55 protein-coding genes and 2 tRNA genes (1 of these 57 only partly in view) are annotated in these 54,678 nt (G+C 63.5%); 31 read left to right on the top strand and 26 right to left on the bottom strand.

Features of this window, described 5'->3' with window-relative positions:
- The 3 genes from GSH16_RS00285 to GSH16_RS00275 all read right to left on the bottom strand — a co-directional run.
- Nucleotides 1–92: the start of an ABC transporter ATP-binding protein gene (locus GSH16_RS00285; protein ID WP_160850862.1), read on the bottom strand. The gene continues 613 nt to the left of window position 1, outside the view; only the first 92 of its 705 coding nucleotides appear in the window; it begins with the start codon at nt 90–92; its stop codon lies beyond the left edge, outside the window.
- Nucleotides 89–877 carry an ABC transporter ATP-binding protein gene (locus GSH16_RS00280; protein ID WP_160850861.1) on the bottom strand — a complete coding sequence of 263 codons (789 nt, stop codon included), beginning with the start codon at nt 875–877 and terminating at the stop codon, nt 89–91. Before GSH16_RS00280 ends, GSH16_RS00285 begins: the two co-directional genes overlap by 4 nt.
- 72 nt (nt 878–949) lie before the next feature.
- Nucleotides 950–2,134, bottom strand: a complete 1,185-nt coding sequence (locus GSH16_RS00275; protein ID WP_160850860.1) for an ABC transporter substrate-binding protein — start codon at nt 2,132–2,134, stop codon at nt 950–952.
- 354 nt (nt 2,135–2,488) lie between these two features.
- Between GSH16_RS00275 and GSH16_RS00270 the strand changes: the two genes are divergently transcribed.
- On the top strand, nt 2,489–2,701 hold the full coding sequence (locus GSH16_RS00270) for a DUF1127 domain-containing protein (RefSeq protein ID WP_160850859.1): 213 nt from the start codon (nt 2,489–2,491) through the stop codon (nt 2,699–2,701).
- A 306-nt stretch (nt 2,702–3,007) separates the two neighbouring features.
- Nucleotides 3,008–3,232, top strand: coding sequence for a DUF1127 domain-containing protein (locus GSH16_RS00265; RefSeq protein WP_160850858.1), 225 nt, complete (start codon nt 3,008–3,010; stop codon nt 3,230–3,232).
- Nucleotides 3,233–3,350: 118 nt separating this feature from the next.
- Here GSH16_RS00265 and GSH16_RS00260 read toward each other — a convergent pair whose 3' ends face one another.
- Nucleotides 3,351–5,717, bottom strand: a complete 2,367-nt coding sequence (locus tag GSH16_RS00260; protein WP_160850857.1) for an ATP-dependent helicase — start codon at nt 5,715–5,717, stop codon at nt 3,351–3,353.
- A 168-nt stretch (nt 5,718–5,885) separates the two neighbouring features.
- Here GSH16_RS00260 and GSH16_RS00255 point away from each other — a divergent pair, with 168 nt between their 5' ends.
- Together GSH16_RS00255 and GSH16_RS00250 are read left to right on the top strand one after the other, a co-directional pair.
- Nucleotides 5,886–6,503: an NAD(P)H-dependent oxidoreductase gene (locus GSH16_RS00255; RefSeq protein ID WP_160850856.1), complete on the top strand. Its 618-nt coding sequence runs from the start codon at nt 5,886–5,888 to the stop codon at nt 6,501–6,503.
- Between the two features lies 1 nt (nt 6,504).
- Nucleotides 6,505–8,424, top strand: coding sequence for a monovalent cation:proton antiporter-2 (CPA2) family protein (locus GSH16_RS00250; protein WP_160850855.1), 1,920 nt, complete (start codon nt 6,505–6,507; stop codon nt 8,422–8,424).
- Here GSH16_RS00250 and GSH16_RS00245 read toward each other — a convergent pair.
- Nucleotides 8,421–9,536, bottom strand: coding sequence for a CaiB/BaiF CoA transferase family protein (locus GSH16_RS00245; RefSeq protein WP_160850854.1), 1,116 nt, complete (start codon nt 9,534–9,536; stop codon nt 8,421–8,423). The genes GSH16_RS00250 and GSH16_RS00245 overlap by 4 nt on opposite strands.
- 130 nt (nt 9,537–9,666) lie before the next feature.
- Between GSH16_RS00245 and GSH16_RS00240 the strand changes: the two genes are divergently transcribed.
- From GSH16_RS00240 to GSH16_RS00230, 3 genes are all read left to right on the top strand, one after another.
- Entirely contained in the window at nt 9,667–13,107 is a 3,441-nt protein-coding gene (locus GSH16_RS00240) for a pyruvate carboxylase (protein WP_160850853.1), read from the top strand.
- A gap of 5 nt (nt 13,108–13,112) precedes the next feature.
- A complete protein-coding gene (locus tag GSH16_RS00235) occupies nt 13,113–13,967 on the top strand; it encodes an NmrA family NAD(P)-binding protein (protein WP_160850852.1) in 855 nt (284 codons plus the stop codon).
- A gap of 78 nt (nt 13,968–14,045) precedes the next feature.
- Nucleotides 14,046–14,120: transfer RNA gene (locus GSH16_RS00230), tRNA-Gly, on the top strand.
- A gap of 64 nt (nt 14,121–14,184) precedes the next feature.
- Here the strand turns inward: GSH16_RS00230 and GSH16_RS00225 are convergent.
- The gene (locus GSH16_RS00225) at nt 14,185–14,919 is read right to left on the bottom strand and encodes a DUF1045 domain-containing protein (protein ID WP_160850851.1); all 735 of its coding nucleotides are present in this window, start codon (nt 14,917–14,919) and stop codon (nt 14,185–14,187) included.
- Here GSH16_RS00225 and GSH16_RS00220 point away from each other — a divergent pair.
- On the top strand, nt 14,918–16,111 hold the full coding sequence (locus GSH16_RS00220; RefSeq protein WP_407941041.1) for an alpha-D-ribose 1-methylphosphonate 5-triphosphate diphosphatase: 1,194 nt from the start codon (nt 14,918–14,920) through the stop codon (nt 16,109–16,111). The genes GSH16_RS00225 and GSH16_RS00220 overlap by 2 nt on opposite strands.
- Nucleotides 16,112–16,196: 85 nt before the next feature.
- A tRNA-Gly gene (locus tag GSH16_RS00215) sits at nt 16,197–16,271 on the top strand.
- Nucleotides 16,272–16,327: 56 nt separating this feature from the next.
- Here GSH16_RS00215 and GSH16_RS00210 read toward each other — a convergent pair.
- Nucleotides 16,328–17,026, bottom strand: a complete 699-nt coding sequence (locus GSH16_RS00210; RefSeq protein WP_160850850.1) for an HAD family hydrolase — start codon at nt 17,024–17,026, stop codon at nt 16,328–16,330.
- Nucleotides 17,027–17,084: 58 nt separating this feature from the next.
- Here GSH16_RS00210 and GSH16_RS00205 point away from each other — a divergent pair, with 58 nt between their 5' ends.
- The 3 genes from GSH16_RS00205 (at nt 17,085) to GSH16_RS00195 (ending at nt 18,690) form a co-directional block, all read left to right on the top strand.
- The gene (locus GSH16_RS00205) at nt 17,085–17,528 is read left to right on the top strand and encodes an acyl-CoA thioesterase (protein WP_160850849.1); all 444 of its coding nucleotides are present in this window, start codon (nt 17,085–17,087) and stop codon (nt 17,526–17,528) included.
- 63 nt (nt 17,529–17,591) lie between these two features.
- Nucleotides 17,592–18,023 (top strand): SRPBCC family protein, encoded by a 432-nt coding sequence (locus GSH16_RS00200; RefSeq protein ID WP_160850848.1) that lies wholly within the window; start codon nt 17,592–17,594, stop codon nt 18,021–18,023.
- A gap of 28 nt (nt 18,024–18,051) precedes the next feature.
- A complete protein-coding gene (locus GSH16_RS00195) occupies nt 18,052–18,690 on the top strand; it encodes a hypothetical protein (protein ID WP_160850847.1) in 639 nt (212 codons plus the stop codon).
- A 6-nt stretch (nt 18,691–18,696) separates the two neighbouring features.
- Here GSH16_RS00195 and GSH16_RS00190 read toward each other — a convergent pair whose 3' ends face one another.
- Nucleotides 18,697–19,368 carry a hypothetical protein gene (locus tag GSH16_RS00190; protein ID WP_160850846.1) on the bottom strand — a complete coding sequence of 224 codons (672 nt, stop codon included), beginning with the start codon at nt 19,366–19,368 and terminating at the stop codon, nt 18,697–18,699.
- On the bottom strand, nt 19,365–19,643 hold the full coding sequence (locus GSH16_RS00185) for a DUF3572 domain-containing protein (RefSeq protein WP_160850845.1): 279 nt from the start codon (nt 19,641–19,643) through the stop codon (nt 19,365–19,367). Before GSH16_RS00185 ends, GSH16_RS00190 begins: the two co-directional genes overlap by 4 nt.
- A 138-nt stretch (nt 19,644–19,781) precedes the next feature.
- On the opposite strand from GSH16_RS00185, the gene GSH16_RS00180 reads away from it, so the two are divergent.
- Complete coding sequence (locus tag GSH16_RS00180; RefSeq protein ID WP_160850844.1) at nt 19,782–21,170, top strand: PleD family two-component system response regulator; 1,389 nt, start codon at nt 19,782–19,784, stop codon at nt 21,168–21,170.
- A 144-nt stretch (nt 21,171–21,314) separates the two neighbouring features.
- On the opposite strand, the gene GSH16_RS00175 is transcribed toward GSH16_RS00180, so the two are convergent.
- The 4 genes from GSH16_RS00175 to GSH16_RS00160 form a co-directional block, all read right to left on the bottom strand.
- Nucleotides 21,315–21,827: a periplasmic heavy metal sensor gene (locus tag GSH16_RS00175; RefSeq protein ID WP_160850843.1), complete on the bottom strand. Its 513-nt coding sequence runs from the start codon at nt 21,825–21,827 to the stop codon at nt 21,315–21,317.
- 1 nt (nt 21,828) lies between these two features.
- Nucleotides 21,829–22,206 (bottom strand): hypothetical protein, encoded by a 378-nt coding sequence (locus GSH16_RS00170; RefSeq protein WP_160850842.1) that lies wholly within the window; start codon nt 22,204–22,206, stop codon nt 21,829–21,831.
- A 1-nt stretch (nt 22,207) separates the two neighbouring features.
- Nucleotides 22,208–22,792, bottom strand: a complete 585-nt coding sequence (locus GSH16_RS00165; RefSeq protein WP_160850841.1) for an RNA polymerase sigma factor — start codon at nt 22,790–22,792, stop codon at nt 22,208–22,210.
- 87 nt (nt 22,793–22,879) lie between these two features.
- Nucleotides 22,880–23,428 carry an EF-hand domain-containing protein gene (locus tag GSH16_RS00160; protein ID WP_160850840.1) on the bottom strand — a complete coding sequence of 183 codons (549 nt, stop codon included), beginning with the start codon at nt 23,426–23,428 and terminating at the stop codon, nt 22,880–22,882.
- A 149-nt stretch (nt 23,429–23,577) separates the two neighbouring features.
- Here GSH16_RS00160 and GSH16_RS00155 point away from each other — a divergent pair, with 149 nt between their 5' ends.
- The 3 genes from GSH16_RS00155 (at nt 23,578) to rpmG (ending at nt 25,044) form a co-directional block, all read left to right on the top strand.
- Nucleotides 23,578–23,988, top strand: coding sequence for a DUF983 domain-containing protein (locus GSH16_RS00155; RefSeq protein ID WP_328803118.1), 411 nt, complete (start codon nt 23,578–23,580; stop codon nt 23,986–23,988).
- An 85-nt stretch (nt 23,989–24,073) separates the two neighbouring features.
- Nucleotides 24,074–24,748: an NUDIX hydrolase gene (locus tag GSH16_RS00150; RefSeq protein WP_160850839.1), complete on the top strand. Its 675-nt coding sequence runs from the start codon at nt 24,074–24,076 to the stop codon at nt 24,746–24,748.
- A 128-nt stretch (nt 24,749–24,876) separates the two neighbouring features.
- Nucleotides 24,877–25,044 (top strand): 50S ribosomal protein L33, encoded by a 168-nt coding sequence (gene rpmG, locus GSH16_RS00145; RefSeq protein WP_160850838.1) that lies wholly within the window; start codon nt 24,877–24,879, stop codon nt 25,042–25,044.
- Nucleotides 25,045–25,197: 153 nt separating this feature from the next.
- On the opposite strand, the gene GSH16_RS00140 is transcribed toward rpmG, so the two are convergent.
- The 3 genes from GSH16_RS00140 to GSH16_RS00130 all read right to left on the bottom strand — a co-directional run bounded on the left by GSH16_RS00140 (nt 25,198) and on the right by GSH16_RS00130 (nt 29,291).
- Complete coding sequence (locus tag GSH16_RS00140; protein ID WP_160850837.1) at nt 25,198–25,941, bottom strand: Bax inhibitor-1/YccA family protein; 744 nt, start codon at nt 25,939–25,941, stop codon at nt 25,198–25,200.
- 132 nt (nt 25,942–26,073) lie between these two features.
- Nucleotides 26,074–28,605 (bottom strand): ABC transporter permease, encoded by a 2,532-nt coding sequence (locus tag GSH16_RS00135; protein ID WP_160850836.1) that lies wholly within the window; start codon nt 28,603–28,605, stop codon nt 26,074–26,076.
- Nucleotides 28,602–29,291 (bottom strand): ABC transporter ATP-binding protein, encoded by a 690-nt coding sequence (locus GSH16_RS00130; protein WP_160850835.1) that lies wholly within the window; start codon nt 29,289–29,291, stop codon nt 28,602–28,604. Before GSH16_RS00130 ends, GSH16_RS00135 begins: the two co-directional genes overlap by 4 nt.
- Here GSH16_RS00130 and GSH16_RS00125 point away from each other — a divergent pair.
- Nucleotides 29,290–30,036, top strand: a complete 747-nt coding sequence (locus GSH16_RS00125; protein ID WP_205523926.1) for an arylesterase — start codon at nt 29,290–29,292, stop codon at nt 30,034–30,036. The two genes, GSH16_RS00130 and GSH16_RS00125, sit on opposite strands and share 2 nt — an antisense overlap.
- Nucleotides 30,037–30,058: 22 nt before the next feature.
- Here GSH16_RS00125 and GSH16_RS00120 read toward each other — a convergent pair whose 3' ends face one another.
- The gene (locus GSH16_RS00120; RefSeq protein WP_205524024.1) at nt 30,059–30,280 is read right to left on the bottom strand and encodes a DUF1127 domain-containing protein; all 222 of its coding nucleotides are present in this window, start codon (nt 30,278–30,280) and stop codon (nt 30,059–30,061) included.
- 116 nt (nt 30,281–30,396) lie between these two features.
- Here GSH16_RS00120 and GSH16_RS00115 point away from each other — a divergent pair, with 116 nt between their 5' ends.
- Nucleotides 30,397–31,272, top strand: coding sequence for a LysR family transcriptional regulator (locus tag GSH16_RS00115; RefSeq protein WP_160850832.1), 876 nt, complete (start codon nt 30,397–30,399; stop codon nt 31,270–31,272).
- A gap of 24 nt (nt 31,273–31,296) precedes the next feature.
- Here the strand turns inward: GSH16_RS00115 and GSH16_RS00110 are convergent, their stop codons facing one another.
- The gene (locus GSH16_RS00110; RefSeq protein ID WP_160850831.1) at nt 31,297–32,262 is read right to left on the bottom strand and encodes an NADPH:quinone oxidoreductase family protein; all 966 of its coding nucleotides are present in this window, start codon (nt 32,260–32,262) and stop codon (nt 31,297–31,299) included.
- A gap of 191 nt (nt 32,263–32,453) precedes the next feature.
- On the opposite strand from GSH16_RS00110, the gene typA reads away from it, so the two are divergent.
- From typA to hisN, 3 genes are all read left to right on the top strand, one after another.
- Nucleotides 32,454–34,277, top strand: coding sequence for a translational GTPase TypA (typA, locus tag GSH16_RS00105; RefSeq protein ID WP_160850830.1), 1,824 nt, complete (start codon nt 32,454–32,456; stop codon nt 34,275–34,277).
- Between the two features lie 224 nt (nt 34,278–34,501).
- Nucleotides 34,502–34,885: a helix-turn-helix domain-containing protein gene (locus GSH16_RS00100; protein ID WP_160850829.1), complete on the top strand. Its 384-nt coding sequence runs from the start codon at nt 34,502–34,504 to the stop codon at nt 34,883–34,885.
- Between the two features lie 97 nt (nt 34,886–34,982).
- Nucleotides 34,983–35,804 (top strand): histidinol-phosphatase, encoded by an 822-nt coding sequence (gene hisN / locus GSH16_RS00095; RefSeq protein WP_160850828.1) that lies wholly within the window; start codon nt 34,983–34,985, stop codon nt 35,802–35,804.
- Nucleotides 35,805–35,870: 66 nt separating this feature from the next.
- Here hisN and GSH16_RS00090 read toward each other — a convergent pair whose 3' ends face one another.
- Complete coding sequence (locus GSH16_RS00090; protein WP_160850827.1) at nt 35,871–36,161, bottom strand: SCP2 sterol-binding domain-containing protein; 291 nt, start codon at nt 36,159–36,161, stop codon at nt 35,871–35,873.
- Nucleotides 36,162–36,264: 103 nt separating this feature from the next.
- Between GSH16_RS00090 and GSH16_RS00085 the strand changes: the two genes are divergently transcribed.
- The 5 genes from GSH16_RS00085 to GSH16_RS00065 all read left to right on the top strand — a co-directional run bounded on the left by GSH16_RS00085 (nt 36,265) and on the right by GSH16_RS00065 (nt 41,354).
- Nucleotides 36,265–36,885: a tetratricopeptide repeat protein gene (locus GSH16_RS00085; RefSeq protein ID WP_328803117.1), complete on the top strand. Its 621-nt coding sequence runs from the start codon at nt 36,265–36,267 to the stop codon at nt 36,883–36,885.
- Nucleotides 36,886–36,911: 26 nt separating this feature from the next.
- Entirely contained in the window at nt 36,912–39,740 is a 2,829-nt protein-coding gene (locus tag GSH16_RS00080; RefSeq protein ID WP_160850826.1) for a helicase-related protein, read from the top strand.
- Between the two features lie 8 nt (nt 39,741–39,748).
- Complete coding sequence (locus GSH16_RS00075; RefSeq protein ID WP_160850825.1) at nt 39,749–40,123, top strand: RNA-binding S4 domain-containing protein; 375 nt, start codon at nt 39,749–39,751, stop codon at nt 40,121–40,123.
- Nucleotides 40,124–40,211: 88 nt separating this feature from the next.
- Complete coding sequence (gene fdxA / locus GSH16_RS00070; protein ID WP_160850824.1) at nt 40,212–40,550, top strand: ferredoxin FdxA; 339 nt, start codon at nt 40,212–40,214, stop codon at nt 40,548–40,550.
- A 291-nt stretch (nt 40,551–40,841) separates the two neighbouring features.
- Nucleotides 40,842–41,354, top strand: a complete 513-nt coding sequence (locus GSH16_RS00065; RefSeq protein ID WP_160850823.1) for a CarD family transcriptional regulator — start codon at nt 40,842–40,844, stop codon at nt 41,352–41,354.
- Nucleotides 41,355–41,414: 60 nt separating this feature from the next.
- Here GSH16_RS00065 and GSH16_RS00060 read toward each other — a convergent pair whose 3' ends face one another.
- On the bottom strand, nt 41,415–42,197 hold the full coding sequence (locus GSH16_RS00060; protein WP_235912894.1) for an adenosylcobinamide-GDP ribazoletransferase: 783 nt from the start codon (nt 42,195–42,197) through the stop codon (nt 41,415–41,417).
- A gap of 64 nt (nt 42,198–42,261) precedes the next feature.
- Between GSH16_RS00060 and cobT the strand changes: the two genes are divergently transcribed.
- From cobT to GSH16_RS00040, 4 genes are all read left to right on the top strand, one after another.
- On the top strand, nt 42,262–43,287 hold the full coding sequence (gene cobT, locus GSH16_RS00055; RefSeq protein WP_160850822.1) for a nicotinate-nucleotide--dimethylbenzimidazole phosphoribosyltransferase: 1,026 nt from the start codon (nt 42,262–42,264) through the stop codon (nt 43,285–43,287).
- A 254-nt stretch (nt 43,288–43,541) separates the two neighbouring features.
- A complete protein-coding gene (locus tag GSH16_RS00050) occupies nt 43,542–44,489 on the top strand; it encodes a glycosyltransferase family 2 protein (RefSeq protein ID WP_160850821.1) in 948 nt (315 codons plus the stop codon).
- Complete coding sequence (locus GSH16_RS00045) at nt 44,490–46,352, top strand: glycosyltransferase family 39 protein (RefSeq protein ID WP_160850820.1); 1,863 nt, start codon at nt 44,490–44,492, stop codon at nt 46,350–46,352. It abuts the gene before it with no gap.
- A 169-nt stretch (nt 46,353–46,521) separates the two neighbouring features.
- Nucleotides 46,522–47,283 (top strand): class I SAM-dependent methyltransferase, encoded by a 762-nt coding sequence (locus GSH16_RS00040; protein ID WP_160850819.1) that lies wholly within the window; start codon nt 46,522–46,524, stop codon nt 47,281–47,283.
- 376 nt (nt 47,284–47,659) lie between these two features.
- Here the strand turns inward: GSH16_RS00040 and GSH16_RS00035 are convergent, their stop codons facing one another.
- Together GSH16_RS00035 and GSH16_RS00030 are read right to left on the bottom strand one after the other, a co-directional pair.
- Nucleotides 47,660–48,871 (bottom strand): HNH endonuclease, encoded by a 1,212-nt coding sequence (locus GSH16_RS00035; protein ID WP_160850818.1) that lies wholly within the window; start codon nt 48,869–48,871, stop codon nt 47,660–47,662.
- Nucleotides 48,868–49,776, bottom strand: coding sequence for a DNA adenine methylase (locus GSH16_RS00030; protein ID WP_160850817.1), 909 nt, complete (start codon nt 49,774–49,776; stop codon nt 48,868–48,870). The genes GSH16_RS00035 and GSH16_RS00030 overlap by 4 nt, the downstream gene beginning before the upstream one ends.
- Before the next feature lie 88 nt (nt 49,777–49,864).
- Here GSH16_RS00030 and GSH16_RS00025 point away from each other — a divergent pair, with 88 nt between their 5' ends.
- Complete coding sequence (locus tag GSH16_RS00025) at nt 49,865–51,181, top strand: site-specific DNA-methyltransferase (RefSeq protein WP_160850816.1); 1,317 nt, start codon at nt 49,865–49,867, stop codon at nt 51,179–51,181.
- 106 nt (nt 51,182–51,287) lie between these two features.
- Here the strand turns inward: GSH16_RS00025 and GSH16_RS00020 are convergent, their stop codons facing one another.
- The 4 genes from GSH16_RS00020 to GSH16_RS00005 all read right to left on the bottom strand — a co-directional run bounded on the left by GSH16_RS00020 (nt 51,288) and on the right by GSH16_RS00005 (nt 54,180).
- Nucleotides 51,288–52,469: a DGQHR domain-containing protein gene (locus tag GSH16_RS00020; RefSeq protein ID WP_160850815.1), complete on the bottom strand. Its 1,182-nt coding sequence runs from the start codon at nt 52,467–52,469 to the stop codon at nt 51,288–51,290.
- Nucleotides 52,462–53,007, bottom strand: a complete 546-nt coding sequence (locus GSH16_RS00015) for a hypothetical protein (protein ID WP_160850814.1) — start codon at nt 53,005–53,007, stop codon at nt 52,462–52,464. Before GSH16_RS00015 ends, GSH16_RS00020 begins: the two co-directional genes overlap by 8 nt.
- A 116-nt stretch (nt 53,008–53,123) precedes the next feature.
- Nucleotides 53,124–53,702 carry a tyrosine-type recombinase/integrase gene (locus GSH16_RS00010; protein WP_160850813.1) on the bottom strand — a complete coding sequence of 193 codons (579 nt, stop codon included), beginning with the start codon at nt 53,700–53,702 and terminating at the stop codon, nt 53,124–53,126.
- A 133-nt stretch (nt 53,703–53,835) separates the two neighbouring features.
- Entirely contained in the window at nt 53,836–54,180 is a 345-nt protein-coding gene (locus GSH16_RS00005; RefSeq protein WP_160850812.1) for a DUF6626 family protein, read from the bottom strand.
- Nucleotides 54,181–54,678 lie beyond the last annotated feature (498 nt).

Genomic DNA, 54,678 nt, shown 5'->3' with positions numbered 1-54,678 from the left:
ATCTCGCCTTCCTCGACGGTGATGGTGCAGCTGTGCAGGATGTCCGCCCCGCCATAGCCGCCGGTCATGTTCTCCGCGGTCAGGTACTTCATGCCGTGCCCTCCGCCGCGGGCTTGTTTTTCAGCCCGGTGCCGAGATAGGCCTCGATCACCTGCTCGTTGGCCTTCACCTCTTCCGCGCTGCCTTCGGTCAGCACCTTGCCCTCGGCCATCACGATCACCGGGTCGCACAGGCGGGAGATGAAATCCATGTCATGTTCGATCATGCAGAATGTGTAGTTGCGCTCGCGGTTGAGCCGCAGGATTGCGTCGCCGATCGTGTTCAGAAGCGTACGGTTGACGCCCGCGCCCACCTCGTCGAGGAAGACGATCTTCGCGTCCACCATCATCGTGCGGCCAAGCTCCAGAAGCTTCTTCTGGCCGCCAGAGAGGTTGCCCGCCAGTTCGTCGGCCACATGGGAGATTTCGAGAAACTCGATCACCTCGTCGGCCTTCTTGCGGATCTCGCGTTCCTGCGCGCGGACCTCGCCGTTGCGGAACCAGCTGTTCCAGAGCGTCTCGCCCTTCTGCCCGCCCGGTACGGTCATCAGATTGTCCCGCACGGTCAGGGTGCTGAACTCGTGGGCGATCTGGAAGGTCCGCAGCAGGCCCTTGCCGAACAGGTCGTGCGGCGGCAGGCCGGTAATATCCTCGCCATCGAGCAGGACCCGGCCGGCGGTCGGCTGGTAATGGCCCGCGATGACGTTGAAGAGCGTCGTCTTGCCGGCGCCGTTCGGGCCGATCAGCCCGGTGATGGAGCCCTCGGCAATCTCGAGGCTGGCACCGTCGACGGCCTTGATGCCGCCAAAGTGCATGGAGAGGTTTTCGACTGTGATCATGGTCGCGCTATCATGCAAAACAGCCCGAACCGCAAGGGGTCCGGGCTGCTTTTTGGGTGTCGGATCGGAAGATCAGCGGAAGGTCACCGTCTCGAAGGCGCCGTCCTTGACTTCATACTCGCGGTAGGAGCCTGCGGCCTCGCCAGCGCCGATCAGTTCGACATTGGTCGCACCGACATAGTCGATCTCGCCACCGTTCTTGAGGATTTCCAGACCTTTGGCCAGTTCACCCGGTCCGATCGGCTCGCCCGGCGCGTTGGCCACGTCGAGGATCTTGGACTGGATGGCTGCTCGGTCGGCAGAGCCGGCCGCCTGTGCTGCAAGCGCGATCAGCGCCGCCGCATCGTAGCTTTCGCCGGTATAGGGGCCGGAGGCATTGTCAGCGATGCCGTCGAGCATCTCGGCCAGTTTGGCAGCGCCTTCACCCTCGGACCCCGGCACGGTGCCGAAAGTGCCGTTCAGGTCGTCGCCGATATTCTCGATCAGGCTGTCGCCGAACATGCCGTCACCGAGCGCGAACGTGTCGAAGGCGCCGGTGTCGAGCGAGGTGCGGATGATCCCGAGGCCGCCCTGATCTACATAGCCGAGCACGACGAGCAGATCGGCACCAGCCGCGGAGAGCGCGCCAACTTCGGCCGAATAGTCGGCCTTGCCGTCTTCGTGCGCGGCGGAAATGGCGACGGAGCCGCCCAAGGCTTCATATGCTGCCTGGAACGCGTCGGCAAAGCCCTTGCCATAGTCGTTGTTGGTGTAGGTCACGGCAACATTGTCATAGCCCTTGTCCTTGATGACATTGGCCAGAACGTCACCCTGGCGGGCGTCGGACGGGGCGGTGCGGAAGAAGAAGCCGTTATCCTCGATGTCCGACAGGGCCGGCGAGGTGGCCGAGGGCGAGATCATCACGACGCCGTTCGGCACGCCAACATTGTTGGCAATCGCGGTGGTCACGCCGGAACAGTCGGCACCCATGATCGCGGCCACATTGTCGGAGGTGATCAGGCGCTCGGCGGCAGCCGTCGCGGCAGCGGCGTCGACGCAGGTGCTGTCGGCGCGGACCGGCTCGATGGTGGACCCGTCGAGGAACATGCCCGACTCGGATACTTCCTTCATCGCCAGCTCGGCACCGGCGGCCATGTCGGGGGTCAGCGATTCAATCGGACCGGTGAAGCCCAGAATGATGCCGACCTTGACGGCGTCGGCCTGTGCCACACCTGCCATCAGGGACAGGGCGGCAGTCGCCATGAGAACTTTTTTCATTGAGAGTCTCCTCGTTGAACTTGGACGATGCGATCCGCGCCTGTCCGGCCGGCCGCACTCTGGGGCGGAAGATAACGCCGATTCGCCAGCGAGTGAAAGCGGATTCGCCACGCCAGAAGGCGCGCACGCGCAAGATCGGGCAAGCGACCTAGCGTCACCTGCCGGGACGTTTGGGGCCCGTATCCGGTCCCGGCGCGGGGTGCCTTGGCGGGTCGATCCGGCAATTGTGACAGATCTAACCGCTAAGCTATGCGTTTTTAGCATGACGGAGTTGACGTAATGGTCATTGCTGCATCTGCGAAGACGCCTACATTGGAGGCACAGACGAACGGAACGACATGAAGGAGAAAGACAATGGCTTTGACTGACAGCACCACCGGATACGCCGGCACCAGCGTCCGGGCCGGACATTTCTTCGACACGGTTCGCGCACGGATCTCGCAGGAACTGGCCTATCGCGCCACCCTGAACGAGTTGCGCAACCTCAGCCAGCGTGAACTGGCCGATATGGGCATCGAAGCCGGCAGCCTCAAATATGTGGCACGCAAGGCGCACGGTCTCGTCTGACGGTATTCAATTTACGGCGTTTCCTCCTCCCTACGCCGTGAAGCGAGTGGCGCCGCAGGTCCTCCCCCTGCGGCGCCTTTTTTGTGCCTCGTGGTCCGCGCGGCGCGAATTTAATTCGCGGGCAAAAATAAATTTGCAGCGCAGCACGTCTGAAAAGCCCTGAAAAACTTGGCCTTTCGATAGACATGCATTTTCTGCATGTCAGTCTTGCCCATCTGTAGGTTGCCGCGAACGTCAATCCGCCTATGTAACGCCCATGATTGATGACGGGGCCCGCGAACAGGGTCCAACCTTAGGAGACCTGACATGGCTTACGTATCGACGACCACGAACACTGCTGCTTCCACCAACCTCGACGGCCTGAACGGCTGGTTCGCCGCCCGCGCCGAGGCCTTCCGCAACTGGCGCGCCTATCGCCGCACGCTGGCGGAACTGGAAGCCCTGACCAACCGCGACCTGGCCGATCTCGGCCTGAGCCGCTCCGGCCTCAAGCGCCTCGCGCTGGAAGCCACCTACGGCGAAAACGTCTGAGACCCCGAACCCGTCCCGGGTGGTGCGCCGCCCCGGACGCGCGGTTCAGGGCCCGCCTTCTGACGAAGGTGGGCCCTTTTTGTGTCCGGCCACGTGCCAGACCGGCGCGGTGTGCGCCTCAGAAGGGAATATCGTCCGCGCCGGTGACGAAACTGGCCAGGACCCGTTTCACGCCCGCTTTCTCGAACGCGACTTCGAGCTTGTCGCCCTCCACATCCGTGACGGCGCCATATCCGAATTTCTGATGGAACACGCGGTCGCCCAGACCGAAGGCCGGCACCGCCTCGGCATCGATGATCATGTTACGGGCCTCGGCCGGCTGGGACATGCCGCGCGCATTGCGCCGCTCCTGCAGCCGTTTCCAGCCCGGCGAGTTGTAGGCGTCGGCCCTCGCGGCCTTGTCATGCAGATCCGAGCCGCGCATCACGCCGGGAATATCGCCCATGCCTGCGGCCGCCGACGGATGGCCGGACCCTTGCAGGCCCGGCGGGGTCAGCACGTCCACATGGTCCGGCGGCAGTTCGTCGATGAAGCGTGAGGGCAGGGCGCTCTGCCACTGGCCATAGACACGCCGGTTGGCGGCAAAGGATATGGTGCAGAGTTCCTCCGCACGGGTGATGCCGACATAGGCAAGCCGACGCTCCTCCTCCAGCCCTTTCAACCCGTTCTCGTCCATCGAGCGCTGCGAGGGGAAGAGCCCGTCCTCCCACCCCGGCAGGAAGACGCAGGGAAATTCCAGCCCCTTGGCCGCGTGCAGGGTCATGATCGAGACCTTCTCGATCGCGTCCTCCTGCTCATTGTCCATGATCAGCGCGACATGTTCGAGGAACCCTTGCAGGTTTTCGAACTCCTCCAGCGCCTTGACCAGTTCCTTGAGGTTTTCCAGCCGCCCCGGCGCTTCGGGTGTCTTGTCGTTCTGCCACATGGCCGTGTAGCCGCACTCGTCGAGCACCTGTTCGGCCAGTTCGATATGGCTTGTGGCCGGATCGGCGGCCAGCGCTTGCCAGCGGTCGAAATCCTGCAGGAGCGTGCCGAGCGTGGTGCAGGCCCGTTTCGGCAGCAAGGCATCGGCCACCGCGATCCGCGCGCCCTCCATCAGCGAGACGCCATTGTCCCGAGCCGTGCGGTTCAGCGTCTGCATCGCCTTGTCGCCGAGGCCCCTTTTCGGCGTGTTCACGATCCGCTCGAAGGCCAGCCCGTCATCGGGCGACACGACGCAGCGGAAATAGGCCATGGCATCGCGGATTTCCATCCGCTCGTAGAAACGTGGCCCGCCGATCACCCGATAGGGCAGGCCGATCGTCAGGAACCGGTCCTCGAAGGCGCGCATCTGGAAGGAAGCGCGCACGAGTATCGCCATATCGTTGAGTGAAAACGGATCGCGGCCACGCGTGCCGCGTTGGCAGGCCTCCACTTCCTCTCCGATCCAGCGGGCCTCTTCCTCACCGTCCCAATGGCCGATCAGGCGGACTTTCTCCCCCTCGTTCCGGTCGGTCCAGAGCGTCTTGCCGAGCCGGTCCTCATTGCCCGAGATCACGCCCGAGGCGGCGGCAAGGATATGCGGGGTGGAGCGGTAATTCTGTTCCAGCCGGATGATCTTCGCGCCTGGAAAATCCTTCTCGAATTTCAGGATGTTGCCGACCTCGGCCCCGCGCCAGCCATAGATGGACTGGTCGTCATCGCCCACGCAGCAGATGTTGCGATGCCCCGCCGCCAGAAGCCGCAGCCACAGATACTGGGCGACATTCGTGTCCTGATATTCGTCGACAAGGATGTAGCGGAACCAGCGCTGATATTGCGCCAGCACATCCTCATGCCGCTGGAAGATGGTGACGACATGCAGGAGCAGGTCGCCGAAATCGACCGCGTTCAGCACTTTCAGCCGGGCCTGATAGGCGGCGTAGATTTCCGTCCCGCGATGGTTGTAGAGCCCGGCATCCGAGGCCGGAACCTGTTCGGGCGTCCAGCCGCGGTTCTTCCACTGGTCGATGATGCCGGCGAGCATCCGCGCGGGCCAGCGCTTGTCGTCGATATTCTCCGCCTGGATGAGCTGCTTGAGGAGCCGAAGCTGGTCATCCGTGTCGAGGATGGTGAAATTCGACTTGAGCCCCACCAGTTCGGCGTGCCGGCGCAGGATCTTCACGCAAAGCGAATGGAAGGTGCCGAGCCATGGCATCCCCTCGATCATGCCACCCATCTGGCGGCCGACCCGGTCCTTCATTTCGCGCGCCGCCTTGTTGGTGAAGGTGACGGCAAGGATTTCGTTGGGTTGCGCGCGCCCGGTGTTCAGAAGGTGCGCGATCCGCGTGGTCAGCGCGCGGGTTTTGCCGGTGCCGGCGCCTGCAAGCACCAGAACAGGCCCGTCGAGCGCTTCCACGGCGGCGCGCTGGTCGGGGTTCAGCCCGTCGAGATAGGGGGCCGGACGGGCGGCGATGGCCTGGTCCGACAGGCGCTGCGGGGCGGAAATGTCGCTCGGGTCGCTCATGGGCGCGAGCCTATCCTGTCAGGCGGGGAAGGGAAAGGGGTGTTCGCGGGATGTTCTGCCCTGAATCCGGCCCGCAGGCCGTCCCGTGGCGCGCGCGCATCCGGCCTATCGACAGCCCCCGTCCGCTGGTTCTATTCTGGCGCCGGTTTCCGAAGGGGGAAGTGCGACGTGAGTGACACGAAACGGTCGGTTTTGGTCCTTTTTGCCCATCCTGCGCCGCGCCGATCCGAGGTCAACCGACCGATGATGCGCGCTGCCGCGCGGGTGCCCGGTGTCACGGTTGTCGACCTCTACGCGGAATATCCCACGCTCGATTTCGACATTGACCGCGAACAGGCGCGGCTGCGCGAGCATGACGTGGTGATCTTCCAGCATCCGCTCTACTGGTATTCGACCCCGGCCATCCTGAAGGAGTGGCAGGATCTGGTGCTGGAGCACGGGTTTGCCTATGGCGCGGGCGGCACGGCGCTGGAGGGCAAGATCTTCCTGTCTGCCACCACCACGGGCGGTGCGCGCTCGGCCTATGACGATCACGGCTATAATGCCTATCAGTTGCACGAACTCCTGCGCCCGCTGGAGCAGATGGCGCATCTGTGCGGCATGACCTACCTGCCGCCCTTCGCGCTCTTCGCGTCCCGCCGCGCGCGGGAGGAGGGGCGCATTCCGGCCCATATCGACAGTTGGACGAGCCTGCTCCGGATGCTGACCGAGGACCGGCTCGACCTGTCGGCGGCGGCGCGGGCGGATCTGCTGAACCCGTTCGTCAAAACTGCGGCGGAGGCCTGAGATGGACGCGTTTCTGCTGCAGGCCTTCATTTTCCTGATCGCCGCGGTCATCGCGGTGCCGCTGGCGAGCAAGCTCGGCCTCGGCTCGGTGCTGGGCTATCTGACGGCGGGGGTGGTGATCGGGCCACTTCTGGGGATCGTCGCCAGCCATGAGACCGAGAATATCCAGCACTATGCCGAGTTCGGCGTGGTGATGATGCTCTTCCTCGTCGGGCTGGAACTGGAGCCGCGCAACCTTTGGGACATGCGGCATCGGCTCCTGGGGCTGGGCGGTTTGCAGGTCGGGCTGACGACCGTGCTGATCGCGGGGGTGAGCATCGTCTTCGGGCTGAGCACCAACATGGCCATCGCGGTCGGGCTGACGCTGGCGCTCTCGTCGACCGCGATCGTGCTTCAGACGCTGGGGGAGAAGGGGCTGGCAAGTTCCGACGGCGGGCGGGCGAGCTTCTCGGTCCTTCTGTTCCAGGACATTGCCGTCATCCCGATGCTGGCCTTCATCCCGCTTCTGGCGACGCAGTCGAGTTTTGAGTTGACCTTCATGGACGGCACGCTGACCGCGATCACCGATGCGGCTGGCGCGCCGACATCGGGCTTCATCTCGCAACTGCCGCCCTGGGCGCGGCCGCTTGTCATTCTGGCCGCCGTGGCGGCGGTGGCCGTGGGCGGGCATTTCCTGACCCGTCCGGTCTTCCGGTTCATCGCGGCGTCCAAGCAGCACGAGATTTTCACCGCTGCGGCACTTCTTCTGGTGATCGGCACCGCACTTCTGATGACGCTCGTGGGCCTGTCGCCCGCGCTCGGCACCTTCCTTGCCGGCGTGGTTCTGGCCAACAGCGAATATCGCCACGAGCTTGAAGCCGATATCGAGCCGTTCAAGGGCCTGCTTCTCGGTGTCTTCTTCATCACCGTGGGGGCGGGCATCAATTTCGGTGTGCTTTTCGGCGATTTCTTCGTGATCGTCGGGCTGACGCTGGGGCTGATCGCGCTGAAGGCCGGCGTGCTGGCCGCGCTGGCCTTCGTGTTCCGCATTCGCGGCAGTGCCTTCTGGCTCTTCACGCTGGGCCTTGCGCAGGCCGGGGAATTCGGCTTCGTGCTTCTGGCCTTCTCGGTTCAGAGCGGTGTGCTGCCGACGGGGCTGGAGGAACGGCTCCTGCTCGTTGTGGCGCTCTCGATGCTGCTGACGCCCGCGCTCTTCATCATCTACGAGAGGTTCCTCGCCAATCGCGGGGCGGGCGGTGAAGAGCAGGAAATGGACGATATCGACACGCAGGGCACCGTCATCATCGCGGGGCTCGGCCGGTTCGGACAGATCGTCAACCGGATGCTGATGAACAACGGCCACAAGACGGTCGTGCTCGACTATCACAACGAGGTGGTCGACGGGATGCGCAAGTTCGGGATCGAGAGCTATTTCGGGGACCCGTCGCGGCCCGACCTGCTGCTGGCCGCCGGGATCAAGGACGCCAAGGCGATCGTCGTGGCGATGGACGACAATGACAAGGCCGTGCGGCTGGTCGAATATGTGCGCCGCGAGTTTCCCCATGTGCATGTGGTGGCACGGGCCTATGACCGCGAACATACCTACCGGCTCTATGCGGCGGGCGCGCGGGATATCGTGCGCGAAACGTTCGACAGTTCGATCCGGGCAGGCCGCTACACGATGGTCGCGCTCGGCCATCATCCGTTCGAGGCGGAGCGCGCGGCGCGGGAATATTTCAAGCTCGACCGCAAGAACCTTGCTGAACTGGCGCGGCTCTGGGATCCGCTTCTCGGCCCGCTGGAGAACAAGCCCTATATGGAGAAGGCGCGCGAGATCAACGCGCGGATGGATCAGGCGATGATGGGGCAGGTTACGGATCTGAAAGACCGGACCGAACGCCCCTGGACCCCGCCGCCCAAAGGGTCGCGCGCCGACGATTAGGGGGCGGCGAATTCCGCGCGGATGGCCTCCGAATGCTGGCCGAGCGCCGGCACGCGCGGCGGGTCGCCCGCACCGCCCGACAGGTCGATCAGGTCCGCCAGACCGTTTCCGGTATCGACGGGGCTGAAGCGGATTTGCGGATGGGTGGCCAACTCCTCCACCTCCGACAGGCGCCCGAAGGCGATGCCGGCATCTTGCAGTGCGTCAATCACCTGGTCGCGTGGGTCGCGGGCAAAACGCGCGGCGAGCAATGCGTGCAACGCGGCGCGGTTGGCGACGCGGTCGGCATTCCGGCGGAACCGCGGATCGTCCGCGAGGGCGTCGTCGCCAAGCAGATTTTCGCACAGGCGGACCCACTCCCGGTCATTCTGGATCGAGATCAGAAGTTGCAACCCGTCGGCACAGGCAAAAGCTTCATAGGGCGCGATGGTCGGATGGCGCAGCCCGGGCCGCCCCGGCGCGGCACCGCCATAGCGGGTCTGCAGGTAGGGGACATTCATCCAGTCTGCCATGCTTTCGAACAGCGATACGTCGAGCGCCGCCCCGTGCCCGCTCCGGTCCCGCCCGATGAGCGCCAGCAGGATGCGCTGGAAGGCGGTCATGCCGGCGGCGATATCGCAGACCGATACGCCGACACGCGCCGGTTCCTCCGGCCCGCCCGTGATGGCGCACAGACCGCTTTCGGCCTGCACCAGCAGGTCATAGGCCTTCTGGTCGCGCAGTGGGCCCGCCTGCCCGTAGCCGCTGATCGAACAGGTGACGAGCTGCGGATTGACGCGCCGCATATCGCCAATCGGCAGGCCCAGCCGGTCCATCGCGCCGGGCGCGAGATTTTGCAAAAGCACATCCGCCCGGCCCGCGATCCGGCGCAGGAGCGCGGCATCGGACGGGTCGCGCAGGTCGAGGCAGAGGCTCTCCTTGCCGCCGTTCAGCCAGACGAAATACGCGCTCTGCCCGTGCACATGCGCATCGTAGGTGCGCGCAAAATCGCCCTCCGGGCGCTCAACCTTGATGACCCGCGCCCCTGCCTTCGACAACTGCCGGCTGCAATAGGGCGCGGCCACCGCCTGCTCGATGCTGACAACCAGAAGGCCTTCGAGGGGCTTTTCCATGCGCTTTACCGGTTCTTGAGGGGCATTCACGCAGTTTTATGCCACATGAACGGCTCCAAATTGATTGTATGTTGCACTGCAACCCAGTAGGAATGCCGCAACGTTTTGGCCGACAGAATGGGGTTGCCCGATGCCTGAGTTCAAGAAGATCCTTATTGCCAACCGCGGCGAGATCGCCATCCGCGTGATGCGCGCCGCCAACGAACTCGGGAAGAAGACCGTCGCCGTCTATGCGGAGGAGGACAAGCTCGGCCTCCACCGGTTCAAGGCGGATGAGGCCTATCGCATCGGCGAGGGGCTTGGCCCGGTCGCTGCCTACCTGTCGATCGACGAGATCATCCGCGTGGCGCTCATGTCCGGCGCGGATGCGATCCATCCGGGCTACGGACTCCTGTCGGAAAATCCCGAACTGGTCGATGCCTGTGCCGCGAACGGCATCACCTTCATCGGGCCGAAGGCCGACACGATGCGGATGCTGGGTGACAAGGCCAGCGCGCGGCGCGTTGCCATCGAGGCCGGTGTGCCGGTTGTGCCCGCGACCGAAGTTCTGCCCGACGACATGGACGAGGTGCGCCGCATGGCAGACGCGGTGGGCTATCCGTTCATGCTGAAGGCCAGCTGGGGCGGCGGCGGGCGCGGGATGCGTCCGATCATGTCCGAGGACGAACTGGAAGAGAAAGTGCTCGAAGGCCGGCGCGAGGCTGAAAACGCCTTCGGCAACGGCGAAGGCTATCTGGAAAAGCTCGTCCTGCGCGCGCGGCATGTCGAGGTGCAGATCCTCGGCGACGATTATGGCGGCATGTATCACCTGTGGGAGCGCGACTGCTCGGTCCAGCGTCGCAACCAGAAAGTGGTGGAGCGCGCGCCCGCGCCCTATCTGAGCCAGGCCCAGCGGGAGGAACTTTGCGAGCTTGGCCGCCGGATCTGCGCCCATGTCGGCTATCGCTGCGCGGGGACCGTCGAATTCCTGATGGATATGGACAGCGGGGAGTTCTACTTCATCGAGGTGAACCCGCGGGTCCAGGTCGAGCATACGGTCACGGAGGAAGTGACCGGCATCGATATTGTTCGTGCCCAGATCCTGCTGGCGGAGGGCAAGACCATTGCCGAGGCCACCGGCAAGGCCGACCAGTCGGAGGTGCGCCTGAACGGCCATGCGCTCCAGTGCCGCGTCACGACCGAGGATCCGCAGAACAATTTCATTCCCGACTATGGCCGCATCACCGCCTATCGTCCGGCCAATGGCATGGGCATCCGGCTTGACGGCGGCACCGCCTATTCCGGCGCGGTCATCACGCGCTTCTATGACAGTCTTCTGGTCAAGGTGACGGCCTGGGGTCCGACGCCGGAGACCGCGATTGCGCGCATGGACCGGTCGCTGCGCGAGTTCCGCATCCGCGGCGTGTCCACCAACATCGCCTTTGTCGAGAACCTGCTGCAGCATCCGACCTTTCTCGACAACAGCTACACCACGAAATTCATCGACACGACGCCGGAGCTCTTCACCTTCAAGAAGCGCCGTGACCGGGCGACGAAGATCCTGACCTACATTGCGGACATTTCGGTGAACGGTCATCCGGAGACCGCGAACCGTCCGCTGCCGGGTGAATTCAAGCCGCCGCATCTGGTGGGCTTTCGCGATGCCGCACCCGCGCCGGGCACGCGCAACCTGCTGGAGGCCGAGGGCCCGCAGGCCGTGGCCGACTGGATGCTGAAACAGGAGCGCCTGCTCCTGACCGATACGACCATGCGTGACGGGCACCAGTCCCTGCTGGCCACCCGGATGCGGTCGATCGACATGATCAACGTAGCCGAGGCCTATGCCCACAATCTGCCGGAGCTTTTCTCCGTCGAATGCTGGGGCGGGGCGACCTTCGACGTGGCCTACCGGTTCCTTCAGGAATGCCCCTGGCAGCGTCTGCGCGACCTGCGCAAGCGGATGCCGAACCTGATGACGCAGATGCTCCTGCGCGCGTCGAACGGCGTCGGCTACACCAATTATCCCGACAATGTGGTGCAGAAATTCGTGGCCCAGGCGGCCGAGACGGGCGTGGATGTGTTCCGCGTCTTCGACAGCCTCAACTGGGTGGAGAACATGCGCGTCGCGATGGATGCGGTGGTCGAGGCCGGCAAGGTCTGCGAGGGTACCATCTGCTACACCGGCGACATCATGGACCCGGATCGGGCCAAATATGACCTGAAATACTATGTCGACATGGGTAAGGACCTGCGCGATGCAGGCGCCCATGTGCTCGGCCTGAAGGACATGGCGGGGCTTCTGAAGCCCGAAGCGGCGCGGGTGCTGGTCAAGGCGCTCAAGGAAGAGATCGGCCTGCCGATCCATTTCCACACCCATGACACGAGCGGCATTTCCGCGGCCACGATCCTTGCGGCCGCGCAGGCCGGCGTGGATGCGGTCGATGCGGCAATGGATGCTTTCTCGGGCGGCACCTCTCAGCCCTGCCTCGGCTCGATCGTGGAGGCGCTGCATCACACGGGCCGCGATACCGGGCTCGACATCGAGGCGATCCGCGATATTTCCGACTATTGGGAGCGGGTGCGCGCTCAATATGCCGCCTTCGAGAGCGGCTTGCCGGCGCCGGCCTCCGAGGTCTATCTGCACGAGATGCCGGGCGGCCAGTTCACCAACCTCAAGGCGCAGGCGCGGAGCCTGGGGCTCGAGGAACGCTGGCCCGAGGTCGCCAAGACCTATGCCGAGGTCAACCAGATGTTCGGCGACATCGTGAAGGTGACACCGTCGTCCAAGGTCGTGGGCGACATGGCGCTGATGATGGTCAGCCAGAACCTGACCCGCGCGCAGGTGGAGGACCCGGACACGGATGTGGCTTTCCCCGATTCGGTCGTCGACATGATGCGCGGCAATCTCGGCCAGCCGCCGGGCGGGTTCCCCGATGGCATCCAGTCCAAGGTGCTGAAGGGCGAGACGCCGATGGTCACCCGCCCGGGCGCCCATATGGAACCGGTTGATCTGGAAAAGGTGCGGGCCGACCTGTCGGCGGAACTGGGCGGTTTCGAGGTCGATGACGAGGATCTTTGCGGCTACCTCATGTATCCCAAGGTTTTCCTCGACTATATGGGCCGGCACCGCGATTACGGCCCGGTCCGGACACTGCCGACGCCGGTCTTTTTCTACGGGATGGTCCCGGGACAGCAGATCTCGCTGGAGATCGATCCGGGCAAGACGCTGGAAATCCGCCTGCAGGCGGTGGGCGAGACGAACGAGGAAGGGCAGGTGCGCGTCTTCTTCGAACTGAACGGCCAGCCCCGGACGATCCGCGTGCCGAACCGCACCGTGACCGCCGCCAATGTCGTCAAGCCGAAGGCCGAGGCCGGGAATGCCAACCATATCGGCGCCCCGATGCCCGGTGTCATCGCAACCGTGCCTGCCAAGGCCGGACAGGCGGTGAAGGAGGGTGACCTTCTTCTGACCATCGAGGCGATGAAGATGGAAACCGGCATCTATGCCGACCGTGACGCCACAGTGGCGGAGGTGCATGTGCAGCCGGGCGCGCAGGTTGACGCGAAAGACCTGCTCGTCGAACTGGAGTAACGCCCATGCCCGCGCCGGAGGTCCTGATCACTGGTGCGGGCGGCAATATGGGGCAGGCGCTTCTGGACGTGATGGCCAGGGCCGGTGTCCTTGCCCGCCAGGCGCTCCGGTCGCCGGCGCGGGCACGCGATGACGTGCCCGGCGACGCGGTCGCCTTCGATTTCACGGATCCCGCCACATGGGATGCCGCCCTTGCGGGCATCCGGTCGGTCTTCCTTCTGCGGCCGCCGGCCATTGCCGACATGGACGCCACCCTTCTGCCCTTCTGCGACCGGGCCTATGCGGCGGGCGTGGCGCAGATCGTCTTTTTGTCCGTCGACGGTGCGGACCGAAAAAGCTGGGTGCCGCATCACAAGGTGGAACAGGCGCTGGGCGGCAAGCCGGCCACCATCCTGCGGCCCGGCTTCTTTGCCCAGAATTTCGGTGATGCCTATCGCGATGATATCCTGCGGGACGACCGGATCTATGTGCCGGCAGGGCAAGGTCGCGTGACCTTTGTCGATCTGCGCGACGTCGCCGAGGTGGCGCTGGCCGCGCTCACCGATCCGGTGGCGCATGTCGGCCGCGCCTATGTGCTGACCGGAGCGGAGGCCGTGGGCTTCGATCATGCGGCCGCCACGCTTTCGGCGCTGTTGGGCAGACCGGTTGATTATGTGCCGGCTTCCATTCCGGGTTATGCGCTGCACCTGCGCCGCGACGGAAAACCAGCCATGGCCATCCTCGTTCAGACCGTCCTGCATGTCGGCCTGCGCTTCGGTCAGGCAGCGACGCCCGATCCGACGCTCGGCCGGCTTCTGGGCCGCGCACCGCGCAGCCTCGACACCTATCTGGCCGATCATCTGGACCTCTGGCGGCGCTAGGAAAATTTTCGCAGCTACCGGTCTATTTTGCGCTTGCAGCCGTCCGCAGGCGCAGTATAACCGCCTCCATTCTCGGATGCGGGCGTAGCTCAGGGGTAGAGCATAACCTTGCCAAGGTTAGGGTCGTGAGTTCGAATCTCATCGCCCGCTCCAGAGGATCCAAAGAAGGGACCGCACGTCAGCGTGCCGGTCCTTTTTTCTTGTCTGCTCAGGATGTTCAGCCCGTCAGAGGCAGCTGTTCGATGGTTTCGAACCGCCCGTCCGGTCGCTCGCCCACGAGTGCGAGGGACGCGACTATATACGGGCGCGGTATTTCGGGCAGACAGGTGGCGATCAGGCCGCGCGCGGCCCTTTCGGTCGCCGCATCGGCGAGCCGTCCGGTCAGGGTCATGTGGAAGCGGAATTCGGGTCCGACAAACGGATAGCCCCAGTCTTGCAGGAGCGCCTCCTGTCGCGCCGACAGCCCGGCTGCCCGCCGCCGGTCCAGCTCGCTGTCGCTCGGGGGCGCGCGGAACCGGTCAAGCGCCTTCACCCAGTTGAAGGCCATGTCCTCGAGCGCGCCGCTCGGCCCGTCCGGCACCAGTGCAAGGAAGTGGCCCAGCCGCGCAATGGTCAGGCCATGAAGCGTGACCGGCCGGGTCTGAGACGCCAAATCCCGCGCCGCGCTGGCCAGCGCATCGGCGCTGACGCCTTCCGCCAACCGGAATGGCGGCTTGACGGTGGCATGAAATCCGTATTTCCGTGGTGTCTCCGTCAGATGCGCGACCGCTGCGCGGTCCGCGTCCGGCACAGTGATTTCAGACCCGTTTCCGCCTGTTTCCATGGCGGCACCGCACCACGCCGACGGCACCGATCCCGTGTCGATATCCCAGCCCAGCCACCGCGCCCCGAAGCTGGACAGCGCCGCCTGATCGGGCAGATGATAGATTGCAAACCGCCGGAAGTCCGCCATGACACGCCTGCTCCATAATTCCATCGATGCCCCTGCCGGTGACACACCTGTCGGGCTGGAAATGTGCCTCGCCAATGCCCGGCTGATTCTGCCCGACCGGGTGATGCGCGGCGCCGTCCATGTGGCGGACGGCAGGGTCGTCGATATCACCGAAGGCGATCAGGTGCCAAGCGGCGCGACGGACCTGGAAGGCGATCTGCTCCTGCCGGGGTTCGTGGAGCTGCATACAGACAATTTGGAGCGCCATATCGAGCCGCGCCCGGGCGTGCAGATGCCCCATGGCAGCGCGATCCTTGCCCATGATGGCGAGTTGGCCAGTTGCGGGATCACCACCGTCTTCGACGCGTTGCGCGTCGGATCGGCGGCGGGCACCAGCACCGGTTTCGGCGAATATGCGCGGGCCGTGGCGACCGAGATCCTCGACCTGCGCGCGGCCAAAATGCTGAAGGTGCGCCACCTGATCCACCTGCGGGCCGAGATCTGCTCGGATTCGCTCATCTCCGAGTTCGACGCGTTCGGGCCGGAGGACCGGGTCGGCCTTGTCAGCATGATGGACCATACGCCCGGCCAGCGGCAGTTCCGCGACCTCGACAAGCTGCGGGAATATTACACCGGCAAATACGCCATGTCGGAGGTCGAGTTTGTCGCGCACATCGCGGTCCAGCACGAGTTGCGCGCGCGGGTGGGGGACGCGCATGAGCAGGCAATCGTGGCGGCGGCCGCCCGGCTCGGCGCGCCATTGGCGAGCCATGACGATACCACGGCCGAGCAGGTCGCCCATTCCGCGCGTCAGGGTATCCGGCTGGCCGAGTTTCCGACCACGGTGGAAGCGGCAGAGGCGTGCCGCGACGCCGGTCAGCAGATCATCATGGGCGCGCCCAATCTGGTCCGCGGCGGCTCGCATTCGGGCAATGTCTCGGCCGGTGATCTGGCTGAGCGCGGACTTCTCGACATCGTGTCGTCGGACTATGTGCCCTCGCTGCTCGTCGGTTCGGTGGTCCGGCTTGCGCGGCTCTGGGATGATCTGCCCCGCGCCGTCGCGACCGTCACCGCTGCGCCCGCCGATGCCGCGCGGCTGGCAGATCGCGGGCGGATCGCGAACGGCGCGCTTGCCGACCTGCAACGGGTGCACCTGCTGGGCGAGCTTCCGGTCATCCGCACTGTCTGGCGCGGCGGTGTGCAGATCGCCTGACGTCCGGGCCGTGATCCGGCAGCCCATCCGATTTTTGCTCTTGCGGGGGGCGGGCGCTTGATGTAGCAAACGGGCGTTCTCGGACGCGGGCGTAGCTCAGGGGTAGAGCATAACCTTGCCAAGGTTAGGGTCGTGAGTTCGAATCTCATCGCCCGCTCCAGAGAACCTTTCCAGACATCACCAATTGCGAAACGCCGCCGCGTGGCGCCGTCACGCTCAGGCGATGCCGAGCCAGTCCGGCAGGTCCGCGATACTGTCGACGAGCAGATCGGCATGGGGCGCGAGTTCCGCGCGCGGCGACGGTCCGGTCAGCACGCCCACCGCGATCATCCCGGCAGCCCTGGCCGCTTCCAGATCATGGGTACTGTCACCGATCATTGCGATCCCGTTCGGCGCATGGCCGATCAGATCGGCAAAAGCCAGCAACTGGCCGGGTTCGGGTTTGGCGCCGAAGCCGCTGTCATAGCCCGCGATGAAGGTGAAGGCCGGCAGGAGCCCCAGCACGTCGAGTTGTGCGCGGGCCGGCGCTTCTGCGTCGTTGGTTGCCAGTCCGCAGGGCAGCCCCGCCGCCGCGAAACGGTCGAACAACGGCCCCAGTGCGGTGACCGGGGCAGGGGCAACATCCGCCGAACTGGTCTCCAGCAGGACCCGCAATCCGTCGCGCTCCTGCTGCGCGCCGGCCGCGATCAGACGGGTCACGATCTCCTCCAGCGTGCCCGCGATGGCCGGACTGTCGGGCTGGAACCGCGTCGCCTGCAGGTCGAAGGACAGGGCCGCGGCCAGATCGGCTTCCAGCGCCTTGTCGCCGCCTGACAGGTCACGCAGCACGCCCGCGAACCAGCCACCCCATGTCGCCTGAAAATCGAAGAGCGTGCCGTCCTTGTCGAAGAGCAGGGCCGAGCATTTCCGTGTCACTTGCGTCCCTTTCCCGGCCTGCTAGCCTTCTATTCCGCTCCCAAGGAAGGACCCGCCGATGCGACAGAGCCCGACCCGCGGCCACTATGTGCATTTCGAGACGATGACGACAAGGTGGCGCGACAATGATGTCTACGCGCACATGAACAATGCGACCTACTACGAATATGTGGACACGGCGGTAAACGGCTGGCTGGCCCGGTCGGGCGCGCTCGACGTGCCGGGCGGTCCGGTGATCGGGCTGGTCGCGGAAACGGGCTGCCGGTTCCACGCCCCGCTCGGCTTTCCCGCACCGGTGGAGGCCGGTCTGGCGGTTGCCCATCTGGGGCGGTCCTCGGTCGTCTATCGCGTGGGCCTCTTTGCCGAAAGCGTGGATGCTGCCGCAGCCGATGCCCGGTTCGTGCATGTCTATGTGGACAGGGACACCCGGCGCCCCGTGCCGCTACCGGACAGGCTTCGCGACGCGCTGACGGGGCTTTTGCGCATGGACTGGCCGGATTGAAACACTTGGAAGGTGGGCCTGCCGCCGCTTATGGTTGACCCTGCGTCAACAATGGAGAGCGGCATGAACTATTCCTGCGACTGCACCATAAACCGGCCGCGTGACACGGTGATAGCGCTGTTCGATTCAACCGAGAACCTGCCCAAATGGCAGGACGGGCTGGTCAGCTTCGACCATGTGTCCGGCAGCCCCGGGCAGGAAGGTGCGGTCTCGCGCCTGCGCTACCAGATGGGCAAGAGGGAGATCGAGATGGTGGAGACGATCACCGAACGCGCTCTGCCCGACCGGTTCGCGGCTACCTATGAGGCCGACGGGGTCTGGAACATCGTCGAGAACCGGTTCGAAGCCCTTGGCGACAGGACCCGCTGGCAGATCGACACCGAGTTCCGGTGCAAGGGCATGATGCGGATCATGGCCTTTCTGATGCCGGGCGCGTTCCGCAAGCAGACAGAGAAGATGATGCAATCGTTCAAAAGCTTCGCGGAAAGCCAGTGAGGCCGCGCGGCGGCGCGGGGGAGGCTGGATGAGGAAACCTGCAAGCGTGGCCGCGCTCGACCGGCTCGGCCGTGTGCGCCTGTCGCAAAATTTCATCATGCGCGAGTTCCTGCACAGCGAGGTCGCGAATTTCCACGGCATCCCGAACATTCCCGATGATCCGGATCTGGCGATCACGGTCGGGCGGGCGCTCTGTTCCGAATTGCTCGAACCGTTGCAGGCGAGTTTCGGGCGGATCGTGATCCGGTCCGCCTATCGCTCGCCGGAGGTCAACGGCTTTTGCAACGCCCAGCAGCGGGCGGGCCACGCAGGCTACAGCTGTGCCGTGAACGAGGCCAATTACGCTGGCCATATCTGGGACCGGCGGGATGCGGACGGGCTGAGCGGTGCGACCGCCTCGATCATGATCCCCTGGTTTGCCGACCGCTATGCGGACGGAGCGGACTGGCGCGGGCTGGCCTGGTGGATCCACGACCATCTGCCCTATTCCACGCTCCAGTTCTTCCCGCGCATGGCCGCTTTCAACATCGGATGGCACGAACGCCCGAAACGCCGGATCGACAGTTTCATCGCGCCGAAGGGCTGCCTGACGCGGCCGGGCATGGACAATCACGGTGGCCGTCATGACGTGGCCTATGAAGGATTTCCGCCGCTCTGCTCTGCCTGAGACAGGTCAGGTCAGAAAGTTCTGTTCCAAGTCATCGATCACCGTGTCCCAACTGCGGCTCTGGAAATGCGCTTCGGGCATATCCGGCAGGATGGCAGCCACGATCTCGCAACCGGCGAAATGGACGCGGCGGATGGCAGGCGCATGGGCGCGGGCGCTCAGGATCTGCGCCGGGCTGTCATCGACAAAGGCCATCGGTGCGCGCATCCGCGCTGCCAGCGCGGCAAGCGCCGGCCCCTTGCCGGCACTGTTGGTCACCAGCGGATAGTCCATTCCGTGATCGGCCAGATTGGCCAGCCGGTCGCCGCGATGCGTGTGCGGCACATTGCTGAGCACGGTGACCTGCGCCGATCGCGCGATATGCCGCAGCGCATCGGCGGCCCCTGTGACGGGCGGCTGGTGCCGCGTTTCTCCGGCGATGAAAGTCTCGACCAGCGACCGGTTTTCCGCTTCCCCGACGACCGAGCCGCAGGCGTCGAGCCGGATCGCATAGGTCAGGCTGTATTCGGTCAGGTGCAGCCGGTAGCCGCGCGCCTCCAGAAAGGCCCGGAAGGGCAGGGCGAAGCGCAGGAGCACCTCATCCGCATCCACGATGACGAGCGGCCGGTCGGGGTCGAGGTCGAGCCGTTCAAGCTGCGCAGCCGTGGCCGGGTGGATGGCGCTGTCGTCGAGGCTCATGTCCAGTGCACCGCCTCGCCGCCGGGCAGCGCCGCGCGCACCTGCGCCAACTGGTCGGGCGGCAGGTCGATTGTCTGGCAGAACTGTTCGACCGCGCGGTCATCCATCAACAGGTAATCGAGGAGAAATCCCAGAAATTCAGGATCTTGCGCGCGGCCACGCAGGTCCGTCGCACTGGCGCCGCTGGCCCCCAGAAAGCCTGCCATCATCTCCGGCTCCCCGGCCATCCAGAGGAGCGCCTGCACTGCGATGAGCTCCGCATTCCGTTGTTTCACCGCTCTGTCCCTTCGCGTCGTTCCCCTTCTCAATGCCTGTTGCGTGTGGCCGGTTCAAGAGCCGCTTTCGGCCTGTTCGCTAGCAATCCGTTAACCTTTTTCGGAGAGCCTGACGCGCGGTTGAGTGGTGGAGCTTGCATGTCCGGGCGCATTCTGGTCGTCGATGATGTCTCGTCCAATCGCAGCGTTTTGGCCGCGATGCTGGCGAAACATTATTATGAGGTGGAGACCGCCTCCGGCGGCCGTCAGGCGCTCGACCTGATCCGCCAGCGCCCGCCGGACCTGATCCTGCTCGATGTGTTCATGGATGATCTGAGCGGTTTCGACGTCTGCCGCCAGTTGAAAGCCGATCCGGATCTCGCGCATATCCCCGTTGTCATGGTCACGGCGTCCGACAATCCGTCCGAACGGCTCGAAGGGTTGCGCGCCGGGGCGGATGATTTCCTTGGTAAACCCATCGACGATACGGCGCTTTTTGCCCGTGTCCGCAGCCTCACCCGGATGAAGATGATGGTCGACGAGTTGCGGATGCGCGCCTCCACCGCGCGCGACCTCGGCCTGTCGGACCAGGCCTGGTCGGCCGCGCACGCGAAACTGTCGAGCGCCAAGGTCCTGATCGCCCCGGGTTCGCAGGCCGAGGGGCAGGATCTGAGGGCGGCGCTGGTGGAGGCGCTCGGCTGTGCCGTGGCGGTCGAGGCGGGCGACAAGTCCGCCATCCATGCTGCCCGCGCTGACGTGCCGGACTTGTGCATTGTCTCCAACCGACTCGCGGACGGGTCGGACGGGCTGAAGCTCGTCTCCGCCCTGAAGGGCGGGCCGACGACGCGCGGGGCGGGGATCCTGCTCATCATCGATCCGGCCGAGCGGGCGCGCGCGACGCTCGGTCTGGAACTTGGTGTGTCCGACACTGTGAGCCGCCCGCTTGTTCCCGCCGAACTGGTGGCGCGCTGCCGGTCGCAATTGCGCCGCAAGCTCTATTCCGACCAGTTGCGGATGAACCTGCAGGACGGGCTGCGGCTGGCTGTGGTCGACCCGCTCACCGGGCTGCACAACCGCCGCTACGCGACCGAACATCTGGACGCCATGGCCGCCGCCACGCGGCAGAAAGGCCAGATGCTCGCGGTGATGATGCTCGATCTGGACCGGTTCAAGCAGGTCAACGACCGTCACGGCCATGCCGGTGGCGACGCTGTGTTGAAGGAATTTGCCGGCCGCCTGCAGGAAAATGTGCGCGGCGTCGATCTTGTCGCCCGTCTGGGGGGAGAGGAGTTTCTGCTCGTGCTGCCGGATATTTCCGAGCCAGACGCAACCCAGGCCGCCGAGCGGATCCGCGCTGTGGTGGAGGAGGCGCCGTTCCACCTGCCCGGCGGGCAGCGCATTCGCGTCACAGTCAGCATCGGCATGGCGTTCCTGACACCGCGCAGCACCGAGTGTTCGGAAGCGTTGATCTCACGTGCGGATGCGGCGCTCTATGCCTCCAAACATGAGGGGCGGAACCGCATCACGCTGGCGGATGCCGCTGCCTGACCCGTGGCAAGCCGTCCGGCCGGTATCGCGGCACATGCCGGCCACGACCGGGTCTGACAGACTAAAAACAGTGCTCCGCGCGCCCATCAGTCGGTGCTGGCGGGACCGTTTCTCGCGCGGGGGTTCCACCTTTGAATTCCGCGCCTAGTCCTTCTTGCCGTCCCGGCCGCCCGGCCCGCGACGCGGGGCATTGGCGATCCGCTCGGCCATCGCCGCTCGCTCCTCAGGGCTCAGTTCTGCGATGCGGGTGGCCAGGGCGCCGTGCAGCGCCGCCGTGGCCGACTCGGCCCGGGCACGCTGGCCGTCGAACAATGCGGCCATGGCTGCAGGGTCGAACGGGTCGGCCGTCAGGACCGTGACAAGCGCGTCCCGCGGGTCGCCGCCGCGCGCACGGCGCATGTCCGGCAGATCGCGCCGGATCGTCCGGCGCAATGCGCCGCGCGCATCCGCCGGCATTGCGCTCACCACCAGCCGCAGCGTGTCGGCCGCCGGCGGAATGGCTGCATTGCGCTGCATCGGTCCGCGCAGTGCAAAGCCGGCCAGCAGGCCGATCAGGACCATGTTGAGGCAGAGCGACCCCAGAAGCGTTAGTTTCAGCCAGAGCGGCCAGCGCGGATTGCCGGGCGGGGGCGGGGTTTCGGTGGCTTGAGCGACCATGTCAGCTTCCTTCCGCGAGAAGTTCGAGCCCGCTCACGCTGACGAGGCCGAGGCCAAGCCCCTCCTCCTCGGTCTGGAGCAGGTTGTACGTATCGAAGGCGGCGGGATCGGTGAAACCGATCCAGAGGCCCGCCACAGCACAGGCGGTCAGGGCCGCGGCACCGCGCCAGCCGCCGATGAAAGCGGCAAATCCGGCAAAGGCCGAGGATCGCCCGTTTGCCCGGCGCGGGGCCGCCGCGACGGGGCGGTCCGGCATGGCGTCCGTCGCATCGGCGACGAGCCGGGCCATCAGGTCGGGACCGGGTTCGGGTCGGTCCTGGCTGGCCGCGTGCAGAAGCGCGTCCAGTTCCGCATCCGAGAGCATGTCTTTCCTGTCCATGTCAGTCCTCCGTCAATCCCAATGCGCCGCGCTGGTGGACAAGCGCCGATGCCAGTCCGCGCCGCCCGCGTGCGAGCAGGCTTTCCACCGCTTCGACGCTCACATCGAGCACCGTCGCAATCTCCGGATTGCTCCGGCCCTCGATATGCCGCAGCACGATGGCAAGCCGCTGGCGCTCCGGCAGGCCATCCAGTGCGACTTGCAACGCGGTCTGCCGGTCCGCGCCCATCAGCTGCGCCTCGACCGAGGGGCGGTCGTCTTCCGGTTCGGCTATGCCGTCGAGCGGCTGGCCGAGGCGGCGGCGCAGCCGGTCGGTGCAAAGGTTCGCCGCCACCCGGTAGGCCCATGTGGACACGCGCGCGCGGCCGGGCTGCCAGTCCGGCGCCTGCCGCCAGAGTTTCAGCATCGCCTCCTGAACCACATCCTCCGCCTCCGCCCGGTCGCCCAGCATGCGCTGGGCCAGCGACAGGAGCATGGGCGTCAGCCGCGCGAGGAGCAGTCGCGCGGCCTCATGGTCCCCCGAGGCATAGCGGACAAGCAGCGCCGCATCCTCGTCTGTCGATCCGTCGTCGAATGCCATGGGCATGTCCGGGTCCGGTTCCTCACATCGGCAGCGGCATCCGGAATCCGGGCGCCGCTGCCATTTTCACCGGTGCAGGGACCGGTTCAAGGGTCAGTTGCTGTCGGCGCCGTCCGAGGCACCGTCACCGCGCGGCCCATCGCCCCGCTTGCCTTTGCCCTTGCCGCGGCGCTCCTTCATCTTGTCCTTCGCGGCCTCCAGTTCGGCCTGGCTGATCTTGCCGTCGCCATCCGTGTCGAGCCGTTCGAACATCCGTCCGGTGCCGCGGGGCTGCATTTCCTCGGCCGACAGCGTGCCATTGCCGTCCGTGTCGAGCCGCTCGATCATCTTCTGCAGCCGAGCATCGGCGCCTTCCGCGCGACGGGCCTCGCGCTCGGCATGGCGGGCGTCCATTGCGGCTTTCAGCTCGTCCGCGTCAATCGCCCCGTCGCCGTTCGTGTCCGCCTCGGCAAAGCGCGCCGCATGGGCGGCAGCGATCTCGGCCTCGGTCACGAACCCGTCGCCATCGGTGTCGAGGGTCGAGAAGTCCATCCCGCCACGGTGATGGCCGCGCCCGTCGCGGGCTTCCACGGGGTTGCTGGTTACGGCGGCCATCAGGACGGCGGCGCCCAGCAGGGCAAATCCGGTAATCTTGCGTGTCATGTCTGCTCCTATGATCGGGCGGCCCCTCTGGCCGCTCCTGACCTGTCAAACGGGCGGGCGCGCCGATTCCGTCGCTGGAAATCGCGACATCCCGCCGCAAGGACAGAGCGTCCTGTTTCAATTCCCGCCGGGGGGATTATTTTGCGCCGGTGAGCAACAGCCAGACATATGATCCCGCCGCTCCCGAGCGGCCTGTGAAACCCGCGCTTCTGCGCGGCTGGAAGCGCAAATGCCCCGCCTGTGGCAGCGGGCCGATGCTCGACGGCTATCTGAAAGTGCGCGACGTCTGTGCCGTATGCGGCGAGGAATTGCACCATCAGCGCGCCGATGACGGCCCGGCTTGGGCCACGATCATGATCACCGGCCATCTGATGGCGCCGATGCTGCTCTTTGTCTTCGAGACATTCCGGCCCGCCGCCTGGGTCATGGCGTTTGGCTTCTCCGCGGCTTTCGTGATGCTCTCGCTCTACCTTCTGCCGCGCATCAAGGGGCTCTTCGTGGCGCTGCAATGGGCCAAGCGGCTGCACGGGTTCGGGACCGAGGCAGCTGGCCAGCGCTGAGCGTTTGCGACCGCTGGACAGGGCCGGCCGGGTCGCGCCATAGTCCGCTTCCGACCGCCAATTCTTTTGCCGAGGTGCCCAGCCGATGACCATTGCGCCCGCGATTCGTGACGCCTCGACCCTTATCCTGCTGCGCGGCGAGGGGGCCAATACACGGGTCTTGATGGGCCAGCGCGGCGCCAAGGCGGCCTTCATGCCGAACAAGTTCGTGTTCCCCGGCGGCGCGCTAGATCAAGCAGACCGCGATTTCGCACCGGCCGTATCCATGCCCGCACCTCTGGCCGCGCGGCTCGGGGCGGAGGCCCCGCCCTACCTCGCCACACCGCTTGCGCTCGCCGCCGTGCGCGAACTGTGGGAGGAAACCGGCCTGCGGCTCGCCATGCCTTCCGACCCGCGCCCCGGACCTGTGCCCGACGCATGGCAGGGCTTCTGCCGCGACGGGTTCGCGCCGGCCCTCGGCGCGCTCAGCTTCATCTTCCGGGCAGTCACACCGCCGGGCCGCCCGCGCCGGTTCGATGCACGTTTTTTCGTCGCTCGGGCCGAGGCTCTGGCCAGCGATCCGGACGATTTTTCAGGGGCGGATGCGGAACTGTCGCACCTGCACTGGATCGACCTTCAGGCAGCGCGCGACCTCGAACTGCCGTTCATCACCGAAGTGGTCCTGTCGGAGTTGGAGGCGCGGCTCGCAGACAGCCGTCCGGACCGGCCGGTACCCTATTTCCACCATGATGCGCACCGGTCGCATTTCTCGCTTCTCTGACGGGGCGGCGCGCGCGGCTTTCGCTTGACACCACCGGCAGCGCGTGTAGAAGGCCATTTCTGATTTCAATGTTTGGTCGTTCGGATCGGCCAGACCGTTCAAGCGGCATGCCGCAAGGAGATGGACACATGGCGAAGGGCCCGACGATCAAGATCCGCCTGAATTCCACGGCGGACACCGGCCATTTCTACGTCACCAAGAAGAATTCCCGCACCATGACCGAGAAAATGGTCGTGCGGAAATACGACCCGGTGGCGCGGAAGCACGTGGAATATAAAGAAGGCAAGATCAAGTAAGCTTGATCCTGTTGTTCTGACGGAACAGGGGCTGCCCATCGGGCGGCCCCTTTTCTTTTGGCCGTTGCGGGCGTCGCGGCTGCCGTCAGTTGCCCACGAAAAAGGCCGGCCCCCGAAGGGACCGGCCCGTATGTCTCGGCAATCAAGCCTGTCTTATTCGCGGTTGCCTAGGAAGCTCAGCAGGAACATGAACAGGTTGATGAAGTCGAGGTAGAGGCTGAGCGCACCGAAGATCGCCAGCTTCTCTGCCATCGCCTCGCCACCCGGCTGGGTACGGACCTGAAGATAGTCGTTCTTGATCTTCTGCGTGTCATAGGCCGTCAGGGCGGCGAAGATCAGCACGCCGATCGCGGAAATGGCGAACATCAGCGCCGGCGAGGCGAGGAAGATGTTCACGATCGAGGCGACGATCAGGCCGATCACGCCCATGATCAGGAAGCTGCCCCAGCCAGACAGGTTCTTCTTCGTGGTGTAGCCATAGAGGCTCAGCCCCGCGAAAGCGATTGCGGTGATGAAGAAGGTCTGGGCGATCGAGTAGCCGGTGAAGGCCGCGAAGATCCAGCTGAGCGACAGGCCCATCACGGCGGCGAAGCCGTAGAAGAAGAGCTGTGCGCCCGACGGGCTCATGCGGTTCACGGCGGAGCCCATGAAGAACACCATGCCGAGCGGCGCGAACATGATCACCCAGCCGAGAATGTTCGGCTGCAGCGTCACCGGATCGCGGAACAGCGACAGGAGCGCGTCATTGCTGCCAACCAGCCAAGCCACGATACCGGTCACGATCATCGCAACCGACATCAGGCCATAGACCTTGTTCATATGTGCCCGCAGCCCCTCATCGATCGCTGCGGTTTGTGCGCCGGCGGATGTGCGGCGGACAGTGTCGAATTCGGCCATCAGGACCCTCCAATGAATTCAGTTGACCAGATCACGCCAAGCGATCTGGTTCGGCATAAATATCGGTGCGGAGCGCCTTGATTTCAAGACTTGTTTGCGCCTGTCCGATCCGATTTTCCGGTGACCCGCCGGTCAGTCGCGGGCGCGCAGGATGCGGGCCGGACGGGCGCTGAGCGGGCGCCATGCGAAGCCGAGGCCGGCTGCGAGGTTGGCCAGCGCGCCGCCGAGAATCACCAGACCTGCCGGGCCGAGCGCGGGCACGAAATCGCCGTCCATCACGAATGTCATCACCGCCCATGCGGCGATACTGCCCGCCAGCACGGCAACCAGACCGGCCGCTGCGCCCAGAAGGGCGGATCGCAGGGCCAGTCCGGCGAGGATCTGCCGCCGTTGCGCGCCGAGCGTCTTCAGGATCGCGGCCTCGTATGTGCGGCGCCGCTCGCCCGCCGCCGCCGCGCCGATCAGCACCACGAAACCGGTCAGGAGCGTGACCGAAGCCCCCCAGCTTGTGCCTGCGGCCAGGGCGGCGAGCGCATCGCCCACCCGGTCCATGGCGGCGCGCACCCCGATGCCCGTCACATTCGGGAACCGCCCCGTCAGGTCGCGCAGGAGCGGTGCCTCTGCCTCGGCATCGGCATAGACGGTCGCAATGGCGGTGTGCGGTGCGCCCGCCAGCGCTTTCGGATCGACGATCATCACGAAATTGATCCCCATGTCGCCGAAATCGACGGTGCGGAAGCTCGTCACCTCGGCTGTCAGGTCGCGGCCGAGCACGTTGACGGTGATCCGATCCCCGAGCGACAGGCCCAGTTCCTCGGCCTCCTCGGCGGCAAAACTCATCTGCGGCGGTCCGTCATGGTCCGCGTCCCACCATGCGCCGGCTGTGATCTCGGTGCCGGTCGGCGGCGTGGCGGCGTAGGTGATCCCGCGATCGCCGCGCAAGACCCAATGTTCGCCCGCAACCTCTGCGGCGGGGCGGTCGTTGATCCGGGTGATGACGCCGCGCAGCATCGGCGCGGTCTCGATCCGGTCGCCGCCGTTCAGCGCCGTGGCCCGGTCTAGGAACTCCGGCATCTGGTCCGGCTGGATGTCGAGGAAGAAGAAGGCGGGCGCGATTTCAGGCAGTTGGCCGTCGATGATCTGGCGGAAATTGCGGTCGATCTGCACGATGGTGGACAGCACGGTCAGCCCGAGCCCGAGCGACAGGATCACCGGCACCGCCTCGCTGCCCGCACCGCCGAGCGCCGCCAGACCCTGCCGCCAGAGCGGAGCGCCCCGCGCTGCCCGCCCGCGTGCCAGACGCGCCGCCAGCCGGCGCAGACCCAGCGCGGCGACAAGCAGGATCAGGAGCACGAGTGCGATCCCGAGCCCTGTCCAGAAGGCCAGCCTCGGCAGCCCCGACAGGAGGGCGGCCACGGCCACGAACCCGACGGCAAGTGCGGCCACAGTCGCCAGAACCGGCCAGCGCGGCCAGACACGGCCCGGCGCGACAAGGTCGCGGAAGAGCGCGGCCGCCCGCGTGTCACGGGCCCGCGCGAGCGGCCAGACGGAGAAAAGCGCCGCCGCCAGCAGCCCGTAGAGCGCGGCTTCGGCCAGCGGCACGGGATAGAGGCCGAAGAGGGCAGGCACTGGCAGACGATCGGCAAGAAACGGTGCGAGCAGCGCTGGCAGGCCGTAGCCGAGGATCAGGCCCAGCCCGACGCCGATGACAGCCAGCAGGCCGATCTGCATCCCGTAGATCAGGAAGATCATGCTGCCGGTCGCGCCCAGCGTTTTGAGCGTGGCGATGGTCTCGATCCGCGTGTCGAGATAGGTCCGCACCGCCGCCGCCACGCCGATCCCGCCAACTGCAAGACCGGCCAGCCCGACGAGCACCAGAAACGCGCCCATCCGGTCGACGAACCGGCTGAGCCCCGGCGTGCCGTTGCGCCGGTCGGTCCAGCGCAGGCCTGTGTCGGGGAAACGGCTCTCGGCCGTGTCGCGCAACGCGTCGAGGTCGGTCTGGGGCGGCAGCACCATACGGTAGGCGCTGTCAAAGAGCGTGCCGGGGGCGAGCAGGCCGCTATCGGCAAGATTGGCACGGGTCGTGATCACGCGCGGGCCGAACCCGAACCCGCCACCCATACTGTCCGGCTCCTCGGCAATCCGGGCCATCAGGACAAAGCTCTGCGTGCCGAGCGCCACTTGCGCACCCACGTCGACGCCCAGCCGGTCGAACAGTTCCGGCGCTGCCAGGAGGCCCGGCAGCCCGTCGCTGCCGGCAAATGCATCCGCAAGCGGCATTGGCGGGTCGAGCGTGACCGCGCCGACGAGCGGATAGGCATCATCCACGCCCTTCACCTGAACAAGGCTGCGCCCCTCGGTTCCGTCATCGCGCCGGATCATCGAGCGGAAATCGACAATCTCCGACAGGCGGACGGACTGCGCCTCGATGAAGGCGCGCTCCGCGTCTGTTGCGAACCGGTAGGTGAAGCGGATTTCCGCGTCGCCGCCCAGGATGCGGGACGCTTCACGCGACAGGCCTTCGGAAATGGCGGTCCGCACCGTGCCGACCGCCGCGATCGCCGCGACGCCCAATGTCAGGCACAGCAAGAAGACGCGGAATGACCCGATGGCACCGCGCAGGTCCCGCCGCGCCAGACGCCAGGCGAGGCCCGGCCTCACTCTGCGGCCTCGGCCGTCCGTTGCAACTGCCCGTCGGTCAGCGACAGGGTGCGGTCGCACCGCGCGGCCAGTTCGGGCGCATGGGTCACCAGCACAAGCGTCGCGCCATGTGCGTCGCGGAGCGAAAAGAGCAGGTCCATGATCGCGGCGCCCGTGCTCCCGTCGAGATTGCCGGTCGGCTCATCGGCCAGAAAGAGTGCAGGGCGCGGCGCCGCGGCACGGGCCAGCGCCACACGCTGCTGCTCGCCGCCGGAGAGTTGCGCCGGATAATGGTCGCGCCGTGCGGCCAGACCGACGCGCTCCAGTTCCTCAGCCGCGCGCTCGAACGCATCATCGCGCCCGGCAAGTTCCAGCGGCACAGCCACATTTTCGAGCGCCGTCATCGTCGGTATCAGGTGGAAGGACTGGAACACGACGCCCATCCGGTCACGGCGGAACCGCGCCAGCGCATCCTCGTCGAGCGCGGTCATGTCCGCGCCCAGACAGTGCACCGAGCCTGTCGTGGCCTGTTCCAGACCCGCCATCAGCATCAGGAGCGACGACTTGCCGGACCCGGATGGACCGGTTAGCCCGACCGTCTCGCCCTTGGAAATGTCGAGGGAGATCCCACGTAGAATCTCGACAGGGCCGGCATTGCCTGCCAGCGTCAGACCTGCCTTTCGAAGTGAAATGACCGGAGTGTCCATGCCCTCGATACGCCTCGCCCGCCTTTTCCGTTCAAAAACATATGGGCGTCCCGTCCGGCTGCACAAGCGGCGGGGCGCGATTGCCGCCCTGACTGTTCTGGCCGCGGGGCTTCTGGCGGCCGGTGCCGCACCCGTTCTGGCCCAGTCGGGCGACGGGTCCGTGCCGCGGGTGGTGATCCTCGGCGACAGTCTGACACAAGGGTTCGGCCTGCCGCCCGAGGACGGGTTCGTGCCGCAACTGGCGCGGTGGCTGAATGACAACGGCGCGCCGCCGGCGACGCTTGTGAATGCGGGCGTGTCCGGCGACACGACGGCGGGCGGCCTGTCGCGGCTTGACTGGACATTGGCCGAACCGGTGGACGCGATGGTGGTGGAACTGGGCGGCAACGATCTGTTGCGCGGGCTCGATCCGGCGATGAGCCGTGCCAATCTCGACGCGATTCTGAAGCGGCTGGAGGCCGAGGGCATTCCGGTCCTGCTGACGGGCCTGCCGGCGCCCAACAATTACGGGCCGGAATTTGCGGATGCGTTCAATGCCATGTTCCCGGAGTTGGCCGACGCCTATGGCGCATCGCTTTATCCCGATTTTCTGGCTGGAATCAGAAACGCCGCCGGCGGTGATCCAGCGGCGGCGCGGGCCTATCTGCAGGCCGATGGCATTCATCCCAATGCCGAAGGTGTCGCAAAAATCGTGGCCGATATCGGTCCGGCGGTCGCCGCGCTGATCGAACGCGCGGGCGACTGACCGGACGGACGCGCCGGAGCGTTCAGCGGAAGTTCGGATGCATCCAGAAGGGGCGGGCGGCTTCCTGCGACGCGGCCGCATTGCTCAGACCCAGATCCTTCAGGCGCGCGTCATCGAGCGTGCCAAGTGCGCGGCGCTCGCCCCAGAGCGCAGCGCTCAGGCGCAGCCAGCGGGTCAGGCCCGTCAGGCTCAGCGGCGGCTGGCTCGTCTGGCAGTCGGCGGGTGCGGAGAGGATCTGTGCCATTTTCATCTTCCTTCGTGATTCGTCATGTCTCTTTCATTTCCATGCTTGATGAATTGCCACATATCGAGCTATAAGAAAAATGAATGATTGTGCTGCAATGCATCAAGGGAGTTGATATGCCGAGGAATCTCGACCTGACCGCGCTCCGGTCCTTCGTCGCCGTCGCCGATTGTGGCGGCGTCACGCGTGCTGCGGCGCAGCTCAATCTGACCCAGTCGGCGGTGTCCATGCAGATCAAGAGGCTGGAAGAGGCGCTCGACCAGCCGCTCCTGACCCGCGCGGGACGGGGTGTCGACCTGACACCGCAGGGCGAGCAACTCCTCAGCTACGGGCGGCGGCTCCTGTCGCTCAATGACGAGGTCTGGGGCCGGATGACCGAGCAGGAATTCGAGGGCGAGGTTTCGCTCGGCGTGCCCCATGACATCGTCTATCCGCACATCCCGCAGGTGATGCAGATGTTTGCCGCCGAGTTTCCCCGCGTGCGGGTGCGGCTGATCTCTTCCTACACGCGGGCGCTCAAGGACGAGTTCGCCGCCGGTCGCGTCGATCTGATCCTGACGACCGAAGCAGGGCTCGACGCCGGCGGCGAGACGTTGCAGGGCGCGCGGCTCATCTGGGTCGGGGCCGAGGGCGGGCAGGCCTGGCAGGAACGCCCGCTGCCGCTTGCGTTCGAGAATGCCTGCGCGTTCCGCCAGCCGGTTCAGGAAGCGCTCGACGGGATGGATATCTCATGGGTCATGGCAGTGACCTCCGACAGCACCCGCACGGTGGAGGCGAGCGTGTCGGCCGATCTGGCGGTCCATGCGACGCTTGAAGGCGGAGCCGGCAGCAAGATGCTGGTGCCGGTGCGCCATGGCGGGGCGCTGCCCGAGCTGCCGGAATTCCTGATCAACATGTATGTCACGCGGGGCGAGAACCGTGCGCTGGCCGCACGGCTCGCGCAGGGTATCCGCAATGCCTATCGCCCGGCGGTGGCGCAGGCCGCCGAGTAGACGCGCGCGATTGCCCGGCTTCGGTCAGTCGGGCGCCATCCGCACGACGACCTTGCCGGTCGAGCGGCGCTCGGACAGGAGCGCCAGCGCGTCGTTGGCCTGATCGAGCGGCAGCACGTGGCTGACATGCGGGTGCAGCTTGCCCGCGCCATACCAGCCGAGCAGACGGGCGAAACTGTCGCGGATCATGTCGGGGTGGCTTCGGGCCAGCCCGCCCCAGTAAAGCCCGATGACCGACAGGTTCTTCACCAGAAGGATGTTGGCCGGGATCTGCGGCACGTCCCCGGACGCAAAACCGATGGGGATGAGGCGCGCACGCGGCCGAGCGGCCTTCATGGCGGCGGTGAACAGATCGCCGCCGACCGGATCATAGATGACATCCGCACCACCGCGGTCCTTCACTTCGGCCGTCAGGTCGGCGTCCCTCGTGTCGATCAGATGGTCCGCACCGGCAGCCTTCGCGACCGCGAGTTTCTCCGCCCCGCGGGCGGCGGCGATGACGGTCGCACCGCGGATCTTGCCGATCTCGACCGCCGTCAACCCGACCCCGCCGGATGCACCCGTGACCAGAAGCGTCTCTCCGGCGGACAGGTTCGCCAGTTCCAGCGCAATGTCGCTGGTGCCGTAGGCAACAGGGAAGGCCGCCACCTCGACCGGGTCCATGCCCGCCGGCACCGGCACGCAGGCGCCCGCGCGCACACAGACCTGTTCGGCCAGCCCGCCGCCGCTGGTGAACCCGGCCACGATCTGTCCCTGTGCCAGATGGGTGACGCCCGCGCCCAGTTCCGCGACCCGCCCGCAGACTTCCAGCCCCGGCGAAAAGGGCAGGGGCGGTTTTTCCTGATAGCGGCCCTGCACCATCAGCGTGTCGGCAAAATTGATCCCGCAGGCCGCCACGTCGAGCAGGACCTCGCCCGGACCGGGCTGCGGCGGGTCGATCTCGTCCATCTGCAGCGGCTGGCCCAGTTCATGGATGCGCATCGCCTTCATCATCTTCTCCCTTGCCATCGGCCGGCGCCGGCCCTTGGGGTCGAGCCTACACGGGTGCCGCGCACGGCAACAGTTTGCCGTGGCGTCGCGGGGCGTTGCCTTTTGCCGCAAAGGCGCCTAAGTGGGGCGCCAAGTGGCGTGGCCTGCCAGACGCGGCCGCGCCTTTTTTCTTTTCTGACCGGACCGGACCCATGGATCTGCGCAACATCGCCATTATTGCCCACGTCGACCACGGCAAGACCACGCTTGTCGACGAACTGCTGAAACAGTCGGGGGCCTTCCGCGACAATCAGGCCGTCGCGGAGCGCGCGATGGACAGCAACGATCTGGAACGCGAGCGCGGGATCACGATCCTTGCCAAGGCCACCTCGGTCGAGTGGAAGGGCACCCGGATCAACATCGTCGACACGCCCGGCCACGCCGATTTCGGCGGCGAGGTGGAGCGTATCCTGTCGATGGTCGACGGGGTGGTGCTGCTGGTGGACGCCGCCGAAGGTCCGATGCCGCAGACCAAATTCGTCACCTCCAAGGCGCTGGCGCTGGGCCTGCGCCCGATCGTGGTGCTCAACAAGGTCGACAAGCCCGATGCCGAGCCGGACCGGGCGCTCGATGAATGTTTCGACCTGTTTGCCAATCTGGGCGCGAATGACGAACAGCTCGATTTTCCCGCCATGTATGCCTCCGGCCGTTCGGGCTGGGCGGACATGGAACTGGACGGCCCGCGCAAGGACCTCTCGGCGCTCTTCGATCTGGTCGTTGACCATGTGCCCGCCCCGGCGCAGGTGGCCCACAAGGACGAGCCGTTCCGGATGCTCGTCACCACGCTGGGCAGCGACCCGTTCCTTGGCCGGATCCTCACCGGACGGATCGAATCGGGCCAGCTGAAACCGGGCCAGAGCATCAAGGCGCTGAGCCGCGACGGCAGCCTGATCGAGACGTTCCGCGCCTCCAAGGTGCTGGCCTTCCGCGGCCTCGCACAAACGCCGATCGATCAGGCCGAGGCCGGTGACATCGTTTCTCTCGCCGGCATGGCCAAGGCGACCGTGGCCGACACGCTCTGCGACCCGTCGATTTCCGAGGCGCTGCCCGCCCAGCCGATCGACCCGCCGACGATCTCGGTCACCTTCGGGATCAATGACAGCCCGCTCGCGGGCCGCGACGGGTCCAAAGTCCAGTCCCGCGTCATTCGCGACCGGCTGATGAAAGAAGCCGAATCAAACGTTGCCATCCGGGTCACCGACACGCCGGGCGGCGAGGCATTCGAAGTGTCCGGCCGCGGCGAATTGCAGATGGGCGTGCTGATCGAGAACATGCGCCGCGAAGGGTTCGAACTGTCGATCTCCCGCCCGCAGGTGCTCTTCCGCGAAGAAGACGGCCAGCGTCTGGAGCCGGTCGAGGAAGTCACGATCGACGTGGATGACGAATATTCCGGCTCGGTGATCGAGAAGCTGACCGGCGCGCGCCGCGGCGAACTGTCGGAAATGCGGCAGGCCGGTGCGGGCAAGACCCGTATCGTGGCGCTTGTTCCGTCGCGCGGGCTCATCGGCTATCACGGCGAGTTCCTGACCGATACGCGCGGCACGGGCGTCCTGAACCGCGTCTTCCATTCCTGGGCACCTTACAAAGGCAAGATCCCGGGCCGTCGCGCGGGTGTGCTGATCTCGATGGAGAACGGCACGTCGGTGCCTTATGCGCTGTTCAACCTTGAGGAGCGCGGCAAGATGTTCATCGGGTCGCAGGAAGATGTCTATCAGGGCATGATCATCGGCGAGCACAGCCGGGACAATGACCTGGAGGTCAACCCGCTGAAGGGTAAGAAGCTGACCAACGTGCGCGCGTCCGGCAAGGACGAGGCCGTGGTCCTGACCCCGCCGGTGCGCATGTCGCTGGAGCAGGCCATTGCCTATATCGACACGGATGAACTGGTCGAGGTGACACCATCCAACCTGCGGTTGCGAAAAGTGCATCTCGATCCGCATGAACGCAAGCGTGCCGCTCGCGCCATGGGTGATTGAAACTCTCCTGCTTTGCATTTCGCAATTGACAGTGCATCCAACCTAGGATTGTGTTAGCCTACTAACACATGTGGTGAGGGTGTATCTGTTGCGATGCCCGCAACACGGTCCTTTTCCCGAAGGGAAACCCGGTCGATACACCCAGCGCGGTCGCCGCTCTGCGAGAAACTTTTGGCGGTTTGGCCGTGTTATCCACGTGTCCTATGACGAGTTTGGAGACACGAATGAAACACCCGGTCGATGTACATGTCGGGAAACGGATACGGCACAGACGATGGATGGTCGGCATGACCCAGCAACAGCTTGGGGAAATTGTCGGCATCAAGTTCCAGCAGATCCAGAAATATGAAACGGGCATGAATCGCGTCAGCGCGTCCCGCCTGTGGGATATTGCCAAGGCGCTGCAGGTGCCCGTCAGCTTCTTCTTCGAAGGCTATGAGGCCGAGACCGCCACCGCCGATGTCGCGGATGTGGCAGAGGGCGATCGCCAGGGCGATCTGCTGGCCGACAAGGAAGCGCTGGAGCTTGTGCGGTCCTACTATGCGATTCCCGAGGCACAGCGCCGCCGGCTCTTCGATCTGGCCCGCGTCCTGTCGGACGTGGCCTGAGGGCCGCGCGCCGCGCGACAGCCGCGCGCACGGGGTGATTGACCCGGCGCGATGGATATGAAATTCCCGGTCCGAACCTCTCGGGCCGGGATTTTTTATGCGCTTTTCCAAGGAACTTCAGGACAGTCTGCGCAACTTTGCCGGCGATCTGGCCGAGGCCGCGCGCCCGGAGACGCTGCGCCATTTCCGCAGCGCGAACTTGCGGATCGACAACAAGCAGGCTGACGCGGCGGGCTTCGATCCGGTCACGCAGGCCGACCGGGCGGCCGAAGCGGCGATGCGGGCGCTGATCGACCGCCACCGTCCCGATGATGGTGTGCTGGGGGAGGAATTTCCTGCCAAGCCCTCGGCCTCGGGCCTGACCTGGGTGCTCGACCCGATCGACGGGACGCGGGCCTATCTGTCGGGAACGCCAAGCTGGGGCGTGCTCATCGGCCTCGATGCAGGGGACGGTCCGGTGCTCGGCGTGATCGACCAGCCCTTTACCGGCGAGAGATTCCTTGGCGGTTTCGGGCAGGCGGTACATCTGCATCGCGGGTTCGAGACGCCGATCCGCACGCGCCGCGGCGTAGACCTCTCCGATGCGGTCCTCTTCACGACTTTTCCCGAAGTGGGCACAGAAGCCGAGCGACAGGGCTTCGCTGCGGTGCGCGACCGTGTGCGCCTGACCCGCTACGGGCTCGATTGCTACGCCTATGCGCTCCTCGCGATGGGGCAGGTGGATCTGGTGATCGAGGCCGGCCTCAACCCTTACGACATTCAGGGGCCGATCGGCGTGATCGAAGGCGCAGGCGGGATCGTGACCGACTGGACGGGCGGGCCGGCGCATCAGGGCGGGCAGGTGGTCGCGGCGGGCGACCCGGACCTGCACAGACAGGCGCTCGACCTGCTCGCGCCCTTTGCCGACAGCGCAAAATAAAACCCCCGGCGCAGGTGGCTGCACCGGGGGCTAATCGAATTCCGGCACGCTGCCGGCGCGGCGGACTTACGACAGAAGCGCGCCCAGTTTCATCGCCTGGCCCATGTCGCCATCGACCTTCAGCTGACCGCCCATGAAGGCGGCGGTCGGGTTGACGTCGCCCGACAGGATGCCCTCGAACGTCTCGCGGTCGGCGGTCAGGGTGCAGTCGGCATCCGAATCGTCGGCAGAGACGCCGCTTTCGTCGATCCGCACGGCGCCTTCGCCTTCGATCACGAATTTCACCGAACCGTCGAAATCGGCGTCGCCCAGCTTCTCCTGCAGCGCGGTCACGGCGCCATTCACAACTTCGCTCATGTCACATCCTCTTGTGTTCAGGGTCTACAGTCTCGAAACGCACATAACTCATGCTATGTTTCGAACCACTATGACAGGAAATTTCCGCCTTGACCGTGCTGCCGTGGCGTTACTTGCAGCCATTTTGGGCCTGATGGCGACGCCGGGGGCCGCACAGGATGCCGAAGCGCCAGCCGTTTCGCCGCTGGAAAGCGCGCCCGGCGATGACCGGTTGGCCGCGGCGGAGGACCTGTTCGCCACGAAGCGGGATGCCGAGCTGGACCAGCTGTTCGACAAGCTCCAGTCCGCGTCGCCCGCGGAAATCCCGATGCTGGAAGGGCGGATAAACCGGCTCTGGTCGCGGTCGGGCAGCGCGTCTATGGACCTGCTGCTTCAACGCGGGCTGGAGGCCATGCAGGATGAGGATTACGCCGTCGCGATCGAGCATCTGACCGCCCTGACCGACCATGCGCCCGATTTTGCCGAAGGCTGGAACGCGCGCGCCACGGCCTTCTTCCTGATGGGCGAATACGGGCTGTCGATTGCCGATGTGCAGCGCACGCTCGCGCTCAATCCCCGCCATTTCGGCGCGCTCTCCGGCCTTGGCACGATGCTGGAGGATCTGGGCGAGGATGAGGTCGCACTCCGGGCCTATCTGGCCGCGCAGGCTGTTCATCCGCACCGGGAGAGCATAAATAGCGCCGTGGAGCGACTGTCGGCGCGTCTAGGCGGCGTCGAGCTCTGACACGCTGACGCCTGCAAGGACCCTCGATGACCCACGCGCGCATCTCCCGGATCACGGCGGTTCTGGGCCCGACCAATACCGGCAAGACCCACATGGCGATCGAGCGGATGCTGGGCCATCGCACAGGCGTGATCGGCCTGCCGCTGCGCCTGCTGGCGCGCGAGGTCTATGACCGGATCGTCGCCCTGCGCGGTCCTTCGGTGGTGGCGCTCGTGACCGGCGAGGAACGCATCGTGCCGGACCGTGCCGCCTATTGGGTCTGCACGGTGGAGGCCATGCCCGTCGATATCGGCGCGGATTTTCTAGCGGTGGATGAGATACAGCTCTGCGCCGACCTCGACCGCGGGCATGTGTTCACCGACCGGCTTCTGAACGCGCGCGGCTTCAAGGAAACCATGTTCCTCGGCTCGGACGTGATGCGCTCCAAGATCGCGGCGCTGGTGCCCGAGGCCGAATTCGAGCGGCGTGAACGGTTTTCCACCCTCAGCTACACGGGCGCACGCAAGATCAGCCGGATGCCGGCACGGTCGGCCATCGTCGGTTTCTCTGTCGATGATGTCTATGCCATCGCGGAGCTTCTGCGGCGCCAGAAAGGCGGGGCCGCGGTCGTGATGGGGGCACTCAGCCCGCGCACCCGCAATGCACAGGTGGAACTGTACCAGAACGGAGACGTGGACCATCTTGTCGCCACCGACGCGATCGGGATGGGGCTGAACCTCGATATCGACCACGTGGCCTTTGCCGGCACGTCAAAGTTTGACGGGCGGCGGCATCGCGACCTGATGCCCCATGAAATCGGGCAGATCGCGGGCCGTGCCGGGCGCTACCGTTCGAACGGAACCTTCGGCGTGACCGGAGAGGCCGCGCCTTTCGATCCCGATCTGGCGGCGGCCATCGAATCGCACCGGTTCGCGCCGGTCCGCAAGCTGCAGTGGCGCAACCACCGGCTCGATTTCGGATCGGTTCCGAACCTGCTGGCGAGCCTCGACCGCGGGCCGGAGGATGCCGACCTGATCCGCGCGCGGGAAGCGGATGACCAGCAGACCCTGCGGGCGCTCTGGGGCCTGCCGGAGGTGCGCGACGCGGTCAGCGGTCCGGCGGATGTGCGGCTTTTGTGGGACGTCTGCCAGGTGCCGGATTTCCGCAAGATCTCCCAGAGCGACCACGTGCAGATCTGCCAGCGGCTCTACGGGTTCCTGCGCGATGGCGGAACGGTGCCCGACGACTGGCTCGCACGGCAGATCACCCGCATCGACCGGCCGCATGGCGATATCGACATTCTGCAACGCCGGCTTGCCTTTGTGCGCACCTGGACCTATGTGGCGCAGCGTCGGGGCTGGGTAGAGGATGTGACCCATTGGCGCGCGGAGACACGTGCGGTAGAAGACCGATTGTCGGACGCGCTCCATGCGGGCCTGACACAGCGATTTGTCGACCGGCGGACATCCGTTCTGCTTCGCCGGTTGAAACAGAAGGAGAGCCTCGTGGCGCAAGTGAATGAAACCGGCGACGTGCATGTCGAAGGGCAGTATATCGGCCGGATGGAAGGGTTCCGCTTTATCCAGGACCCGTCGGCCACCGGAGACGAGGCCAAGACGCTTCGCGCCGCGGCCCTTGTCGCCATGCAGCCCGCGTTCAACCTGAAGGCGGACCGGTTCTACAATGCACCCGACCCCGAAATCGACCTGACCGAGCAGGGCGGGCTGATGTGGGGCGATCAGGCGGTGGGAAAGCTTGTCGCGTCCGATGACGTGCTTGCCCCGCGGATCGAGGCTTTCGTGGACGACGAGGCTGGTCCGGAGGTGGCCGAGAAGGTCCAGCGCCGTCTGGGTCACTGGCTGGAACGCCGGATCGCCGCCCAGTTCGAGCCGTTGCTCGCGCTGAAGAATGACGAGACGCTGACCGGCATGGCCCGCGGCATTGCCTTCCAGCTTGTCGAGGCGCTGGGCGTGCTGCCGCGTGCCGCCGTCGCCCGCGACGTGAAGGGGCTGGAACAGGAACAGCGGGCGCTTCTGCGCAAGCATGGCGTGCGGTTCGGGCAATATACGCTCTTCCAGCCGCTGATGCTGAAACCCGCGCCGACGCGGCTCCGGCTTGTGCTCTGGGCGCTGGCCGAGGGCATGTCGGAGTTTCCCGAGGCCCCGCCGCCGGGTCTGGTGACGGTTCCGGCCGTCAAGGACGCGCCCGAGGGCTACTATCCGCGGGCCGGCTACCGCCTTGCTGGCGAGCGCGCGATCCGGATCGATATGCTGGAGCGTCTGGCAGATATGATCCGCGCGCAGGATAGCCGCGCCGGGTTCGAGGCTTCGGCCGACATGCTGTCGATCACCGGGCTCAGCCATGCGCAGTTTGCCGAACTGATGAAGGGTCTGGGCTATGCGGTTGCCGAAGGCACGCGGGAGAAGGTGCCGGCCGTGAAACCGGCGGCAGAGGACGCGCCTGCAGATGCGGCGCCCGAGACTGAAGCTGCGGCAGCCGAGACGCCGGACGTCGACGCTGCGCCCGAAGCTGTCGCGGCAGAACCGGCCGAAGCGCCTGTGGCGGAAGAGCAGCTTGCAACCCCTGTGGCTGCGGAGACCGAGGCGGGTGCCGACGGCGCGGCAGCAGCAGAGCCGGAGATCGAAACTTTCTATACCTTCACCTGGGCGCCGCGCCGGCAGGGAAACCGCCAGCGCCCCGAGGGGGCCGGACAGGGCAAGGGCCGCCGCGCGCAGAAAGCGGGCGGCAAGCCCGGCGGCAAGGGCAAGGGACGGCGCGAGGAGCGCAAGACCGAATTCAAGGCCCGCCCGCCGCGCAAGGAAAAGGAAATCGATCCTGACAATCCGTTCGCGGCGCTGCTGGCGCTGAAGGACTGAGGCCGCCCTTGGTGGAAGACACGGGCAGCCAGCGTCTCGACAAGTGGCTCTGGTATGCCCGGTTCTTCAAGACCCGCTCGTTGGCGGCAAAGCAGGTCACATCCGGCCATGTCCGGGTCAATTCCACGCGCCAGACCAAAGCCGCCACACAGGTGAAGTCCGGCGACGTCCTGACCTTTGCGCAGGGCCGTCAGGTACGGGTGATCGAGGTCCTCCTGCCCGGCAGCCGGCGCGGGCCGGCCAGCGAGGCGCAGGAACTTTATCGTGACATTTCGCCGCCCGAAGCGCCCGTGAAGAACGATATTCCGCAGAATCCGCGTTTCGAGGGAAAAGCACGTCCCACCAAGAAGGATCGGCGCGCACTCGACAAATTCGGGTCTTGAACCGCGCGAGCGGCCTGATCTAAAGAGCGGGGACGCAAGGTGTGACAGGCTTTGCCACGTTTAATGGAGCTGTGACGAGGAACCGCCCGTGACCTATGTCGTGACCGACAATTGCATCGCCTGCAAATACACCGACTGCGTCGAAGTCTGTCCCGTGGACTGTTTCTACGAAGGCGAGAACATGCTCGTCATCCATCCCGATGAATGTATCGACTGTGGCGTCTGCGAGCCGGAATGCCCGGCCGACGCGATCCGCCCCGATACCGAGCCGGACATGGAGAAATGGGTCGAGTTCAACCGCGACTATTCCGAGAAATGGCCGGTCATCATCACCAAGAAGGATCCGCTGCCCGATGCCGAGGCAAAAGACGGCGAATCGGGCAAGTTGGAGAAATACTTCTCCGAAGCGCCGGGTGAGGGTGGTTGACCTTACGTAAGGTGGAGCCTGCGCGGGTCTGCGTCGGCTGATTCCCGCCATGAATCCCGATGGATTCGGGAAATTCGCGTGGAATAACAGCAGGACAGCGGCGGCCGACTTTAAACAGGCCCCGTTTTCTGTTATATATTGGTCACACACACAGGATGCTCGGGGACGTTCCCTAAGGAACGCCGCTTTAATATTGTCCGCTCAACACTCCGTCTCGATGCCGATGAATTTCGGCACCGGTCGGTCTGTCTCCGGACCAACGCCCCGGGGGCGAAAGGAAACTGGATCTCGATGACCAAAAGCAAGAACAACTCGGAATTTCGCGCCAACGAATATGTCGTCTACCCGTCCCACGGGGTCGGGCAGATCGTGTCGATCGAAAAGCAGGAAGTCGCCGGCATGGAGCTGGAGATGTTCGTGATCTCTTTCGAGAAGGACAAGATGACTTTGCGGGTGCCCACGGCCAAGGCGAGCTCGGTCGGGATGCGCGCGCTGTCGAGCCCCGATATTGTCGACAAGGCCATGTCTACGCTCAAGGGTCGCGCCCGCGTGAAGCGCGCCATGTGGTCGCGCCGGGCGCAGGAATATGAGCAGAAGATCAATTCCGGCGACCTGATCATGATCGCGGAGGTCGTGCGCGACCTGCACCGCAACGATGACCAGCGCGAACAGTCCTATTCCGAGCGCCAGCTCTACGAAGCTGCGCTGGAGCGTCTGACCCGCGAGGTTGCTGCTGTTGACGGCGGCGGCGAGGATCAGGCCCAGAAGAAGGTGGACGCCGTGCTGGAAAGCCGCGCTGCCTGACGGGCGCGATATCTGAAAGACCGGGGCCGCATCGCAAGATGCGGCCCTTTTTTTGGCGAGTTACCCCCAGAGCAGGGCTGCCGTCAGCAGAATCGCGATTTCCGCCCATTGCTGCGCCGCGCCGAGCACATCGCCCGTCTGGCCGCCGATCAGCCGCCGCGCACGGATCTGCACCGGCAGGGTAGCGAGGCAGCCGATGGCCAGCATCGGCAGACCGGCTCGCCCGCCCATCAGGATCGCCACTGCGCCCGCCAGCGCGAACGCCACCGCGATGGACCGTCCCGAAGGCAGGCCGAAGCCCGCCGACAGGCCGCCCGGCCGCGCCTGATCCATCCGCGCCATCGGCCAGAGGATCGCCGCGCGGGACCCGGCGCCCGCGAGCATGAGAGCGGGGATCCAGGCCTGAAGGGGCAGGGCGGCGAGTGCCGCCAGTTTCAGGAGCGTCGCCAGCATGAGCGTGAGCGCACCATAGGTGCCGAGCCGGCTGTCCTTCATGATCGCGAGCCGTCGTTCCGGCGTGTGCCCGCCATGAAACCCGTCGGCGCAGTCGGCCAGCCCGTCCTCATGCAGCATGCCGGTCGAAGCCGCCAGCGCCGCCAGTGCCAACACCGCCGCCGCAAAAGGTGTCAGCCCCAGCCAGAGCGCGACCGCACCGGTTGCGCCAGCAATCAACCCGTGGCCCGCGCCGATCAGCGGAAAGGCCCAGACCATATCCGGCCCCGGTGGCGCGTCCGGATCGCCCTGTCCGACGGGCCAGCGCGACAGCATCATCGCGGCACCCTGCAGGTCGCGCAGCAGGTGACGCAGGGGCGGCAGGTCGGGCCAGTGGTCGGGTCGGGTCATTTGGGACTCTACATGGGCGGGCCAAGCGGCTAATCACGTGACCGGACTATGACAGGAGAGCCCCATGACCGTCACCCCGCCTTTTGAGGATCGCGCCGGATTTCTGAGCCTGTTGCTGGCGGCGCCGGATGCGGACGGGGCGGCCGTTGCTGCGGCGAAGGCCCGCGATGCGGTGCTCACCAAACCGCCCGGTGCGCTGGGCCGGCTGGAAGATCTGGCCGTCTGGATGGCCGGCTGGCAGGGCCGCGCCGCTCCGGAGATAAACGCGCCACAGGTTGTTGTTTTTGCGGGAAATCACGGGGTCGCGGCGCAGGGCGTGTCGGCCTTTCCGGCGGACGTGACCGTGCAGATGGTGGCCAATTTCGAAGCGGGCGGGGCCGCGATCAACCAGCTTTGTCGCGTCACCGGTGCTGCAATGACAGTGGTCGCGCTCGATCTCGACCGCCCGACCGCTGATTTCACGCAAGAGGCCGCGCTCACCGAAGCGGATCTGGTCGCGGCCCTGCAGGCCGGCTGGATGTCGGTCGATCCGGCGTCTGATCTGTTCATCGCCGGCGAAATGGGGATCGGCAACAGCACGCCCGCCGCGGCCATCGCGGCGGCCCTGTTCGGCGGGACCGGCGCGGACTGGGCCGGTCGCGGCACAGGGCTCGACGATGCCGGACTGGGACGCAAGGCGACGGTGGTCGATGCCGGTCTGGCGCGGCATGCGGATGCGGGCCGTGACGGGCTGGAGGTCCTGCGCCGCCTCGGCGGACGAGAGATCGCCGCCATGGCGGGCGCGATCGCCGCTGCGCGCCACCATCGCATTCCGGTTCTGCTCGACGGGTTCATCTGCTGTGCGGCGGCGGCCTGTCTTGCCGCTGAGCATCAAGACGCGCTTGACCATTGCCGCGCTGGCCACGCCTCCGCCGAACAGGCCCACAGGCGGCTTCTGGAAAAACTGGGGCTGGACCCGATCCTCGACCTCGGCCTGCGCCTCGGCGAAGGGTCGGGCGCGGCGCTCGCGCTGGCTGTGCTGCAAGGGGCCGTCGCCTGCCACTCCGGCATGGCAACCTTCGCGGAAGCGGGCGTGTCGGATGGTGCATGATATCGGCCCAGGTCCGGGTCCGGTTTCTGTGCACACCTTCGCGCGCATGCCCGCGATCGGCATCTGGTCGCAACTGGCGTGAAGCTTTGAGTGCGGCACGTTTTGCTTGATGTTCAGATAGATGGCGGGCCGACTGCCGCCGGCATGCCCGACTGTGTCGCAAATGCTCCATGTCGGATTTATGATTTCGCCCGGTAGAAATGCCGGGCGCATTGACGTCAGAATGCGGCCGGCGTTCCGGATGTAGAGACGACATGAAACTTGTAATCCAAGTCCCCTGCTTCAACGAGGAACATACGCTTCCCGAAACATTGCAGGATCTCCCCAGACAGGTCGAAGGTTTCGACAGCGTTGAATGGCTGATCGTCGACGACGGGTCCACGGACGGCACCGTTGCCGTCGCCGAGCGGATGGGCGTCGATCATATTGTCCGGCTGTCGCACAATCAGGGGCTCGCCATCGCCTTCATGACCGGGATCGAAGCCTGTTTGCGGGCCGGTGCCGATGTCATCGTGAATACGGACGGCGACAATCAATATGCGGCCTCCTGCATTCCGCGTCTGGTGCAGCCGATCCTGGAGAAGCGCGCGCAAATCGTCGTGGGCGAGCGACCGGTCGCGTCGATCGCGCATTTCTCGCCTGCCAAGCGCAAGTTGCAATCGCTGGGCAGCTGGGTTGTGCGGGCCGTCAGCGGCGCGTCGATCAAGGACGCGCCCAGCGGCTTTCGCGCGATCCACAAGGACGCCGCTGCACGGCTCTATGTGTTCAACAGATACACATACACTTTGGAGACGATCATTCAGGCCAGCCGGCTGGGCATACCGGTCGCATCGGTGCCGGTGGAGGTCAATGATCCGACGCGCGAGTCGCGTCTGATGAAATCGACGGCCCAGTATATCTTCAAGTCCGCCATCGTCATCACGCGGATCGCGATCATCTATAAGCCCCTGCGCTTCTTTGCCGGCATTGCCGTCCTGCTGGCCCTGCCGGGAATGCTGGCGATTGTCAGGTTCCTCTACCTCTTCCTGCAAGGGCAGGGGGACGGGCATGTCCAGTCGCTCGTGATCGGCACGGCTTTGGTCGGGTCGGGCGTCTTCGCGTTTCTGGCGGGAATCCTTGCGGACCTAATCGCCGCGAACCGCGTCCTTCTGGCCGACATCCGCGCACGGATGCTTCGTGCGAACATCGACATCGAGAAATAGATGAACCTCGCACCCATCCGAACGGCGGTCCTTGCGGCAACCGCCCTGAGTCTTGCCGTAGCTGCATACGTGCTTGCGTCGCCGGGCTTTTTCATCATCGACGAAGTGATCTACTTCATCGGTGCCGACGCCCTCGCGCGGGACGGCACGTTTTCCATCCAGAACGGGATAGAGACCTTCCCGTCGGAGGATATGCACGCGTGGTTGCTGGTGGAGGGACCGCTCGGGCTGACACCGCAATACCCCATTGGGACATCCCTTCTTGTCTGGCCGGTCATGTGGCTTTTGGGGGCCAAGAGCCTGATCTTCGCCAATATCCTGTTCGGCCTGCTGACGTCCTACATGACCTTCCGCCTGTCGTTCTACATGTTCAGGGACAGGGGGGTGGCGCTTGCCGCGGCGCTTCTCCTCGCGCTGGGCACATTCTGGCTGGAATATGTCGTCGGGCACTGGCCCCACTCCATCAGCATGTTCTTCCTGCTCTGCGCCTTCTCCCTTTTCCTGCGGGCAATGGACAGCGAGGACGGATTGGTCCCGGCACTCGCTTCCGGCGCCATGATCGGCTGCGGCATATTCTTCCGGCTGGAAGCCGTGATCCTGCTCTTTCCCTTCGGGGCCATCCTTCTGCTCGACGCCCGCAAACCGTGGCGCCTGCTTGTCGGGGGCGCTGTCGGACTTCTGCCGTTCGTCCTTGCCATGAGTTTTGCGAACTGGATCAGGTTCGATGACCTCAACCCCTTGTCCTATGGCACGTCCGGCGGGCTGACGCGGTTTTCGAGGTATGTGGGCATGCTGGCCGGTATCGGCGGCGCGCTTGTTCTGATCCTTTTGTGCCGCGTGCTGAAGGCGAAAGGGATCGATCCCATCAAATTGCTGTTTGGACTGGCCGTGGTCGCGGTGGCTCTGCTGGCTGTCATGCAGCATGCCCTTTTCCTGCGGGCCGCCTCCGGTCTTTACGATATCCTGATCGACACGCGCGGGATCGAGGACGGACGGGCCGGTGTCCGGCTGCAGGATGATGGCACATTGCTGTTCTGGGGGCTGCCGAAAAAGGCTTTGGCGCAAAGCCTGCCCTGGCTGGGGTGCCTCGTGCTCCTGGCCGGGGTCCGTCCCGGTCCCGAGCGGAGATATGCAATCTATATCCTGACGGTATCTGCCGCCTGGACCCTGCCCTTCGTCATGGGGAGCTGGCACGGCGGACTGGGCTCGAACATGCGCTACTTTCTGCCGGTGGTGCCGCTTCTGGTCATACTGGCGTGCTGGCTTGCTGGTGATCTGCTCAGGAAGACCCGATCCGTGACAGCCGCTCATTTGGCTGGGGTCATGGCTTTGTCTGCGGGGGCATTCCTGTACATCGACCGGTCAACATCCCTGAGCGGCGCCTATGTCCATCAGGTTGTCTCGCTCCTGTGTCTGGGCGCGACAGTGTTGGCTTGTGCCGTTGCGGTAATCGGGCGCCGCGCATGGTCGGCCGGTGTCGCCGCGGTCGCGCTTGGCGTGTCCTTCGGGTTCTCGGCCTATGCGGGTCTGGGCGACCTGATGGCCTCCCAAGAGCGGCGGGTGATTTTCGAGCATGCATCGGAGGATTTCCGAAACCTGCCCGGCCCTTCCGTCATCTATGCAATACCGGAGGAAGTGCCCTTCGCCTTCAGCGAGGATGAGCGCTTTGTGGCCATGCCGGATGCCCAGACCGGAGAGATCGACGCGACGCTCATCGCCCGTGTGTGCGCGTCCGATTTCGAAGTGCTGGTTTCGCGGGCGTTCCAACCGCTTTTCGTGGAGCAGGGATTTGCGCTGCGCGACATTGTTGGCAACAACCATCATCAGGGCGTGAATTTTAAGGCGGTCGATTGTGAGGCGTGAGGCGCGGAGCAATACTCCTCCAGAAAGTCCCGCTATAGCTGAATTTTTTCTCTAGTGGATTGATTTGGAGTTATTATTGTCCAACCAGTTTTCTGTATGAGTTGCGCGGAGCAATTTTTGCTCGCGAGCAGATAATTGGTTCTGGGTTTGAGAGTAGGGACTCGCGTAGATGGTTGAACAAAAGTCGCAACATCGCTCCCGCCTTCCCGTGTTGATTGAGGAACCGCTAAAACATTGCCTGGCGCCATTGAGAGTGTGGAAGCGGACGGCGTCGATCGGTGAGCGCCAGTGCCCCATCTGCGGGTTTGTGGGCGGCTTCAAGGAATTCGGCCATCCGCCCCGCTACGATTCCCGCTGCCCCGGGTGCCAGTCGCTGGAACGCCACAGGCTTCTGGCGCTGGCCGTTGAGCAGGGCCTGATCCCGTTCTTTGGAAACGTCAGCGATCTGTCGATGCTCCATTTTGCGCCGGATGCGGTGATGGCCGACTATTTCGATACACGGTTCGGGCGCCACGTCACGGCTGACCTTTTCATGGAAGGCGTGGATCACGCGTTCGATATCGAGAATATCGACGCGCCCGATTGTTCCTATGACGTCGTGCTCGCGTCCCACGTTCTTGAGCATGTCGACGACTTCAAGGCGTCCGCGGAGATCCGGCGCATTCTGGTCGATGGAGGGCTGTTCCTGGCGATGGTTCCGATCGCCGAGGGGTGGAGCAACACCTACGAGAACCCCGCAATCGATGGCGCGCAGGCGCGAGAGATGCACTTCGGACAATCAGATCACGTCCGCTACTACGGGGCCGATTTCAGCAGCCGGATAGAGCGAAGCGGGCTGCGCCTCGTCAAGGAAATCACTGCCACCGGTCAGGAATGCGCCGACCATGGTCTGATCCGGGGCGAGAAGGTCTTTGTTTTCGCGAAGTCCTGAGCAGGCCATTCGACAGTGCGGTTCCGACGTCTCGGCTGAAATCCGGCTGCGGCAGGATGGCAAGCTTCTGGAAAAGGAGCCACGCGGGCCGATACAGAAGGTCCTGATGTCGGAAGTTCCATCGCACCTGCAAGCGCAAGCGGCACGTCCGGGCGTCGCCAAACCAATAGATATTACGTTTTCATTTCAGCCACTTGTGTTGAGCTGATGCGAAAATCTGCAGTGAGGGAGATTGGAGGCGAGTACCGGAATCGAACCGGTGTACACGGATTTGCAAGAGTAGTACATTAAGGAACATTTAATAATATCAATATTTTATGGGAAATTCCTTTGTGTGTGTACAAATTTGCGTACGTCTTGCGCCGGTTATTTACAGCTACATTGCGCGTCGACGTCGCAGGTAGTCTTTGTTCGGTGGATGAGCTTTTGGCACATGCAACTTGCGCCCGTCAAATGGTTGGAGTTGTTCGCGGAGACTTGCGTCGCCCCCAACCTTGTCCCAATCGATCCTTACTGTCAGGTCGTCTTCTATGATTAGGTAACCATTCTCAAAAGCGCGATCCACAAGGACAGACAAACAGATTCCATTCGATGGATCGAGCCGAATGCTTTCATCGGCACTCCAAGGCACGATGTGGGATGCAATCAAGAAATCTCGGGTCTGAATTCCAGTGATTGCGCAGCGAGCGCCGTAGTTTTTCTTAACGGCATTAGAGAAAACTCGTTGGGCACTGCCCCGCGTTTTTGCGGTGGTCCTGCTGTCTGCAACGGCAAAATTGCCTTCACTAACTTGTTTCTCAAATTCAGCGACCTCAGCTTCGGAACTCTCACTTCTTTCGGCAAGAAGATCGCTATCAAGACCCTGGTCAGGTGCGTGAGGTTTCTTCCCCGGAGGCATCGCACCTGCGCCAGGACTCTTCGCTTTGGCGATATCAGTCCACGGCTGACCTTTTTCAGTGGGGTCGAAGTACAGTGCGTCAGACGGTTCCGTCGCCGAAAGGTATCGCCATGCAAGAGCGGACGTTGATTTTGTTGATGCAGCCAAGTCTCTTACGATCGCGGGAGCCTTGCCTAAGTCAGCCCACTCAAAACCAGCTGCAGCATTATCGATTTGAACCCTAAGGTGCACGATGTCGGCTTCACCGTAGAGTTTTGTCGCAATCAAATATGGCTGCCCGAAACTTGACGCGACAAGCGTTTGGAACTCTGCGTCTGCAGATACTGCATCCTTGTGAGTTGGGTCGCCCAAGATGGTTTCGGCTCGCGAAGCACTTGCCTTAGGATGCATCCTCCATGCTGCCGGGGCGCTGTTCGTCTCCCATGCCAGATGCGGTCTATCAGCGGATTCCCGGAAAATTGTTCCTGCGGCACTGCCGCCAGACCACTGATATGTTACAGGAACGGAGGGGGCACCTTTGGCAAGAGCTGGAAAAGCAGACTCCAACGAAGAAAGGAAATCTGTCTTTTTTGATAGCTGAATATAGTCCTTTGAATACTTTGCTTCGCCGCTCAAGCGACCATAGATCGCTCTATGAGCCGTTATTCCATAGTAGATTACAAGAATCCATTCTACTCGCGGCAAGGTCATGTAGTCCTACCAATAACAATTGCTTCTGGTGATTTGTGCGCCTCTACCTCTCTGCGACTTTGCGCTGCTAACGCTCGGTGAGCAGTGAAACTTATTATCTCGTGATCAGAAAAAAGCTCGCGGACGATTTCCGTGTCGCGATTAGACATGATCCAGGAAACGCCTCGCTCACTTAACGAATGGCAGGTCTCTGCTAATTCGATCAAGTCAGGAACTTCAAAGGTCTTTGCCGTGTACTTGTTGAATTTAGCGGTTGGTTCTTTCTCGATATCTGGTCGGGAAAATACAGGGAGGTACGGTGGGTCCAGATACACAAAGTCTCCCTTAGTTGCCCCTCGAAGTGTTTCGCGAAAATCTCCTTTCTGAATGACGACCCCATTTAATAGCTGAGAAATGCTTCTCAGATCGGTGTTGCTGAAGCCTTTGAACTTCCTATCTCCCCATGGAACATTCATGGCGCCCGTTCTCGAGTTCTCTCGCCAAAGATGGTTCCAAGAGACACCATTGAGGTACAGGAATCGAGCTGCCTTGCTCAGTTCGTCGTCTGGCGTTGTGGCTCTTACCTCGTAGTAGAACTCTTTGCTGTCGTTCTCTAGGTACCACTCCAAAAGCGGGCTCAACTCATCGGGTCTGTCGCGCAGGGCTGTCCAGGCTGAAACTAGGTGTTCGTTGAGATCCGCCAGATGTGAGATCCCGCTCACACGGTTTTTGCATGCAATGAACACCGCGCCTCCACCTAGGAAAGGCTCGAAGTAGTCTTGTATGTGCTCCGGCACATGCGGAAGGATGCGAGGCAGCAAGCGTGTCTTGCCGCCTACCCACCGGATAAACGGCTTGCGTGGCGCGGCGTCAGGTTCCTTGAGCGGGAGTTCAGGGGCTACAAAGGCACTCGCTTTTTGGTTCATGCGACTCTAAACTTAGTGTACGGGGGTCTCCGACACACAACCTGCTGACGGCACCTCTTGTCAAGGTTTCCGCGCTAAGAGAGGCTAGATGTCAGAAGTAACGCTTACCTGGAAAAACAAGCACCTTCAGCTGCGGGCATCGGGCAGCGACGGGTATGCTTGGGTTGGCGACGAGGGCAGCAAACTTCGGAAGCCCGTCGGTCTGCAACTGCTGGGCGCAGATGCGCTTTCTCGCGCTTCCAGTGTTCTGGCTGTTGGCGACGGCTTAGATGTTCTGGAATCCCTAGGGTTCAAGAGCGACACGCTCGTCGATAAGATTAGACTGGTCTACATTGACCCACCATTCAATACGAGCGCGGACGTAAGATGCTACGACGATGCCATGGACCGGACGATGTGGCTAAGCATGCTACGGGATCGTTTAGTAGCGCTGAAGCCATACCTATCCGAGGAAGCAAGCGTGTGGGTTCACCTTGACGACGCTGAAGTTCATCGCGCTCGAGTGGTGATGGATGAAGTGTTTGGTGAAAAGGCTTTTGTTGCATCCGTGATATGGCAAAAGCGAACTACACGAGAATCTCGATCTGCATTCTCTAATAACCATGATACAATTTTGGTTTACGCGCCCAGTGGTCCAAGAAAGTGGAAAACCTCGCGTAATCTACTCGTCAAGGATACGGCAGTCTTAGAGAACAGAGATAATGACCCACGAGGTCCTTGGGCGGACGCTCCGTTTACGGCACCAGGCTATCGGTCTGCACAACAGTATCCGATTACTACGCCTTCTGGTCGGGTTTTGAGACCTCCGCGTGGAAGATCTTGGTACGCTACTGAAGAGACCTACTTAAATCTCCTGGGAGAAGACAGAATTTGGTTTCCGAAGAATGGAAGTGGCTCTCCAAGACTGAAACTCTTCAGCCACCAAATTAGAGGACTTGTGCCTTTCACTATCTGGGGCACGTCCGAGACCGGCACCAATGATGACGCCAAACGTCATCTTATGTCGATGTTTCCCGATAAGCCGGTATTTGATACTCCAAAACCTGAGCAACTCTTGGAGCGAATAATTCATATTGCCACACGTCCGGGAGAACTGGTTGTCGATCTATTTGGCGGAAGTGGCACCACCGCTGCCGTAGCTCACAAAATGAGACGCCGTTGGATACTGGCGGAGCGAAACGTCGATACTGTCCTTGAGTATACTTTGCCAAGAATGTTGGCGGTGGTTGAAGGTAGTGATCCCGATGGAATTTCGGAGGCTGCAAGTTGGAAGGGAGGGGGTGATTTTGCATTGGCATTTGTACCGCCTCGTCTTGGAAAAGCTGTCACAAAGCCCAAACTTTCCCGATTGGGTGAAGCATATGCCCGAGTCCAGGCAAGGATGAGCCAAGCGAGGGCAAGCTAGTCGGGGGCAGTGTTTAGGTAGTGGGGATGCATATGCTCAGCATTCGTCTTACCGCGCCAGTTTTCATTTACTATGAATTGCCGCGCAGCGTGTCCCAAGAACCTCGCTAACTGTATTCGCCGAAATTAGCCTCCTCCATCAAGCGATCAAATAGCTTGCGCTCTCCTGTGCCTCCCGGCGGGAAGTTGTCAGTGTTAAAGTCCCTATCTTCAAGCGACATAGATTCGAAGAGTTCTTTAAAAATGGACATTTTAACAAAATCTCCCTCCCCCAAATTCAATATTGCCGGTCTCAAAAAGCGAGCAAATGCTCTGAAGCCATTTGTTCTCGGAAGCATGTTTCCTTTGTCGGTGCTATTCCAAGCGTCTTCCCACCTTCGCTTCACCGCCTCAAAATAGTGCATGATCTGTCGTGCGATTTCTTCATCTCGTTCTTCGATGAAGTACTGTCTGAATATGAGTTTTTTACGATCAAAGCTTGCATCGTGTCTCCAACCGCTCTTCTTTTTTCCGATATCGCGGTCCCTGAGAACGTCGTTAGAGATATAAGGGAGAATTGACCGCACTACTGTAGCTTGGGTCAGTACTTCGCCGAATCTCCCCTCTGTAGAGACGCCCAGCCGTTTGATTCTTCTGTAAAGCGGGCTGTTCTCGTTGGAGTCCAGAGCGACAGTGACGGTATGTGCAGTTCGTTCTGGGCTGCGAGACTTACTATAAGAAAGGAGGTCGTATACTAGACTTCGGTTCACTTTCGTTTGTGCCAAATTTACGGTTGCAAATATGCTTGCTTGATCGGCTATGTCTGCGTCGACAAATACACACACATTGACCTCGAAGTCCTCGAAATCTTGCTTGGCATCCATCAGACCACGAATTCGATGTTGTCCATCTAGAACTCGGGCAATCCCTCTGAACAAAACGGTTTCGGGATTGTCGAGGTCACCTGGGTTATTCTGCAACGTCATCAAGAAGAAGTCGCTAGCAGCGTCTTGGTCACAAACCGCCTCAAGCGTTGTGCACTTGGCTTCTACTGCGAGAATAACTGCCGTTGGAAATGTGGCATCGGAAAGCGTGACGTATTGGGCGATTTCCTTTACACGATCTTCACTCACCCGCCGCTGAATACCCATATACTCATCTAGCTCCCCATCGCCAGCTCGTCGGCGGACATCAAACCAAGAAATGTTAATTAGGTCCTTCGCAGCCATCTTGCCGATGTAGAAATCGCCAATTGGCTGCCTGGTGCGGAGCACAGGAAAGGTAGCGGTGCGTTTTGCTTCCTCAATCATAATTGGGATCCGCGTTGTTCGTTACCGATTGTGCTTCTTCTCGATTTACGTCCTCTGGCATTGGCGGAGGCTGATCCGCGAGCACTTGGACGCGGTAATTCAGGAGCACCGCCGATAGCAGGAATAGCACCGAAAGGATGCCGTGCATCGAAACCCCAGGCGATGCATCGACTTCTCCGGCGCCAACAAAGAGCGCCATGAACACCGCGCACACCACAACAAATAGCCCGCTCCACAGCCGCATCCCATGATTGCTAGCCTGTGTGGCGCTTTGTGAGACTATGTAGATCGATGCACAAAGGGAGATTGCGTAGAAGTAGAGCTCGCCGGATAGAAATACGGTCTTGATCGCCGAACCTAGGATGCCTAGTGCGCCAGTTTCATCTTCACCATCGGGACTGCTGGTGGCTCCGATCAAGAAGAGAACGAAGCCCGCGATGAGAGGCAAGAAGCTGATTACCAGAGTTATGGTGAGATTGCGCCTGGTGTCGCTCTTCGTGCGTGTGTCGGCATGCTTGATCGAAAAGTCCCCGAACATATCTCAAAGTAACCTGTTGAATGACCAATGCTTTTGTCGACAGCGTCAACCAACCGTCTGATCAATGCAAGCCTGCGATTACTTCCGCCCAGCACGTGAGCTCGATTTGTTGGTCCTCAGCCTGACACCAACTCGATTGCGTTGCGAAGCTTGTTCTCGTTCAAGTCGATGTAGCGCATCGTTGTGTTCAGATTCTTGTGGCGCGCCAGCGCTTGGATAACGCGTACGTTTACTCCCTTGTCAGCCAACTCAGTAAGGAACTGACGGCGACCGGTGTGTGAACTCGCACCTTTGATGCCGGCGAGCGCGTAAAAGCGAGCGAACAGGTTGACGATAGTTTGTGCGCTGAAACCTCCTCGTTTGGCACTGAAGAAGAGCGGCGCATCCACTCTTGCAACGTGCTTGGGGTAAGCAGCGGCATAGATCGCCAGCGCGCGTGCAAGTTTCTTGCTCACCAGGATTGTGTTCGCATCGTTGCCCTTTGTCTGCCCAGCGGCGAGGAAAATGGTGTCACTGACTTGCCCGTTCGCATCAAAGACGTCGCCGACCTTCAAAGCCGCAATCTCGCACGCGCGCAGACCTGCGAAGTAGCTAAAGGCAAAGATTGCGTGGTTGCGTCGGCTGTAGCGGTGGGCATCAATCACCGCCTGCACTCGTTTGTGCTCCGCCTGGGTCAGTAGCTTGGCTTGTTTCATCGTCTCGTCCAATTTGTGTGGTTTCGTCATAAGTCATTATAAATTCGCACATTTTGAAAAACGATCGAAAAGGCTTGGCATGCTATGCTGCTGTAATCCAAGGCGGTTCAGCCAAGATGTTATGGTCTATTGATTAGCTAACATTTTCCGGTCGAGCATCGTCTGGTTCTGCCACGGCTGCCACCCTGTGCTGTTCAAGGAGGTGTCGCTCAAGTTTGGCTCTCACGTCTTGCAGCACGCCTAGATCGCTCTCTGCTATCCCGCCCAGCTTCTGTTTTCGAATATGCATCATGGCGATTTGGACCTTCACCTTGTTAAGGCAGTTGATGGCAACAGGAATTGAAAAGTCGCTTTTCTTGTTCTTCTGAACAGAGAACCAGCTTCGGCTCCGCCAGCACCAATCTGTGCTGAACTCTTCTGCCGTTTCCACGAATGCGTTCTTGGCTAGTTGGTCATAGACCTCCTCCATCAAAGTCATGTTTTTTCTCCTTCTTAATTCTTCCCCCAATCGTTTGGGATACTTGCTTGGCTGCTGCTACGCATCAGCCGCTGGCGCAGCTAATTGCTACGCTCTCGCTCCGCATACGCCGCGCAGCGATCTCTTCTTCGATCAGATTCCTGATCCAAAACCGTGTTTGTTATCTTCGGGGTCTTTACTCAGAGCCAATAGATCACGCCTGCGTTGGCATGATCTACTGGCGCGTCTTTACTCGTCGCATCATAGGCTACACTCACCAAACCACATGGGAAGAGCAGGTTTTGCGATCATCTCTATTACAGGGGCATCCTGCGCACGATGGCAGGGTAGACTGTTGAAGCGCATAACTGACAATGCGTTTGCTTACCGTCGTGTCCTTCCCCCGTAAAACTGGGCCACTACACTGGCTGCGAAAGGGGGATTGGGCATGGCGAGGAAGCGACATTCAGACGAAGACGTCTTGAAGCTGCTGCGTGAGATCGAGTTGAAGCTGAGTGC

The organism is Oceanomicrobium pacificus, assembly GCF_009833495.1.
GTDB classification, from domain to species: Bacteria; Pseudomonadota; Alphaproteobacteria; order Rhodobacterales; family Rhodobacteraceae; genus Oceanomicrobium; species Oceanomicrobium pacificus.
The sequence above is the reverse complement of the archived record's forward strand: the minus strand, read 5'-3'. Positions and strand labels throughout refer to the sequence as shown.

What these genes read in the sequence shown, in the direction of transcription:
- GSH16_RS00280 (WP_160850861.1), bottom strand. Translation starts at nt 877, where the DNA reads ATGATCACAGTCGAAAACCTCTCCATGCACTTTGGCGGCATCAAGGCC.
- GSH16_RS00275 (WP_160850860.1), bottom strand. Translation starts at nt 2,134, where the DNA reads ATGAAAAAAGTTCTCATGGCGACTGCCGCCCTGTCCCTGATGGCAGGT.
- GSH16_RS00270 (WP_160850859.1), top strand. Translation starts at nt 2,489, where the DNA reads ATGGCTTTGACTGACAGCACCACCGGATACGCCGGCACCAGCGTCCGG.
- GSH16_RS00265 (WP_160850858.1), top strand. Translation starts at nt 3,008, where the DNA reads ATGGCTTACGTATCGACGACCACGAACACTGCTGCTTCCACCAACCTC.
- GSH16_RS00260 (WP_160850857.1), bottom strand. Translation starts at nt 5,717, where the DNA reads ATGAGCGACCCGAGCGACATTTCCGCCCCGCAGCGCCTGTCGGACCAG.
- GSH16_RS00250 (WP_160850855.1), top strand. Translation starts at nt 6,505, where the DNA reads ATGGACGCGTTTCTGCTGCAGGCCTTCATTTTCCTGATCGCCGCGGTC.
- GSH16_RS00245 (WP_160850854.1), bottom strand. Translation starts at nt 9,536, where the DNA reads ATGGAAAAGCCCCTCGAAGGCCTTCTGGTTGTCAGCATCGAGCAGGCG.
- GSH16_RS00240 (WP_160850853.1), top strand. Translation starts at nt 9,667, where the DNA reads ATGCCTGAGTTCAAGAAGATCCTTATTGCCAACCGCGGCGAGATCGCC.
- GSH16_RS00235 (WP_160850852.1), top strand. Translation starts at nt 13,113, where the DNA reads ATGCCCGCGCCGGAGGTCCTGATCACTGGTGCGGGCGGCAATATGGGG.
- GSH16_RS00220 (WP_407941041.1), top strand. Translation starts at nt 14,918, where the DNA reads ATGACACGCCTGCTCCATAATTCCATCGATGCCCCTGCCGGTGACACA.
- GSH16_RS00225 (WP_160850851.1), bottom strand. Translation starts at nt 14,919, where the DNA reads ATGGCGGACTTCCGGCGGTTTGCAATCTATCATCTGCCCGATCAGGCG.
- GSH16_RS00205 (WP_160850849.1), top strand. Translation starts at nt 17,085, where the DNA reads ATGCGACAGAGCCCGACCCGCGGCCACTATGTGCATTTCGAGACGATG.
- GSH16_RS00200 (WP_160850848.1), top strand. Translation starts at nt 17,592, where the DNA reads ATGAACTATTCCTGCGACTGCACCATAAACCGGCCGCGTGACACGGTG.
- GSH16_RS00195 (WP_160850847.1), top strand. Translation starts at nt 18,052, where the DNA reads ATGAGGAAACCTGCAAGCGTGGCCGCGCTCGACCGGCTCGGCCGTGTG.
- GSH16_RS00190 (WP_160850846.1), bottom strand. Translation starts at nt 19,368, where the DNA reads ATGAGCCTCGACGACAGCGCCATCCACCCGGCCACGGCTGCGCAGCTT.
- GSH16_RS00180 (WP_160850844.1), top strand. Translation starts at nt 19,782, where the DNA reads ATGTCCGGGCGCATTCTGGTCGTCGATGATGTCTCGTCCAATCGCAGC.
- GSH16_RS00175 (WP_160850843.1), bottom strand. Translation starts at nt 21,827, where the DNA reads ATGGTCGCTCAAGCCACCGAAACCCCGCCCCCGCCCGGCAATCCGCGC.
- GSH16_RS00170 (WP_160850842.1), bottom strand. Translation starts at nt 22,206, where the DNA reads ATGGACAGGAAAGACATGCTCTCGGATGCGGAACTGGACGCGCTTCTG.
- GSH16_RS00165 (WP_160850841.1), bottom strand. Translation starts at nt 22,792, where the DNA reads ATGCCCATGGCATTCGACGACGGATCGACAGACGAGGATGCGGCGCTG.
- GSH16_RS00160 (WP_160850840.1), bottom strand. Translation starts at nt 23,428, where the DNA reads ATGACACGCAAGATTACCGGATTTGCCCTGCTGGGCGCCGCCGTCCTG.
- GSH16_RS00150 (WP_160850839.1), top strand. Translation starts at nt 24,074, where the DNA reads ATGACCATTGCGCCCGCGATTCGTGACGCCTCGACCCTTATCCTGCTG.
- rpmG (WP_160850838.1), top strand. Translation starts at nt 24,877, where the DNA reads ATGGCGAAGGGCCCGACGATCAAGATCCGCCTGAATTCCACGGCGGAC.
- GSH16_RS00140 (WP_160850837.1), bottom strand. Translation starts at nt 25,941, where the DNA reads ATGGCCGAATTCGACACTGTCCGCCGCACATCCGCCGGCGCACAAACC.
- GSH16_RS00125 (WP_205523926.1), top strand. Translation starts at nt 29,290, where the DNA reads ATGCCCTCGATACGCCTCGCCCGCCTTTTCCGTTCAAAAACATATGGG.
- GSH16_RS00130 (WP_160850835.1), bottom strand. Translation starts at nt 29,291, where the DNA reads ATGGACACTCCGGTCATTTCACTTCGAAAGGCAGGTCTGACGCTGGCA.
- GSH16_RS00120 (WP_205524024.1), bottom strand. Translation starts at nt 30,280, where the DNA reads ATGGCACAGATCCTCTCCGCACCCGCCGACTGCCAGACGAGCCAGCCG.
- GSH16_RS00115 (WP_160850832.1), top strand. Translation starts at nt 30,397, where the DNA reads ATGCCGAGGAATCTCGACCTGACCGCGCTCCGGTCCTTCGTCGCCGTC.
- GSH16_RS00110 (WP_160850831.1), bottom strand. Translation starts at nt 32,262, where the DNA reads ATGAAGGCGATGCGCATCCATGAACTGGGCCAGCCGCTGCAGATGGAC.
- typA (WP_160850830.1), top strand. Translation starts at nt 32,454, where the DNA reads ATGGATCTGCGCAACATCGCCATTATTGCCCACGTCGACCACGGCAAG.
- GSH16_RS00100 (WP_160850829.1), top strand. Translation starts at nt 34,502, where the DNA reads ATGAAACACCCGGTCGATGTACATGTCGGGAAACGGATACGGCACAGA.
- hisN (WP_160850828.1), top strand. Translation starts at nt 34,983, where the DNA reads ATGCGCTTTTCCAAGGAACTTCAGGACAGTCTGCGCAACTTTGCCGGC.
- GSH16_RS00090 (WP_160850827.1), bottom strand. Translation starts at nt 36,161, where the DNA reads ATGAGCGAAGTTGTGAATGGCGCCGTGACCGCGCTGCAGGAGAAGCTG.
- GSH16_RS00080 (WP_160850826.1), top strand. Translation starts at nt 36,912, where the DNA reads ATGACCCACGCGCGCATCTCCCGGATCACGGCGGTTCTGGGCCCGACC.
- GSH16_RS00065 (WP_160850823.1), top strand. Translation starts at nt 40,842, where the DNA reads ATGACCAAAAGCAAGAACAACTCGGAATTTCGCGCCAACGAATATGTC.
- GSH16_RS00060 (WP_235912894.1), bottom strand. Translation starts at nt 42,197, where the DNA reads ATGACCCGACCCGACCACTGGCCCGACCTGCCGCCCCTGCGTCACCTG.
- cobT (WP_160850822.1), top strand. Translation starts at nt 42,262, where the DNA reads ATGACCGTCACCCCGCCTTTTGAGGATCGCGCCGGATTTCTGAGCCTG.
- GSH16_RS00050 (WP_160850821.1), top strand. Translation starts at nt 43,542, where the DNA reads ATGAAACTTGTAATCCAAGTCCCCTGCTTCAACGAGGAACATACGCTT.
- GSH16_RS00045 (WP_160850820.1), top strand. Translation starts at nt 44,490, where the DNA reads ATGAACCTCGCACCCATCCGAACGGCGGTCCTTGCGGCAACCGCCCTG.
- GSH16_RS00040 (WP_160850819.1), top strand. Translation starts at nt 46,522, where the DNA reads ATGGTTGAACAAAAGTCGCAACATCGCTCCCGCCTTCCCGTGTTGATT.
- GSH16_RS00035 (WP_160850818.1), bottom strand. Translation starts at nt 48,871, where the DNA reads ATGACCTTGCCGCGAGTAGAATGGATTCTTGTAATCTACTATGGAATA.
- GSH16_RS00030 (WP_160850817.1), bottom strand. Translation starts at nt 49,776, where the DNA reads ATGAACCAAAAAGCGAGTGCCTTTGTAGCCCCTGAACTCCCGCTCAAG.
- GSH16_RS00025 (WP_160850816.1), top strand. Translation starts at nt 49,865, where the DNA reads ATGTCAGAAGTAACGCTTACCTGGAAAAACAAGCACCTTCAGCTGCGG.
- GSH16_RS00020 (WP_160850815.1), bottom strand. Translation starts at nt 52,469, where the DNA reads ATGATTGAGGAAGCAAAACGCACCGCTACCTTTCCTGTGCTCCGCACC.
- GSH16_RS00015 (WP_160850814.1), bottom strand. Translation starts at nt 53,007, where the DNA reads ATGTTCGGGGACTTTTCGATCAAGCATGCCGACACACGCACGAAGAGC.
- GSH16_RS00010 (WP_160850813.1), bottom strand. Translation starts at nt 53,702, where the DNA reads ATGAAACAAGCCAAGCTACTGACCCAGGCGGAGCACAAACGAGTGCAG.
- GSH16_RS00005 (WP_160850812.1), bottom strand. Translation starts at nt 54,180, where the DNA reads ATGACTTTGATGGAGGAGGTCTATGACCAACTAGCCAAGAACGCATTC.